Origin of the sequence: Rhizobium sp. SG2393, assembly GCF_042610495.1 — a bacterium.
Classification (GTDB): Bacteria; Pseudomonadota; Alphaproteobacteria; order Rhizobiales; family Rhizobiaceae; genus RU20A.
Map to the genome: position 1 here is coordinate 56,496 of NZ_JBHGAP010000012.1, position 56,461 is coordinate 112,956.

Annotated in this window: 55 protein-coding genes (2 of these 55 only partly in view); 45 read left to right on the forward strand and 10 right to left on the reverse strand. The window is 64.4% G+C overall.

The window, feature by feature from the left end; genetic code table 11:
- Positions 1-367, forward strand: the final stretch of a protein-coding gene (pcaD, locus tag ACED18_RS19135) for a 3-oxoadipate enol-lactonase (protein ID WP_377295228.1). Its footprint begins 416 nt before the window's first position; only the last 367 of its 783 coding nucleotides appear in the window; the start codon falls outside the window, past its left edge; it ends in the stop codon at positions 365-367.
- Positions 368-444: 77 nt separating this feature from the next.
- Here the strand turns inward: pcaD and ACED18_RS19140 are convergent, their stop codons facing one another.
- The 7 genes from ACED18_RS19140 to ACED18_RS19170 all read right to left on the reverse strand — a co-directional run bounded on the left by ACED18_RS19140 (position 445) and on the right by ACED18_RS19170 (position 6,919).
- On the reverse strand, positions 445-801 hold the full coding sequence (locus ACED18_RS19140) for a cupin domain-containing protein (protein ID WP_377295229.1): 357 nt from the start codon (positions 799-801) through the stop codon (positions 445-447).
- A gap of 106 nt (positions 802-907) precedes the next feature.
- Complete coding sequence (locus ACED18_RS19145; protein WP_377295230.1) at positions 908-2,293, reverse strand: NAD(P)/FAD-dependent oxidoreductase; 1,386 nt, start codon at positions 2,291-2,293, stop codon at positions 908-910.
- 17 nt (positions 2,294-2,310) lie between these two features.
- On the reverse strand, positions 2,311-3,426 hold the full coding sequence (locus tag ACED18_RS19150) for an ABC transporter ATP-binding protein (protein ID WP_377295231.1): 1,116 nt from the start codon (positions 3,424-3,426) through the stop codon (positions 2,311-2,313).
- A 2-nt stretch (positions 3,427-3,428) separates the two neighbouring features.
- Positions 3,429-4,214, reverse strand: coding sequence for an ABC transporter permease (locus ACED18_RS19155; protein ID WP_377295232.1), 786 nt, complete (start codon positions 4,212-4,214; stop codon positions 3,429-3,431).
- A 3-nt stretch (positions 4,215-4,217) separates the two neighbouring features.
- Complete coding sequence (locus ACED18_RS19160) at positions 4,218-5,114, reverse strand: ABC transporter permease (RefSeq protein ID WP_377295284.1); 897 nt, start codon at positions 5,112-5,114, stop codon at positions 4,218-4,220.
- A gap of 72 nt (positions 5,115-5,186) precedes the next feature.
- A complete protein-coding gene (locus tag ACED18_RS19165; protein ID WP_377295233.1) occupies positions 5,187-6,257 on the reverse strand; it encodes an extracellular solute-binding protein in 1,071 nt (356 codons plus the stop codon).
- Between the two features lie 44 nt (positions 6,258-6,301).
- The gene (locus tag ACED18_RS19170) at positions 6,302-6,919 is read right to left on the reverse strand and encodes a helix-turn-helix domain-containing protein (RefSeq protein WP_377295234.1); all 618 of its coding nucleotides are present in this window, start codon (positions 6,917-6,919) and stop codon (positions 6,302-6,304) included.
- 561 nt (positions 6,920-7,480) lie between these two features.
- Here ACED18_RS19170 and ACED18_RS19175 point away from each other — a divergent pair.
- From ACED18_RS19175 to ACED18_RS19220, 10 genes are all read left to right on the forward strand, one after another.
- Positions 7,481-9,007: an extracellular solute-binding protein gene (locus tag ACED18_RS19175; RefSeq protein ID WP_377295235.1), complete on the forward strand. Its 1,527-nt coding sequence runs from the start codon at positions 7,481-7,483 to the stop codon at positions 9,005-9,007.
- Between the two features lie 114 nt (positions 9,008-9,121).
- A complete protein-coding gene (locus ACED18_RS19180; RefSeq protein WP_377295236.1) occupies positions 9,122-10,120 on the forward strand; it encodes a carbohydrate ABC transporter permease in 999 nt (332 codons plus the stop codon).
- A gap of 6 nt (positions 10,121-10,126) precedes the next feature.
- The gene (locus tag ACED18_RS19185; protein ID WP_377295237.1) at positions 10,127-11,005 is read left to right on the forward strand and encodes a carbohydrate ABC transporter permease; all 879 of its coding nucleotides are present in this window, start codon (positions 10,127-10,129) and stop codon (positions 11,003-11,005) included.
- 58 nt (positions 11,006-11,063) lie between these two features.
- A complete protein-coding gene (locus tag ACED18_RS19190; protein WP_377295238.1) occupies positions 11,064-12,158 on the forward strand; it encodes an ABC transporter ATP-binding protein in 1,095 nt (364 codons plus the stop codon).
- Complete coding sequence (locus ACED18_RS19195) at positions 12,145-12,777, forward strand: hypothetical protein (RefSeq protein ID WP_377295239.1); 633 nt, start codon at positions 12,145-12,147, stop codon at positions 12,775-12,777. The genes ACED18_RS19190 and ACED18_RS19195 overlap by 14 nt, the downstream gene beginning before the upstream one ends.
- An 85-nt stretch (positions 12,778-12,862) precedes the next feature.
- Complete coding sequence (locus ACED18_RS19200; protein ID WP_377295240.1) at positions 12,863-14,428, forward strand: FGGY-family carbohydrate kinase; 1,566 nt, start codon at positions 12,863-12,865, stop codon at positions 14,426-14,428.
- A gap of 26 nt (positions 14,429-14,454) precedes the next feature.
- On the forward strand, positions 14,455-15,006 hold the full coding sequence (locus ACED18_RS19205) for a VOC family protein (RefSeq protein WP_149740267.1): 552 nt from the start codon (positions 14,455-14,457) through the stop codon (positions 15,004-15,006).
- Between the two features lie 121 nt (positions 15,007-15,127).
- Positions 15,128-15,421: a putative quinol monooxygenase gene (locus ACED18_RS19210; RefSeq protein ID WP_377295241.1), complete on the forward strand. Its 294-nt coding sequence runs from the start codon at positions 15,128-15,130 to the stop codon at positions 15,419-15,421.
- Positions 15,418-16,110, forward strand: coding sequence for an MBL fold metallo-hydrolase (locus ACED18_RS19215; protein WP_377295242.1), 693 nt, complete (start codon positions 15,418-15,420; stop codon positions 16,108-16,110). Before ACED18_RS19210 ends, ACED18_RS19215 begins: the two co-directional genes overlap by 4 nt.
- Positions 16,111-16,121: 11 nt before the next feature.
- Positions 16,122-17,378 carry an LVIVD repeat-containing protein gene (locus tag ACED18_RS19220; protein ID WP_377295243.1) on the forward strand — a complete coding sequence of 419 codons (1,257 nt, stop codon included), beginning with the start codon at positions 16,122-16,124 and terminating at the stop codon, positions 17,376-17,378.
- 94 nt (positions 17,379-17,472) lie between these two features.
- On the opposite strand, the gene ACED18_RS19225 is transcribed toward ACED18_RS19220, so the two are convergent.
- Positions 17,473-18,465: a sugar-binding transcriptional regulator gene (locus tag ACED18_RS19225; protein ID WP_377295244.1), complete on the reverse strand. Its 993-nt coding sequence runs from the start codon at positions 18,463-18,465 to the stop codon at positions 17,473-17,475.
- A 140-nt stretch (positions 18,466-18,605) separates the two neighbouring features.
- On the opposite strand from ACED18_RS19225, the gene ACED18_RS19230 reads away from it, so the two are divergent.
- From ACED18_RS19230 to ACED18_RS19275, 10 genes are all read left to right on the forward strand, one after another.
- A complete protein-coding gene (locus ACED18_RS19230) occupies positions 18,606-19,553 on the forward strand; it encodes a sugar ABC transporter substrate-binding protein (RefSeq protein ID WP_377295245.1) in 948 nt (315 codons plus the stop codon).
- Between the two features lie 68 nt (positions 19,554-19,621).
- The gene (locus ACED18_RS19235) at positions 19,622-21,136 is read left to right on the forward strand and encodes a sugar ABC transporter ATP-binding protein (RefSeq protein ID WP_377295246.1); all 1,515 of its coding nucleotides are present in this window, start codon (positions 19,622-19,624) and stop codon (positions 21,134-21,136) included.
- Positions 21,133-22,134, forward strand: coding sequence for an ABC transporter permease (locus ACED18_RS19240; protein ID WP_377295247.1), 1,002 nt, complete (start codon positions 21,133-21,135; stop codon positions 22,132-22,134). The genes ACED18_RS19235 and ACED18_RS19240 overlap by 4 nt, the downstream gene beginning before the upstream one ends.
- Positions 22,135-22,153: 19 nt before the next feature.
- On the forward strand, positions 22,154-23,221 hold the full coding sequence (locus ACED18_RS19245; RefSeq protein ID WP_377295248.1) for a thiamine pyrophosphate-dependent dehydrogenase E1 component subunit alpha: 1,068 nt from the start codon (positions 22,154-22,156) through the stop codon (positions 23,219-23,221).
- A gap of 8 nt (positions 23,222-23,229) precedes the next feature.
- A complete protein-coding gene (locus ACED18_RS19250) occupies positions 23,230-24,195 on the forward strand; it encodes an alpha-ketoacid dehydrogenase subunit beta (RefSeq protein ID WP_377295249.1) in 966 nt (321 codons plus the stop codon).
- Positions 24,192-25,775 carry an acetoin dehydrogenase dihydrolipoyllysine-residue acetyltransferase subunit gene (locus ACED18_RS19255; RefSeq protein ID WP_377295250.1) on the forward strand — a complete coding sequence of 528 codons (1,584 nt, stop codon included), beginning with the start codon at positions 24,192-24,194 and terminating at the stop codon, positions 25,773-25,775. Before ACED18_RS19250 ends, ACED18_RS19255 begins: the two co-directional genes overlap by 4 nt.
- Positions 25,776-25,785: 10 nt before the next feature.
- The gene (locus tag ACED18_RS19260; RefSeq protein WP_377295251.1) at positions 25,786-26,121 is read left to right on the forward strand and encodes a carboxymuconolactone decarboxylase family protein; all 336 of its coding nucleotides are present in this window, start codon (positions 25,786-25,788) and stop codon (positions 26,119-26,121) included.
- Positions 26,122-26,169: 48 nt separating this feature from the next.
- Positions 26,170-27,678: a ribulokinase gene (locus ACED18_RS19265; protein ID WP_377295252.1), complete on the forward strand. Its 1,509-nt coding sequence runs from the start codon at positions 26,170-26,172 to the stop codon at positions 27,676-27,678.
- Positions 27,675-28,448: an SDR family NAD(P)-dependent oxidoreductase gene (locus ACED18_RS19270; protein ID WP_377295253.1), complete on the forward strand. Its 774-nt coding sequence runs from the start codon at positions 27,675-27,677 to the stop codon at positions 28,446-28,448. Before ACED18_RS19265 ends, ACED18_RS19270 begins: the two co-directional genes overlap by 4 nt.
- A gap of 18 nt (positions 28,449-28,466) precedes the next feature.
- Positions 28,467-29,222, forward strand: coding sequence for an SDR family NAD(P)-dependent oxidoreductase (locus tag ACED18_RS19275; protein ID WP_377295254.1), 756 nt, complete (start codon positions 28,467-28,469; stop codon positions 29,220-29,222).
- A 38-nt stretch (positions 29,223-29,260) separates the two neighbouring features.
- On the opposite strand, the gene ACED18_RS19280 is transcribed toward ACED18_RS19275, so the two are convergent.
- Positions 29,261-30,178, reverse strand: coding sequence for a LysR family transcriptional regulator (locus ACED18_RS19280; RefSeq protein ID WP_377295255.1), 918 nt, complete (start codon positions 30,176-30,178; stop codon positions 29,261-29,263).
- Between the two features lie 258 nt (positions 30,179-30,436).
- On the opposite strand from ACED18_RS19280, the gene ACED18_RS19285 reads away from it, so the two are divergent.
- From ACED18_RS19285 to ACED18_RS19305, 5 genes are read left to right on the forward strand one after another with little or no spacing between them, the layout of a single operon-like run.
- Positions 30,437-31,213: a 5-oxoprolinase subunit PxpA gene (locus tag ACED18_RS19285; protein WP_377295285.1), complete on the forward strand. Its 777-nt coding sequence runs from the start codon at positions 30,437-30,439 to the stop codon at positions 31,211-31,213.
- A gap of 35 nt (positions 31,214-31,248) precedes the next feature.
- Complete coding sequence (locus tag ACED18_RS19290; protein WP_377295256.1) at positions 31,249-31,491, forward strand: acetyl-CoA carboxylase; 243 nt, start codon at positions 31,249-31,251, stop codon at positions 31,489-31,491.
- Entirely contained in the window at positions 31,488-32,891 is a 1,404-nt protein-coding gene (locus tag ACED18_RS19295; protein ID WP_377295257.1) for an acetyl-CoA carboxylase biotin carboxylase subunit, read from the forward strand. Before ACED18_RS19290 ends, ACED18_RS19295 begins: the two co-directional genes overlap by 4 nt.
- Positions 32,888-33,763, forward strand: coding sequence for an allophanate hydrolase subunit 1 (locus ACED18_RS19300; RefSeq protein ID WP_377295258.1), 876 nt, complete (start codon positions 32,888-32,890; stop codon positions 33,761-33,763). The genes ACED18_RS19295 and ACED18_RS19300 overlap by 4 nt, the downstream gene beginning before the upstream one ends.
- Positions 33,753-34,724, forward strand: a complete 972-nt coding sequence (locus ACED18_RS19305; protein ID WP_377295259.1) for a biotin-dependent carboxyltransferase family protein — start codon at positions 33,753-33,755, stop codon at positions 34,722-34,724. Before ACED18_RS19300 ends, ACED18_RS19305 begins: the two co-directional genes overlap by 11 nt.
- Before the next feature lie 69 nt (positions 34,725-34,793).
- On the opposite strand, the gene ACED18_RS19310 is transcribed toward ACED18_RS19305, so the two are convergent.
- A complete protein-coding gene (locus ACED18_RS19310; RefSeq protein ID WP_377295260.1) occupies positions 34,794-35,816 on the reverse strand; it encodes a GntR family transcriptional regulator in 1,023 nt (340 codons plus the stop codon).
- Positions 35,817-36,386: 570 nt separating this feature from the next.
- On the opposite strand from ACED18_RS19310, the gene ACED18_RS19315 reads away from it, so the two are divergent.
- The 19 genes from ACED18_RS19315 to repA form a co-directional block, all read left to right on the forward strand.
- Entirely contained in the window at positions 36,387-37,475 is a 1,089-nt protein-coding gene (locus ACED18_RS19315) for an ABC transporter ATP-binding protein (protein WP_377295261.1), read from the forward strand.
- An 87-nt stretch (positions 37,476-37,562) separates the two neighbouring features.
- A complete protein-coding gene (locus tag ACED18_RS19320) occupies positions 37,563-38,456 on the forward strand; it encodes an ABC transporter permease (RefSeq protein ID WP_377295286.1) in 894 nt (297 codons plus the stop codon).
- Between the two features lie 3 nt (positions 38,457-38,459).
- Positions 38,460-39,305 carry an ABC transporter permease gene (locus ACED18_RS19325; protein ID WP_149740285.1) on the forward strand — a complete coding sequence of 282 codons (846 nt, stop codon included), beginning with the start codon at positions 38,460-38,462 and terminating at the stop codon, positions 39,303-39,305.
- Positions 39,305-40,042, forward strand: a complete 738-nt coding sequence (locus ACED18_RS19330; RefSeq protein ID WP_377295262.1) for an SDR family NAD(P)-dependent oxidoreductase — start codon at positions 39,305-39,307, stop codon at positions 40,040-40,042. The genes ACED18_RS19325 and ACED18_RS19330 overlap by 1 nt, the downstream gene beginning before the upstream one ends.
- A 15-nt stretch (positions 40,043-40,057) precedes the next feature.
- Positions 40,058-40,825, forward strand: coding sequence for an SDR family NAD(P)-dependent oxidoreductase (locus ACED18_RS19335; RefSeq protein ID WP_377295263.1), 768 nt, complete (start codon positions 40,058-40,060; stop codon positions 40,823-40,825).
- Positions 40,826-40,934: 109 nt separating this feature from the next.
- On the forward strand, positions 40,935-42,167 hold the full coding sequence (locus ACED18_RS19340) for a PotD/PotF family extracellular solute-binding protein (protein ID WP_377295264.1): 1,233 nt from the start codon (positions 40,935-40,937) through the stop codon (positions 42,165-42,167).
- Positions 42,168-42,232: 65 nt separating this feature from the next.
- On the forward strand, positions 42,233-43,351 hold the full coding sequence (locus ACED18_RS19345; RefSeq protein WP_377295265.1) for an ABC transporter ATP-binding protein: 1,119 nt from the start codon (positions 42,233-42,235) through the stop codon (positions 43,349-43,351).
- 30 nt (positions 43,352-43,381) lie between these two features.
- Positions 43,382-44,260 carry a polysaccharide deacetylase gene (locus tag ACED18_RS19350; RefSeq protein ID WP_377295266.1) on the forward strand — a complete coding sequence of 293 codons (879 nt, stop codon included), beginning with the start codon at positions 43,382-43,384 and terminating at the stop codon, positions 44,258-44,260.
- Between the two features lie 69 nt (positions 44,261-44,329).
- Positions 44,330-44,662, forward strand: coding sequence for a hypothetical protein (locus ACED18_RS19355; RefSeq protein WP_377295267.1), 333 nt, complete (start codon positions 44,330-44,332; stop codon positions 44,660-44,662).
- Positions 44,655-45,695, forward strand: coding sequence for a CobW family GTP-binding protein (locus tag ACED18_RS19360; RefSeq protein WP_377295268.1), 1,041 nt, complete (start codon positions 44,655-44,657; stop codon positions 45,693-45,695). The genes ACED18_RS19355 and ACED18_RS19360 overlap by 8 nt, the downstream gene beginning before the upstream one ends.
- A 55-nt stretch (positions 45,696-45,750) precedes the next feature.
- The gene (locus tag ACED18_RS19365) at positions 45,751-46,968 is read left to right on the forward strand and encodes a PotD/PotF family extracellular solute-binding protein (RefSeq protein ID WP_377295269.1); all 1,218 of its coding nucleotides are present in this window, start codon (positions 45,751-45,753) and stop codon (positions 46,966-46,968) included.
- Positions 46,969-46,979: 11 nt separating this feature from the next.
- Positions 46,980-48,338: an amidase gene (locus tag ACED18_RS19370; protein ID WP_377295270.1), complete on the forward strand. Its 1,359-nt coding sequence runs from the start codon at positions 46,980-46,982 to the stop codon at positions 48,336-48,338.
- 200 nt (positions 48,339-48,538) lie between these two features.
- Positions 48,539-49,549, forward strand: coding sequence for a LacI family DNA-binding transcriptional regulator (locus tag ACED18_RS19375; protein WP_377295271.1), 1,011 nt, complete (start codon positions 48,539-48,541; stop codon positions 49,547-49,549).
- Between the two features lie 48 nt (positions 49,550-49,597).
- Positions 49,598-50,890, forward strand: coding sequence for an ABC transporter substrate-binding protein (locus tag ACED18_RS19380; protein ID WP_377295287.1), 1,293 nt, complete (start codon positions 49,598-49,600; stop codon positions 50,888-50,890).
- 70 nt (positions 50,891-50,960) lie between these two features.
- On the forward strand, positions 50,961-51,905 hold the full coding sequence (locus ACED18_RS19385) for a carbohydrate ABC transporter permease (RefSeq protein WP_377295272.1): 945 nt from the start codon (positions 50,961-50,963) through the stop codon (positions 51,903-51,905).
- Positions 51,898-52,785: a carbohydrate ABC transporter permease gene (locus ACED18_RS19390; protein ID WP_377295273.1), complete on the forward strand. Its 888-nt coding sequence runs from the start codon at positions 51,898-51,900 to the stop codon at positions 52,783-52,785. The genes ACED18_RS19385 and ACED18_RS19390 overlap by 8 nt, the downstream gene beginning before the upstream one ends.
- Before the next feature lie 2 nt (positions 52,786-52,787).
- Entirely contained in the window at positions 52,788-54,479 is a 1,692-nt protein-coding gene (locus ACED18_RS19395) for a glycoside hydrolase family 32 protein (RefSeq protein WP_377295274.1), read from the forward strand.
- A 13-nt stretch (positions 54,480-54,492) separates the two neighbouring features.
- On the forward strand, positions 54,493-55,539 hold the full coding sequence (locus tag ACED18_RS19400; protein ID WP_377295275.1) for an ABC transporter ATP-binding protein: 1,047 nt from the start codon (positions 54,493-54,495) through the stop codon (positions 55,537-55,539).
- A 588-nt stretch (positions 55,540-56,127) separates the two neighbouring features.
- On the forward strand, positions 56,128-56,461 hold the 5' portion of the coding sequence (gene repA / locus ACED18_RS19405) for a plasmid partitioning protein RepA (RefSeq protein WP_377295276.1). Its footprint extends 854 nt past the window's final position; only the first 334 of its 1,188 coding nucleotides appear in the window; the start codon lies at positions 56,128-56,130; its stop codon lies off the right edge, out of view.

The following is a 56,461-nucleotide window of genomic DNA, read 5'->3' on the forward strand; positions in this document are numbered from 1 at the left end:
ATCCGGTGGCCTCTCCCCGCTGATGGCGGGCACGGCGGAGCGGTGGTTCACGGCGCATCTCCGGTCGGATGCTCCCGAAACCGTCCGTCAGTTCATGACGACCTTCGCGCAGACCTCCGTCGATGGATATATCGGCTGCTGCGCGGCCTTGCGCGACGCGGACCTCCGTCCCGATCTCGGCCGCATTCAGCAGCCGGTTCTCGCCATTTCCGGCAAGGAAGATCTCGTCTGCGTGGCAAGCGATCTCGACCTGATCGCAGCCTCCGTCCAGCATGGTCGCCACCTGTCGCTGCCCGGGCGGCACATCGTCAACGTCGAGTCGCCAGACCCGTTCAATGCCGCCCTGATCGACTTTCTCGTCGCCTGAAAGACGAGAAGGGGTTCGGGTGAGCAGCCGGATGCGAATGCTGGACAAGGGACGGCGGGTCTTGACCCTGCGGGCCGTCAGCCGCCGCTGACCATGGTGTAGATCTTGCGGGTCTGTTCGTGGATCGTCCATTCGCCCCGCCAGCCGAGCGGCAGCACGAACATTTCCCCCGCACCGATCGTGCGCGCCGTGCCATCGCCGTCATGCAGCGTGACGCGGCCGGAGAGCAGGTGGCAGATTTCGGCCGCCGCCGTGCGGTCGGCGGTGAAGCGGCCGGGGGTGCATTCCCAGACGCCAATCTCCGTCTTGCCGTCCGCGCTCGTGAAGAGCGCGACGGCTGCTTCCTGTTGGTCACCCGCGATGCAGGTGGGCTTTGGGGCGAAGGCGCCGAGATCGAGGGCGAGAAGATCGCCGAAAGTGTCCACATGAAACATGGTCTTCATCCTGTAGGGCACGCCCGGCCGATGCGTGATGGTCGCAAGGCCGGAGCAAGAGGAAATGGGCGTGTTTCGGCGGCATTCCTGCCGCCGCCGGGGCGGCTCAGTGGCCGGTGATCCCGTCTGCGAGCGCCGCCAGCTTCGAGGTGCGCGGCAGGCCGGCGAATTCGCGGTCGTCGGCGATGCGGTAGAGCTGGTACATGGAATGCACGCCGAGCCAGCGGAAGGGTTCGGGTTCCCATTTGCGCACCGTGCGGTTGACCCAGGGCAGGCCGGTGAGTTCCGTCTTCCGGCCAAGCACGAGATCGGCAAGCGTGCGCCCCGCAAGGTTGGAGGAGGAGACGCCGAGGCCGACATAGCCACCGGCCCAGCCGATGCCCGTTGCCCGGTCGAAGCCCGCCGTCGTGCACCAGTCGCGCGGCACGCCGAGCACGCCGCACCAGGCATGATCGATCTTGAGCGATTTCGTCTGCGGCAGAAGACGCGTCAGCATGCGGTGCAGAGCGTCGATGGTCGCCTGCTGCGTCTTGCCGTTGACGTCGGTGGCCGAGCCGAAGCGATAGGGAACGCCGCGCCCGCCCATGGTGATGCGGCCCTCGCGGGTGCGCTGCGCATAACAATAGGTATGGGCGGCATCGCCGAGAAGCTCGTGGCCTTCCCAGCCGATCTCCTTCCAGAGGGCGTCGGGCACGGGCTCGGTGACGATCTGCGCGCTGTTGAGCGGCAGCCAGGTGCGTTCATGGCCCGGCAGGCCGGCGGTGAAGCCTTCCGTGGCGCGGATGATGACGGGTGCCTTCACCACGCCGCGGTCGGTCGTGACGCTGCCCTTTTCGAAGGATGTGACGGAGGTGCCTTCATAGATGGCGACGCCAAGGCCCTCCACCACCCGGGCCAGACCGCGCACCAGCTTTGCCGGCTGCACGCGTGCCATGTCGCGGATCACGAAGGCGCCCTTCAGATTGGCGATGCGGATGCGTTTTGCGGCCTCTTCTGCCGAAAGCATGGCGATGCGCTCCGCCGGCATTTCCCAGTCGAGGTAGAACTTGTATTCCTCCCGCGCCCGGTCGAGCTGCGGCTGGTTGGTCGCGACCGTGATATTGTCGGCGCGGCGGATATCGGCGTCGATCCCCTCGGCCGCGGCGACGCGGATCACCTCGTCCACCGTGCCGGCCATGGCGCGCTGCATGTCGACCACCGCGCCGCGCGTCGAGGTCTTCAGGTATTTTTCCCGCGACCAGCCGAAGCCGCCGGAGAGCCACCCGCCATTGCGGCCCGAGGCGCCGAAGCCCGCGAACTCGCGCTCGACGATGGCGATGTCGAGGGCCGGATTGGCCTTCTTGAGATAATAGGCGGTCCAAAGGCCCGTATAGCCCGCGCCGATGATGCACACGTCCGCCGTCCGGTCGCCGGGCAAGGGCGAACGCCTGGCCGGAAGGCCGCCGATATCGGCGTACCAGAAGGAGATGTTCCCGTTCGTCTTGATGTCCATGGTCATTGCTTTCGGTTTCACGTCAGCGTCACGTCGGCGCTGGCATCATCAGGCAGGAGAATAATGTCGTCGGGCGCGAAGGCGACGTCGGCGGCGTCACCGATGGCAAAGTCGGCCGCGCCGAGCGGGCTGCGCACGATGGCGGTCGTTCCGTCCGCCAGCCGTACTTCGTATTTCGAGCCGGACCCCAGATAGATCGCTTCGCTCACCGTGCCCGCCAGCCGGTTTTCGCCAGCCAGCATCTCGGCGCCCGGACGCTTCAGCACCGCGCGCTCGGGCCTCACAAGCATGACGGGCCGCGCACCGCCCTCAAGGCGGGCGTTGGCGATGACGGTCTGTCCGCCGATGCTCATGCGGGTGTGATCGCCGGAGACCTCCGCCTTGCCGCGCAGCACGGTGGATTCGCCGATGAAGCGGCCGACGAAGAGCGTGGCGGGCCGGTCGTAAAGCTCCCGTCCCGTGCCGATCTGCTCGATGCGCCCGCCATTGAAGACGGCGATGCGGTCGGACAGCACCAGCGCTTCTTCCTGGTCGTGCGTCACATAGACGAAGGTGGTGCCGAGTTCGCGGTGGATGCGCTTGATTTCCAGTTGCAGCCATTCGCGCAGCTTCTTGTCGAGCGCGCCGAGCGGCTCGTCCATGAGAAGCAACGGCGGATCGAAGACCAGCGCGCGGGCGAGCGCCACGCGCTGCTGCTGGCCGCCGGAAAGCTCGCTCGGATAGCGATGGGCAAAATCGGCCATCTTCACCATGTCGAGGGCCCGCTTGACGCGCCGGTCGCGCTCCTCGCCCTTGAGACCGCGAAGGGTGAGCGGATAGGCGACGTTCCTGCCGACCGTCATGTGCGGGAACAGGGCATAGTGCTGGAAGACGACGCCGATGTTGCGCTTGTGGGAGGGCAGGCCGGTGACGCTTTTGCCGCCGATCTCCAGCGTGCCGGAGGTGATGTCGGTAAAGCCGGCGATCAGGTTCAGCGTCGTCGTCTTGCCGGAGCCGGAGGGACCGAGCAGCGTCATGAATTCGCCGGGGCGGATATGGAGGTCGATCTCGTTCAGTGCCGTGAAGCGGCCGTAGCGCTTGCAGGCCTTGCGGATATCGATGGCGGCGCCGGTCGCGGCCTTCGGGTCATGCATGGTCAGGTCCTTCCGCGGCGCATGCCGAAAAGCAGGCCGGCAATGATGATGAGGGACGTGGCGAGGAAGAGCAGCGTGCCGACCGCAGCCACCGTCGGGTCGGCGTCGCGGGTGATGGAGGCATAGATCTGCACCGGCAGCGTCTTGAGATAGGGACTGGTGATGAAGAGAGCGACGATCACCTCGTCAAAGGAGGTGATGAAGGCAAAGAGCGCGCCGGAGAGCAGGCCGGGCAGGATGAGCGGCAGGGTCACGGTGCGGAACACCGTCAGCCGGCCGGCCCCGAGGCTGGCGGCGGCCGTTTCCAGCCGGCGGTCGAAGACTTCGAGGCTCGCCTGCACCGCGATCAGCACGAAGGGAATGGCGAGCATGGTGTGGGCCAGCACGAAGCCCGTGACGGTGCCGACCAGATGCGCATCGAGATAGACGGCGTAGATGCCGATTGCCAGAACCACGCCCGGCACCACCATCGGCGTGATGAGCAGCGCCCGCAGAAGCCCGCCCGTGCGGGCTGCAGCGCGGCTGACGCCGAAGGCGGCCAGCGTGCCGAGCACGGTCGCGAGCACGGCAACGATCGTCGCGACGATCAGCGAGTTGACGAAGCTCGTCGTCCAGTCGGGATTGCTGAAGAAATTCCCGTACCACTGCCAGCTGAAGCCGACCGGCGGGAAGGCGAGCGACTTGTTCTCGTTGAACGACATCGGAATGACCACCAGCGTCGGCGCGAGCAGCAGGATCGCGACGAGCAGGCAGAAGAGGCCGAGCAGGATGCGGGAAAAGGACGCCATGGCTCAGGCCTCCCGCCGCGCGGCGCTGTGCTTCTGGCGCATCAGCGGGGCGGCGATGGCGAGAAGCAGGAAGGTCGCGACCAGCAGCACCACGCCCATGGCCCCGCCCCTGCCCCAGTTGAGCAGGCTCAGCACCTGGTTCTGCACCAGCGATGACAGCAGGATGCTGCGCGGGCCGCCCAGGAGCGCCGGCGTGATGTAGAAGCCGAGCGACAGGATGAAGACGATGATGGCGCCCGCATAGACGCCGGGCAGCGAGAGCGGCACGTAGATTTGCAGGAACGCTTTCCACGGCTTTGCGCCGAGGCTGCGCGCCGCCTGCAGGAGGCGCAGGTCGATGCCCTTCATCACGGAATAGATGGGCAGGATCATGAAGGGCAGCAGTACCTGCGTCATGCCGATGACGACGCCCGGCAGCGTGCGGATCAGCTTGACCGGCGGCAGGCCGATGCTGCGCAGGATGGAATTGATGACGCCGGAATCCTGCAGCAGGATCACCCAGGCGAGCGTGCGCACCACGCCGCTCAGCCAGAAGGGCACGAGCACGCAGAGGATCAGGATGAGCCGCAGGTTTCGCCCGACGATCGTCATGGCATAGGCGTAGGGATAGGCGCAGACGAGGCAGGCGAGCGTGACCCAGGCGGCGACGGTGAAGGTGCGCAGCAGGACCGTGCGGTTGACGGCCGACTGGAAGAACCAGACGTAATTGTCGATGCCGATGGCCGGATCGCTGAAGGAGCGCCACACGACGATGGCGAGCGGATAGGCGAGGATCGCGACGAGCACCAGCACGGCCGGCGCGGCAAGCCATACGGCGTCCCGCGGTCTCAGCCGCGACAGGAGGCCCGGCTTTCCGGTAGTGCTTCCAGGTGTCTCGGCCATCGGGTCATCATCGTGCATCGCGGTCACGGTCGCTCTCCCGTTTCGAACCGCGGGCCCGGCCGGTGGCCGGACCCGCCTGAGGCAGGGCGATCAGTTGCCTGACAGAAGGGCGTTCCACTTTTCGGCGGCGAGATCGAAGTTCTTGACCCAGAAGGCGATGTTCTGCTGGTAGCCCTGCGCGTTGCGCTCGGGCGTCGAGGTGAGGAAGGCGGCCGTGGCCTCATCCACCTTCGGCTTCGCATCCGTGTTGATCGGCGTGTAGGAGGTCTTCTCCGTCATGATCGCCTGGGCATCGGCGCCGAGATAGGCGTTGATCAGCGCATAGGCTGCATCGGGATCCTTGACGCCGACCGGGATGGTCAGCTGGTCCATTACCACCAGCCAGTCCTGCCAGACCGGCGTGTAGGCCGCACCGTTCTTGGTGGCGGCCATGGCGCGGCCGGTCCACATCATGATCATGTCGGCCTCGCCGGATTCGGCGAGCTGCTGGCTCTCCGCGCCGGTCTTCCAGTAGATCGTGTCGGGGCCGAGGTCGCGCAGCTTCTGGATACCCTTTTCGATATCGTCAGGCGTCATCGCCTTCGGGTCGCCGCCCGCCGCCTTGAAGGCCTGCTCGATCAGGCCGCCCGTGGGGTCGCCTGAGCCGTCGATGGCGCGCGTGCCCGGGAACTTCTCGGTGTCGAAGAAATCGGCCCAGCTCTTCGGCGGATTGTCCTTATAGGTGTCGTTCTTGTACATCAGCACGACGCCGTAGTTCATCGCCGGCACGGAGCACTCGCCGACCTGACCTTGCGGGATCTTGGACACGTCAAGCTTGGAGAAGTCGAGCTTCTGGAACAGCGTGCCGCAATGCACGTAGGGCGGCAGGTCGGAGGTATCGACGACGTCCCAGGTGACATTGCCGGAATCCACCTGCGCCTTGATCTTCGCCGTTTCCGTCGGCCCGTCGTTCAGCAGTGTCACGCCGGATTTCTCGACAAAGTCCTTCAGCGCCGCCACCTGGCCATCCTGATAGATGCCGCCATAGGAAACGAAGGTCAGCGTCTTGCCCTTCAGCGAGCCTTCCTTCACGGCGCCTGCCACCGGCTTGTCCTGAGCAAAGGCCGGCAACGCCAGGGCACACGTCATCGTCAGGGCAAAAGCCCTCGCAAATTTCTTCATTGTGATACTCCCAGTAGCGCTCGCTTCCGTTGTTCCTGCCGGGGCTACGAGCCGGGCCGGGGCAGGTATTTGTCGAGATCATCGGCAACGCTGGTGGGCGGCGCGATCATCCAGAGGACTTCAGCGGTTTCCGTGCCGATATTGACGGTCTTGTGCGGAACCGAACTCGAATATTCGATGCTGTCGCCGGCCGAGAGACGGTGTCGTTCCTCGCCCAGCGTCAGCTCCACCTCGCCGCGCAGAACGAGGAACAGTTCCTGCGAGTCCCCGTGGCTGTAGGGCTCGTCGCCCGTCGAGCCATTCGGATCGAACTCGCCGATATAGACTTCCATGTCGCGGATGGGGCGCCGCGACAGCAGCATCTTGCGATAGCCCTCCGCCGGTGGCAGGGCGGGACGTTCGGCCTTGCGCAGGACACGCCCGATCGGCGGCGCCGTGTCCTCGAAAAGATCCGTCAGGCTGACGCCGAGTGCGCCGGCAATGCGCATCAGCGTGCTGGTATTGACCCCGCTCAAGCCCCGCTCGAGCTGGCTGAGGAAGCTCGCGGTCGTTCCGGTAAGGTCACCCAGGGTGCGCAGCGACATGCGCCGTGCCGTGCGAAAAGCCTTGATCTTCTCGCCGATCCCCACCTGATCCTTGGCTGCAACGCCGACACCGTCCATCCGCCGCCCTCTCACTTAACAACATATTAAGTGACGATGGGCTTGGCAATCGCGAAATGCGGGAGCGGCACTTTTTCTGCGGGTTGCCGTGCATGTGGTGCGCAAAGGGGTCGCGCGGCGATGGCGGTTTCCGGGTCACGCCGGAACGCTCCCGTCCGCCGCCGCGCCGGCCCGATCCAAAGGTTGCGAAGATCGGCGAGGAGCCGTGGCGGAAATCTGAAAATTATTTTCCTAATGCTGACGTTTCCGCAATCCAGACATCGGAGGCCCGTGTGCAAGTGCGAAATATGCTGATTTCGAAAAATTTTTTTGCAGAAAAAAGGGGAATTATCAAAATGTGACGTTCTATCTATATGATTCTTATGAGTTTAAATTTGGACATCTTGTAGCCTCTGCGCCATCAATAATACGAAAAAAAATGTAGAAAATAATTTACAAGACGCATCTTCGATATTAGGTTTTTGATCGTTGCTTAATGGCGATCGATCCTGGGGACGTAGAGGAGACGGCCCTCGGATCGTGGAAGTTGAGGCTGCAAGTCAGCCACTGGGAGGAGACCCTATGTTTCACAAGCCAAAGAATGCGTTGTACAAGACTGTCAGCCGCCGTCGGTTCCTGGAACTGGGCGGCTATGGTGCGGCCGCCCTTGGGGTTGGATCGCTTGCCGTCGGCATGAATTCCACGATCATGGCGACACGTGTTCAGGCGGCCTCGTCTGAAGACGCGAAGTGGAAGCAGTTCGCAGGGTCCAAGCTGACCTTCCTGTCGGAAAACACGCCGCCGTCTTTCGCCATCCGCGACAATATCAAGGCCTTCTACGATCTCACGGGCATCGAGGTCGAAGTTCTGACGGACGATCTTCCCGTCGTTCAGCAGAAGGTCGGCATCGACCTTCGCGCCGGCAAGTCCGACTATGTTCTCAACTATGTGCAGGACAAGCCGATCGGCTCGCCCTTTGCCGATTTCTATGCCGACATGACGCCCATGTTCGGCGACGAAACGCTGCCGCAGGATCCCGAAGGCTATGGCGACGGATCCTGGGTCGAGAACTTCCTGAATGCCTGCGGCCGCTTCTACAGTGCCGAAAAGGTCATCGCGCTGCCCTACGACGCTGCCATCCCGGTCACGTTCTACCGCCAGGACGTGTTCGAAAAGCACACCAAGGAATTCGAAGCGGAATATGGTCGGCGCCTGGAGTTCACGCCCGAGACGACCTGGAAGCACGTGCTTGAAATCGCGACCTTCTTCAAGAAGCTGAAGGACGGCGGCGCCGATGTTCCCTACGGCTATGCGCAGCACCAGGGTTCCTTTGCCTGGACGACACAGCTCGACATTCAGCGCCTGATGTTCTCGCACGGCCGCTGGACCGATTTCAGCATCGACGACAAGCTCGGCAGCAAGACGCCCGGAAAGACCAACTGGGGCGACGAGCAGTCCATCTTCATGCTGGAGCAGTTCAAGGCGCTGGCAGACGTCTCCCACCCCGACAACCTTGCCAACGGCACGCTGGAACTGAATACGGTCTACCAGTCGGGCAACATCGCCATGCAGGTGCAGTATCACGAGTTCGCGGCTTCCGTGGAAGACGAGAAGACCTCGCGCGCGGCGGGCGGGAAGACGGCCTATGCCTATTGCCCGAAGGGCGAGGCGAGCTGGATCAAGAATGGGGGCCAGGCTGTCAACGGCACGAACTGCGGCATCGGCGGCATCGGCATCAACAAGAACGCCTCCGAGCAGCTGCAGCGCGCGGCCTATCTCTTCGCGATCTGGTCCACCTCCAAGCAGCTGCAGTTCGACGTTCTCAAGGGTCTCGGCGGTACGCCGACCCGCAAGTCGGTGCTGGAAATGCCCGAGGTCGTCGAGGCCAAGAAGCGTCCGAGCAAGATGCCGAACGCGCTCACCTTCGACGTTGCCTATGGCATCGGTATCCAGGACCCCAACTTCGTGCTCGGTCCGAAAATCCCGGAAGCCAACGAGTATCACTCGCTTGTTGCCTCCGAGACCCAGAGGATGCTGACCGGTGAAATGTCGCCGGCCGAGACGGCGGAGTCGCTGAAGTCGCAGATCGACGAGCTGAACGGCGCCTGATCCCAAAACCCGTGACCTGAGCCGGCGGTCGCCACGCGCGGCCGCTGGCCCATCCACCCCGAACAGCACCCTTTCGCGCGTGAAGTGCGAAACGGCGCCGGCGAGAGCGTTTTCATGACCGATCTGACTCAGAAATCCCCTGCGTTGCCGGATGTCGCGGCAAAGCTTTTCCGGGCGCGCTCCCACTCCATCGAGGTCGAAGCCAGACCGCGCACAGAAGTGCTGGAGAAACCGCGGACCTTCAACCCGCCCCCGCCGAAACGCTATTATTTCTACCTGATGGCACCCGCGATCGCGGTTCTCGCCTTCATTTCTCTCTACCCGTTCTTCTGGCTGATCTTCCTGTCGCTGCAGGATGTCGATATCGGCGGCGGCGAATGGGTCGGGCTCGACAATTACATCCGCCTTTTCAGCGACTCGCGGTTCCTCAACGGCTGGACGCTGCTTTTGAAATACAGCGTGATCTGCCTGACGCTGCAGCTGTCGATCGGCGTGCTCCTGGCCGTCGTGGTCAACAACTCGCGCTACGAACGCTTCCTGGTGACCGCGCTCCTGATGCCGATGATGATGGCGCCTGCGGTCGCCGGCCTGCTCTGGCTGTTCCTCTACAACGGCACCTTCGGCTGGTATCACTGGCTGATGCAGAGCGTCGGCATTCTCGACAGTGCCTCGATCCTCGCCAGGGCCGATACCGCCCTGCTCGCCGTCATCATCGTTGACGTCTGGCAGTGGACGCCACTGATCACGCTCATCGCCCTTGCCGGGCTGAAGCGCGTGCCGCGCGACCAGCTGGAAGCCAACATGGTGGATGGCGCCTCGCCGATGCGCAACTTCTTCTCGATCACGCTGCCGAACCTCTATCCGGTGTTGCTGATCGCCGTTCTGCTGCGCTTCATGGACAATTTCCGCTTCATCGACAGCCTGCTGGTGCTGACCGGCGGCGGTCCGGGCAGCGCAACGAAGATCCTGCCTGTCTATCTCTTCGAGGTGGCCTTCAAGTTCTTCAAGCTCGGCCGCGGAGCCGCAATCGCGCTCACCCTGCTGCTCGTCACCATCATCCTGGGCAAGATCCTTGTCCGCGTCTTCGAAAACCCCAAAGCCGGCAGGAGCTGAACGATCATGGCATCTCGCGACGTCGTCACCTACGAAACGCCCCTGACGAAGCTCATCCGCATCCTCTCGGTCGTCTTTCTGGCACTCTACCTTGTCTGGACGCTGCTGCCCTTCTTCATCATGTTCGTCTCCTCGTTCAAGGATCTCTTGGCAGCCTTCAAGCTGCCGGCGGTCGGCGACTGGTCCGGCATCGGGGTGTTCTTCGACTTCACCCCGACGCTGAAGCATTATCGCAGTCTCTTCGAGGACAATGCCTTCGGCACCTACACCATGAACAGCCTGATCGCGGCCGGCGGTTCGGCCGTCATCTCGGTGATCTTCGGCTCGCTTGCCGCCTACTCGCTGTCGCGGGTCGATTTCCGGGGCAAGTCAGACCTGTTCTTCTGGATCATCTCGACCCGCATGGCGCCCGTCGTTGCCGTCATGGTGCCGCTCTATTCCATCTTCCGGTCGCTGGAGCTGGTCGGCACCCTGCCCGGCCTGATCCTCGCCTACACCACCTTCAACCTGCCCTTCGCCATCTGGATCCTCAAAGGCTTCTTCGACAACGTGCCATACGCCATCGAAGAGGCGCAGATGGTGGACGGCGCGACGCGCTTCCAGGCCTTCCGCTCGATCCTGCCGCTGGTCGCACCGGGCATCGGCGCCTTCATCGTGCTCTGCATCCTGTTTGCATGGAACGACTTCCTCTTTGCCGCCATCATCGGCTCGGGCGGTGCCAAGACCCTGCCCGTCGCCACGCGCGAACTGGTGCAGCCGCAGAACATCCAGTGGGGCGCGATCATGGCCGCGGGCGTGATCACGACGCTTCCCATGATGGCGCTCGGTCTCGTCATCCGCAAATACCTCGTCACCGGCCTCACCATGGGCGCCGTCAAGGAATGAAAATGTCGGCCGCCGGCCGCGGGAGGGCGGGCGTGCCACATCCATCGGGAGAACTGAAATGGCTTCTGTGAATATCCGCAACGTCTGGAAGTATTACGGCGACGTGCCGGCGGTGAAGAACCTGAACATCACCTGCCCCGACGGCAGCTTCGTCTCCATTCTCGGTCCGTCGGGCTGCGGCAAGTCCTCCACCATGCGCATGATCGCCGGCCTCGAGCACATCAGTGCAGGCGACATCCACTTCGACGACCTGCGCATCAACGATCTCGCGCCGAAGGATCGCGACGTCGCGATGGTGTTCGAAAACTATGCGCTCTATCCGCACAAGTCGGTTTACGAGAACATCGCAAACCCGCTGCGCCTGCGTGGCGCGACGGATGCCACGATCCGCGAGCGGGTCAACGGCGCTGCCAAGCTCCTGGAGATCGCCCATCTCCTGGAACGCCGGCCGCACGAGCTGTCGGGCGGCCAGAAGCAACGCGTCGCCATCGGCCGCGCCATCGTGCGCGAACCGAAGCTGTTCCTCTTCGACGAGCCGATCGCGCACCTCGACGCCAAGCTCAGGGCGCATATGCGCGGTGAAATCAAGCATCTCCAGCGCACCCTGGGCACCACGATGATCTACGTGACCCATGACCAGCTGGAAGCTCTTTCGATGGCCGACTACATCGCCGTCATGCATGATGGCGAGCTGCAGCAGTGGGGCACACCGTCGGAGATCTTCAACAATCCGGTCAATGCCTGGGTTGCCGGCTTCGTCGGCGAACCCGCGATGAACTTCCTGACCTGCGACATCGTCGCGGCCGGCTCCGACGTCAGCCTGCGGCACGCCAATTTCGACATTCCGCTTCTTTCGAACCAGATCACGCAGCTCAACGGTTCGTCGAAGGGTGGTGCGGCGCGCATGGGCGTGCGGCCCGATGCGCTTTCCATCAGCATGGAAAAGCCGGAGGACAAGGCCATTCGCGGCCAGATCTTCGTCAACGAACTGCTGGGCGGCGACATGCTGGTCGATGTCTCGCTCGACGACTGCCGCATCCGGGTCAAGACGACGCCGGACTTTCCCGGCAAGCCGGGAGAGACCTGCTACGTCACCGTCAATCGCAGCAAGTGGCACGTCTTCGATGCCAAGGATGGCCATGCCTACTTCTGAAACAGCAGACGAGGCCGCGTACCGCGCGGCAATCCGGGATTTCGTCGATTGCCACGTGCCCGCACGCGGTACCCTCGGCGTCGTCCAGGCCTACCGCGCGGTGCAGGCCTTCCCCTACCGGTCGGTTGCCGACCGGCGGCCGCTGACGGCACTGCGCAACAAGGAGGGCGCCTGCACGGCCAAGCACATGGTTCTGCGCGACGTGCTGCGCGCCATTGGCGAAACGGCGGTGGTGGAGATCGTGGAAGGGGATTTCGCCTCGGGGCTGCCGGTGCATGACAGCATGAGCCCGGCGCTTCAGACCATGATCCGCGACGGTGGCGTGATCGACATGCACTGCCGGGTGCGTCTCGACGATCCGAAGTCGGGTTCGGTGCGTCACCTCGACGCCACCTTTCCGCCGGCACTCGTGCGCTTCGGCTTTACCGTCGACCGGGACTGGTGGGGCGATGGCGACACGGCGCAGGCGATCCCGAAGGTCACCGTACGTTCTGAGGAGGAGGACGTGCTGGGCGAGAAGGAGCGCCTGCTTTCGCATCTGGATCAAGACACCACCGCGCGGCGGAAGGAATTTCTGCGCCTGCTGACGGAATGGCTGGCGGGCATCGACATGCATTAGCCCGGCAGCTGCCGGGCACCGCGAAAACAGTGACATGCGGTTCACGGCGGGAGGCCGGAAACCGCCAGGGAGGAGCAAGAAAATCATGTCGTCTGCGGCAAAGAGGGTATTCGTCGGCATTGACGCCGGAACGACCGGTTGCATGGTCATCATCTTCGATGAAAAGGGCAATGCCGTCGGGCAGGGCTACCAGGAATATACCTGCTCGTCACCGCAACCCGGCTGGATCGAGCAGGATCTGGACGAGGTGTGGAACGGCATTTGCGCAGCCACGCGCCAGGCCGTTGCCAAGGCAGACCTGCCCAGGGAGGCGTACCATTCGGTCGGCCTTTCCAGCCAGCGCGGCACCTTCGGCATCGTGGACGCCAACCGCGTGCCGCTGATGAACTCGCTCGTCTGGAACTGCGGTCGCGCGCTGAAGAGCGTGGAGGCGATCAGCGCCGTCTTCGGTGCCGACGAGCATCAGGACCATACGGGCATGGCGATCAGCCCCCTCTGGGCCGCGGCAAAGATCATCTGGCTGCGCGAGAACCGGCCGGAGCTCTTTGAAAAGACACGCTGGTTCGTCAATGGCCAGGAATTCTTCCTCGCCCGCATGGGGGCGGACGACTGGGCGACCGACCCGGCCTCGCTGACCCTGAACGGCATGATGGACGTGTCGAAGCTCGACTGGAGCGACCGGATCCTCGACGTGTGCGGCATCGGCCGGGATCGCCTGCCCCCGGTATCGACGCCGGCGACCCGTGTCGGTCGTCTGTCGCGCGCGGCGGCGGAGGCCACCGGACTTCCGGAGGGCATGATCCTTTGCCGGGGGGCGGGTGACCAGCAATGCGCGGCGATCGGCGCCGGCGTGATCAAGCAGGGCATGGCCGAATTCACGGTCGGCACCTCCGGCGTCATGGTCGCCCACCTTGATGATGTCAGCAAGATCAAGGGCCGCAAGTTGTGGTGGGGCGGTCACGGCGTTCCCGGCGCCTGGGACATCGAGGGCGGTGCGTTCTCGCTCGGCGCCAGCCTGCGCTGGTGGCGCGACAAGCTCGGCCGCAACGAGCTGGACGAGAGCTCACAGCGCGGGACCAGCCCCTATTCGATCATGGTCGAGCAGGCGGCGCGCTCCAAGCCCGGGGCGAACGGGGCGATGTTCCACTCCTTCATGGCGAGCCAGGTGACACCCTATTACGACGCCGTCGCGCGCGGCGGCTTCCTCGGCCTCGGCCTTTATCACGAGCGCCATGACCTGATCCGCGCGCTGCTGGAAGGCTGCGCCCACGAAATGAAGATGGTGTTCGACGCCTTCCAGTCCGACGTCGAGGGCGGGATCACCGACTTCCGCCTCACCGGCGGCGGCACGAAGTCGAACGGCTTCGCGCAGATCATGACCGACGTGATCGGCGTGCAGAGCACCGTCACGAAAGAGCGGGAATGCACCGCACTCGGCGCCGCCATTCTGGGCGCCTACGGGTCCGGCGCATTTTCGAGCATCAACGAGGCGGTCGGCGCCATGGTGCAGGTGGAAAGCACCTTCGAGCCGAACACCGGACTGCGAACGCTCTACGGCGAGCAGCATGCCATCTACCGCGGCATCTACGAGGCCATCGCCAAGTCCCGCCAGTATGCCGCGCTCAGCGAATTCTCGCAGAAATATCAATAATCACGTGTGAGAGAGGAGACACGACAATGCCAATCCCCGGTATTCGCGGCATGGAGCACATCGGCTTCACCGTGCCTGACATTGACGAGGCCTGCGACTTCTTCGAAAAGATCCTCGGCGCGACGGTTCTCTATACGGCTGCAAAGGATTTCCGCGCCGACGGCACCTGGATGTACGATCACCTCAACGTCGATCCGAGCTGCGTGATCAAGGAGTTCCGTTACGTCCGCCTCGGCAACGGCACCAACCTCGAGATCTTCCAGTACGAGGCGCCGGACCAGGCCAAGACGCCACCGAAGAACAGCGACATCGGCGGCCATCACCTTGCCTTCTACGTTGACGACATGGATGCGGCCATCGCCTTCCTGAAGGCCAACGGTGTGAAGGTGCTCGGCGAACCAACCTCCTACACGGAGGGGCCCAATCTCGGCCTGACCTGGTGCTACTTCATGGCCCCCTGGGGCATGCAGCTCGAAGTCGTCTCCGCACCGAAGGGTACCGTCTTCGACAATGAGGCCAAGGCTGCCGGCCGCATGCGGCTCTTCCATCCGGCCCACGTCGCCGAAACGGCCGTCTGATCTTTCCGGTCATCCGCAACAATCCTCCTCCGCCTTGATGGCGGAGGATCGGCCACGCGCATGGCCAACGGAGAGTGGCTGCCGTTCCGTGCGCAGAAGATCGGGGCAAGGAGACAGCATCATGCCATTGACAGTCATTGCGACGCTTCGCGCGAAACAGGGGCTCGAGCAGGCCCTTTTCGACGCTCTGAAGGCCCTGTTGGCCCCGACCCGCGCCGAGGCCGGATGCGTGATCTACGACATGCACCGCTCGACCGAGGAGCCCGGCACCTTCAAGTTCTTCGAGATCTGGGAGAGCCGGCCCCATTGGGAGGCGCACATGCAGACGCCGCATCTGACAGCCTTCGCCGCCCGGCAGGCCGAGCTTGCCGAAAGCTGGGAACTCTTTGTTGGTGAAAAGGTCGAAGCGCCATGAAAATTACCTTCTACGCCCATGCGAGCTTCCGGCTCGAAGCCGATGGCATCGCTATCGTCACGGATCCCTTCTCGCCGGAAAAATCCGGCTTCGATCCGATAAACGAACCGGCCGACATCGTGCTGATGAGCTCGGATACCGATGACTTCCACTCCGACCCGAGCCATGTCAGGGGCGATCCCGTCGTCATCAACACGCTCGCCTTGCCACCCGAGGGCAAGACCGTGAAAGGCGTTCCCGTCCGGCCCTTCCCGGCCACCGAGAGCCTGACCTTCGACTACCAGACAGAATATGGCCGCGATCCCGACGCCAATGCGCTCTACCTGTTTCGTCTCGGCGGTCTCGACGTGCTGCACATGGGCGATATCGGCACTGCCGTGCCGCAAGGCCATCTCGATGCCCTGAAGGGCAAGGTGGACCTGCTTCTGGCGCTGACCGGCGATCATGCCACCATCGCGCTGGCGGATCTCGACAGGGCAATCGCCGAGATCGGACCGCGCGCCGTCATCCCCATGCACTATTTCAGCCCTCGCGGCAGGCTGAAGATCGAGCCGGTCGAAAGCTTCCTTGCGCGTGTGCCGGCCGAAACCGTCACGCGCGTTGCAGGCGCCAGTGTCGAGATCGATCCGTCTCAGCTGCCGCCGCGCGGGGCGACGCCGAATATCTTCGTTCTCGAGCAGTCGCGCTGAGAGACAGCCCCATGACCGACCCTGCCCTGATCCCCACCCATGCCCGCAACATGCGCCTCATCGGCTGGAGCGATCAGGGAGGACGGCCCGACGGCGTGCAGCTGATGGTGCATCGCGGCTACGCCTATGTCGGCCACATCTTTTCGAAGGGATTCAGCATCATCGATGTGCGGGACCCGACACGGCCACGGCCGACCGGGTACATTGCCGCGCCGCCGAATACATGGACGCTGCATCTGCAGACCCATGACGATCTGCTTCTCGTGATCCACAACAAGGACATGTTCGCCCAGCCCGAGATGGCGGACGAGAAGGCCTACTACAAGGGTGCGGTCAGCAGCCACGCGAGGGCGGAGCTCTCCGGGCGCGACTGGTCCGCCGGCATGGCGGTCTACGACATTTCCGTGCCGGACAAGCCGCGCCAGATCGGCTTCATGCCGGTCGAAGGCGCCGGCCTGCACCGGATCTGGTATGTCGGCGGGCGCTGGGCCTATGCGTCCGCGCTGCTCGACGGCTTCACCGACTACATGCTGATCACCATCGACATGCAGAACCCGGAAAAGCCCCTTCTGGCCGGACGCTTCTGGCTGCCCGGCATGAATGCGGCTGCGGGTGAGACGCCGGACTGGCCGTTGCCGAACGGCCGTTTCGGCCTGCATCACCCGATCGTGCATGGCGACATCGCCTATTGCAGCTGGCGCGATGCCTGCCTCGCCATCGTTGATGTCTCCGACCGGCACGATCCCAAGCTGATCGCGCGGAAGGTCTGGTCTCCCCCCTTCGGCGGCGGCACGCACAATGCGCTTCCCCTTCCCGGCCGCGATCTTCTGGTCGTTGTCGATGAAACCGTGCTCGATCACCAGGAAGACGGCTTCAAGCCGGTCTGGATCTTCAACAATGCGGTCAGGGGAAACCCGATCAGCATTGCCACCTGCCCGCCGCCCGACGAGACCGACTATCTTGCCGTCGGCGGTCATTTCGGGCCTCACAACATCCACGAAAACCGCCCCGGGACGTTCATCAGCGAAGAGCTGATCTTCGTCACCTACCAGAATGCCGGCGTCAGGGCTTACGACATCAGAGACCCCTTCCGCCCGCGCGAGGCGGGAGCGATCGTTCCGCCCCCGCCGCGCCGCATGGTCGATCCGCGACCCAACAGGGCACCGGTCCTGCACAGCGCCGATGTCCATGTCGATCGCAATGGCCTTGTCTACTTCACCGACTTCAATGCCGGGCTCTGCATCGCCGAATACACGCCCGGCCCGTGAGACCCGGAGTGGCGCAAGGCGCGGTGATCCCGTGATCGAAGGAACCTGGAAGATGTTGCCTTGTCCATCGACACAGGCGGCTGGCGGTCCGGCGTCATCGGGTCTTGGCGGTGTCGTCGAGGTCAACGAGCGCCTCTGCGGCGTCGCCGTCAATAATCAGGCCGTTGACGACACCGCTTTTCAGCAGCCCTCTTGCGGCGGCGGCCTTCTCCTGCCCTGCAATCAGCAGGATCACGGGAATTTTCATCAGGTCCTCGAAGCCAAGCGCGATTGTTCTCCGGTTGAGATCGTGGTCGATCTGGTTGCCTGCATTGTCGAAGAAAATTCCGTTGGTGTCGCCGACCGCCCCGCATGCCCGAAGACTGTCCAGTTCCGAACGGGAGATCATGCCCTGGCGCCGCAGGAGCGAGCTTTCCGTCAACTCGCCTGCGCTGATGAAGCAAACGGCAGCCGACCGGGCGATCTCGAGGGCTTTGACCACCGAGCGCTGCGACAGGAGGACGGCCCTGTCTTCGATCGTATCCGCGATGAAGGGAACCGGCAGGAAGAAGCCTTCGCCGCCCGTGCGCCGCGCCAGAGCATGCACGACTTCGAAGGGATTGTAGGCGTTGTTTGCCGTCAGCGATCCCATGACGGAAATGAAGCGCGCGTGGGGCGCGCGCACGCCGGCAAGCTGAAGCGTCATCTGCTCGATCGTCCGGCCCCAGCCGGTTCCGATGGTGATCGGCTGCCCGTCCGAGAGAAGGGATTTCAAATGGTTGGCGGCGGCGACGCCGACAGCGCGGAAAGCAATCTGCTTTTGCGCGTCGCTCTCCACATCGCCGGCTTCCCGGAAGCCGAAGGCCGGAGTGGAGATGCAGAAATCGAGCCCGAAACGCTCGCGCAACCGGTCTTCCACGGGCAGCATGCCGACCCGTTGATGGTCGATGGAAATGCTGACCAATCCGCTGTCGCGCGCTTCGGACAGCATCTTGTTGACGCGCGCCCGGGTGATCCCGAGCCGTGTTGCCGTCTGTTCCTGGTTCAGTCCTCCCACGTAGTAGAACCACGCGGCGCGCACCATCAGGGCCTCTTCGCTATCCTGCATTCCATATCCCCCATCGATACAAATGTATTTCTATTTGACAATTGTATCGGCCTCAACATAGGTTTCGTCCATTCGCTGTCTAATGATCGCGAATGGAAAAGCGGGTCAATGTGGAGGGCCCGCATGCGGAGGAGAACGCAATGATCAAATTTCTGTCGCGGATGGCTGCTGCCACCGCCATGACACTTCTCATGGGCGCTGCCGGCGCCAGCGCCATGGACGTCGCCTGGGTCCATGCCAATGCAGCGGCGCAATCCGAACAGCGCGTGAAGGCCGGCTTCGACGCCTGGCTGAAGGAAAAGGGCAAGGACTGGAAGGTCAGCCTGCTCGACAGCGGCGGTTCGGGCGAGCGCACGGCATCCAACCTGCAGGACGCAGCCTCGCGCGGCGTGGATGCCATCGTCATCACCATGGCCGATCTGCGTGCATCGCGCGCCGCCCTCGATCAGGCCATTGCTGCCAAGATTCCGGTCTTTACCGTCGACAGCGGATACGTCACCGGCGTGATGGTCGACATCACGACGAACAACTGGGCCATGTCCTCGAGCGTTTCCCCCTATCTGCTGAACGAGCTCGGCGGAAAGGGCAACATCATCTTCCTGCGCATGGCCGAGCATCACGGCACCCGCAAGCGCGGCGACGTGATGGAGACGATCCTCAAGGAATATCCCGACATCAAGGTGCTGGCCGAGCACAACATCGACTACACCGCCTTCTTCGAAGACACGACATCCACCATGCAGGACTATGCCGCACGGTTCGGCGACCAGATCAATGCCGTCTGGGCGCCGTGGGATGAGCCGGCGCAGGCTGCGATCAATGCCCTGACGGCGGCAGGCTTGAAGAATGTGAAGGTCATCGGCATCGACGGACACCCCCAGGCCGTCGCAGAGGTCTGCAAGCCGGACAGCATGATGATCGCCACCGTCAGCCAGCCTTTCGAAAAGATGGGTGGACAGATCGGCGACTGGATCGAGGCGATCGTCGAGAAGAAGGAAGATCCGGCCAAGGTCATCCCTTCCAAGACGGTCTATCTCGACGCACCGCTCGTGACCAAGCAGAACTGCAAGGACTTCCTTCCGAAGTGATCTGAAGGCCGGTCCGGGCGAAGGCCTGGACCGGCTGTCATCCGAAGATGCGCAAGGAAAGGACGTCCATGTCCGTCAGTCTATCCGGAATCGTCATGCAGTACCCCGGTACGCGCGCGCTCGATGCCGTCTCCGTCGACTTTCGCTTCACCGAGGTCCACGGCCTGATCGGTGAAAACGGCGCGGGCAAGACGACACTCGTCAGCATTCTCGGCGGCAGCCGGCAGCCGACTGCGGGATCGATCACGATCGATGGCACGCCTGTCACCTTGCACAGCCCAGGCGATGCATTGCGCAAGGGTATCGCGCATGTCTCCCAGGAGGGTAGCCTCGTCCCGGGTTTGAGCGGAGCCCAGAATATCCTGCTTGGCGATGAACCCAAGCTGGGCTTCGGCATCATCAACAAGGCGAAACTGCGCCAGCGTGCCCGCGACCTTGCCAGCCGCTGGTTTCCGCAGTTGGAGATCGATCTGGATGCATCCGTGGAAAGCCTGCCCATGGCCGACCAGAAGGTCATCGAGATCGTCCGCGCGCTGCGCGGCGACATCCGTCTGCTCATTCTGGACGAACCGACCGCCACACTTCCCGCCCGCGAAAAGGAAAGTCTCTGGAGCATCATCCGGACCTTGCCCTCCAAGGGCGTCGGCATCGTTCTGATCAGCCACTTCCTTTCGGAGATCAAGGCGCTCAGCGATCGCGTGACGGTCCTGCGCGATGGCCGTCACGTCGCTACCCTTGCCGCGGCCGAGACCAGCGAGGCGCAACTGATCGACATGATGCTGCAGCGCGCTGGCAACGCCGAGGCGGCGATGACCGGGACCGTGGGCTCGGCAAGAACCGGCGAGACCGTTCTCGACATTCGCGACTGGAAGGCCGGCCATATCAGCGTCAGGGAGTTTTCGATCCGCGCCGGCGAAATCGTTGGTCTCATCGGCCTGACCGGCGCGGGGCACTTCGGCTTTGCCCGGACGCTTTACACGGGAACCGCTGCCACGGCCGGGACCTATCGTTTCCTCGGAGAGGATATGAAGCGGGTCGATGCGCGCACCATGCAGCGCAAGGGCGTCGCCTTCATTCCCGACCAGCGCATGGAAAACGCCCTGATCGGCGAGTGGGACGTGCGCGAGAACCTGGCGATGGTCCACCCCGGCCATGCGGCGGTGAGCGCCACCGGCGTGATTTCCCCGGCCCGGGAGGCGCGGGAGGCCAAGGCGATGATGTCGCTTCTCAATGTGAAGGCCCATTCGCACAGGCAGATGATCAAGGATCTGAGCGGCGGCAACAAGCAGAAGGTGTCCATCGGCAAGTGGCTCTACGGCGCCGGCGACCGCTATCGACTGATGATCTTCGTCGAACCCACGGAAGGTGTCGATATCGGCGCCAAGCGCGAGATCCACGCCCATTTGCGGCGGCTTGCAGCGCAAGGGGCAGCGGTCATCGTCGCCTCGTCCGATCTTCTTGAAATTGCCGCCGTCGCCGACCGCGTCATCCCCTTCGTCAATGGAGAGGCCGCTCCCGGCCTCGATCGTCCGGCCTTTTCCGAGGCACGATTCATTTCCGCCATGGCAGGAGTTTCCCCATGACCGCCAACTCCCCGGTCTCGTCCGGAACCGCCCGTCCGGGCGTCGCCCCTTCCGGCCCCGCGCGCCGCGACTGGATGCTGAAATACAGCACGCTGTTTGCCCTTGTGTTTCTCTTCCTCGGTTTTGCGCTGACGGTCGATCGCTTCCTCACCGCATCCAATCTGCTCAACATCATCCAGCAGATCTCGATGCTCACCATCGTCGGCGCGGGTCTCACCTTCGGCTTCGCGGCCCGCGAAATGGATCTCTCGGTCGGCTACATGGTCGGGCTTTCCGGAATCCTCGTGCCGCTGCTGCTGATTTCCGGCACGTCCCTTCCGCTTGCGCTTCTGGCAGGCATCGCTGCCGGCTTCGCCGTCGGTGCTGTCAATTCGGCACTGGTCACGCTCGTCGGCGTGCCCTCGCTGATCGCCACGCTTGCGACCGGATCAATCCTCTACGGCATGAACTTCCTGATGACGGGTGGCCGGGCCATCTATGGCGGCCTGCCCGAGGAATACCTGTTCCTGGGCCAGGGCCAGATATTCGGCATTCCGGTCCTTGCCTATTTCATGGCGGGCTTTGTCGCGCTCGCCTGGTTCCTGATGGAGCGCACGATTTTCGGCCGCTACATCTATGCGGTGGGCGGCAATCTGAAGGCCGCGGAACTGTCCGGCGTCAATGGCCGCTTCTACCGGGCGGCGGCGATGATCGTCTGCAGCGTGTTTGCCGGGATCGCCGGCGCGCTTCTTGCCGCACGTCTGGGATCCGGCCAACCGAACGCCGGGGAGCGCTACCTTCTGGACGGACTGGCCACCGTGTTCATCGGCATGACGATGTTCCGGCCTGGAACGGCGACGATCGCGGGCACCTTCTTCGGTGCGCTCTTCATCGGCGTCATCAACAATGGCCTCAACCTCATCGGCATGGACACCTACATCCAGAGCATCGTCAAAGGCCTCATCATCCTGGTCGCGGTAGCGATCGTTTCCCGCACCACAAAGCTCAAGCTTCTCTGAGATCGAGGACGGCAGACCCATGACCACCACACCCGAAGCGACAGGCCAAGCCAGGCCAACAGGCGCGCCATCCAATTCCAATCTGCTGGATCTCTACCGCACCATGCGGCGCATTCGCACCTTCGAAGAGCGCGTCGGCGAACTCTTCATTCGCGGCCAGTCGGCCGGGTCGATGCTCCATCTCTCGATCGGGGAGGAATCGACTGCGGCCGGCGTGTGCGATGCCATGCAGCCGCAGGATACCTTCACGACCCATCACCGTGGCCACGGCATCTTTCTGGCGCGCGGCGCCGACCCCCGGCAGATGATGGCCGAGATCGCCGGCAAGGAGACCGGCTACTGCAAGGGCAAGGGCGGATCCATGCATATCGCCGACATGGCGCTCGGACATCTGGGTGCCAACGCCATCGTCGGCGGCGGCATTCCGGCGGTCGTCGGAGCCGGCCTGTCGTCCAAGCGCTTGAAGAAGGAATCCGTCTCCATCGCGTTCTTCGGCGATGGCGCCATGCAGCAGGGTATCCTCTACGAGAGCATGAACATGGCCGCGCTCTGGGATCTGCCGGTGCTGTTCGTGTGCATCAACAACCAGTACGGCATGGGCACGCGCGTCGACCAGGCCACCCGCAACACGGCCTTCGACCAGCGTGCGAAGGCCTTTGGGCTCAACGGCGCCGTTGTGGACGGGCTGGACGTCGAGGCCGTGCAATCGGCCGCACGCTGGCTGATCGACGACGCACGGGCCGGCAAGCCGGGTTTTCTGTCGATCGATGTCTACCGCTTCTTCGGCCACGCGCGCATGGACAAGAGCCCCTACCGGCAGGAAGAGGAGGAACTGGAAGGCCGCAAGAAGGACCCCGTCCATTTTGCCCGTGATCGGCTGATCAAGACCGGCCTCGAAACGGAAGCGGCGCTCGATGACCTCGACAGGGCGATCGCCGTGGAGATGGACGCCACCATAGACTTTGCCGTTGAGTCGAAGGCCCCTCCGCTCACCTCGATGTTCCGCGATGTCTACGCGGTCGGCGAGCCGGAACCGGAGCCCGTCAGAACCCGGATCGACCGCGTACTTGCCAGGGATGAAGCATGATGACTGCGATGACCTACAGAGATGCGTTGCGCCAGGCACTGGACGACGCGATGACGCAAGACGAGTCGATCGTCGTCATCGGCGAGGAAGTGGGCCGCTACGGCGGCGCCTATGGCGTGACCAAGGATCTGATCAAGATTCACGGGGCGGACCGGCTGATCGACACGCCGATTTCGGAACCGGCCATCATCGGCACGGCGGTGGGTGCGGCCATGACGGGACTGCGCCCCGTTGCCGAGCTGATGTATATCGACTTTCTCGGCATGACCATGGACCAGCTCGCCAACCAGGCGGCGAAGATCCGCTACATGTTCGGCGGCCAGATCGGCGTTCCCATGGTGCTGCGCACCCAGGGCGGCACGGGACGGTCGGCCGGCGCCCAGCATTCCCAGAGCCTCGAAGCCTGGGTCATGCATACGCCGGGCCTGCGGCTGGCCATGCCCGCCACCGTGTCGGATGCCTACCATCTGCTGCGCCAGAGCCTGACCATGCCGGACCCGGTCGTCTTCATCGAACACAAGGCGCTCTATACCCGCAAGGAAGAGGTCGATCTGACCGCCGAACCCCTGCCCTGGGGCAAGGCCGCCGTTCGCCGCGAAGGCGGGGATCTCGTCATCGTCACCTATTCCCGTCAGGTTCACTATGCCCTCGAAGCCGCAGAAGCACTGTCGAAGAAGGGTATCGAGGCCACGGTCATCGATCTGCGCACCCTCAATCCCCTCGATTTCGACACGGTGCGCACCCATGTCGAGCGCGTCGGCAAGGCGATGGTGGTGACGGAAGCGGTCATGACGGCCGGCGTGGCGGCCGAGCTTTCGGCCCGCATTACCGAGGAATGTTTCGATTTCCTCGAACAGCCCGTGGTGCGCGTCGCCGGTGAGGATATCCCGATCTCCGTCTCGCAGGATCTGGAGACCAACAGCGTTCCGACCGCCGCCCTGATTGCCAGCACGGCCGAGAGAATGGTGCGATGACCCAGCGTATCCTCAAGATGCCTCGCCTCGGCGAGACGATGGAGGCGGGCAAGGTCGTTGGCTGGCTCATCAAGCCCGGCGATGCCTTCAAGCGTGGCGATCCGATCATCGAAATCGAGACGGACAAGACGATCGCCGAGTTTCCCGCACTCGGCGACGGGATCCTGCGAGAGGTGATCGCGGTCGCCGGGGACACTGTGCAGGTCGGCCAGCCGCTGGCCCACATCGAGATCGGCGGCGGCACGGACTGGACCGCCGGTGATGGCGACACGGCGACGCTAGAGGCGCCGGTAGAGGGGATGGTCGAGGTCGATCTGGCCATGCCGCGCCTTGGCGAGACCATGGAGGAAGGCCGCATTGCCAAATGGCTGAAAGCGCCGGGTGACCGGTTCGTGCGCGGCGAAGCGATCATCGAGATCGAGACGGACAAGACGATTGCGGAATATCCGGCTCTGGTCGAGGGACGGCTGGTGTCCATCCTGCGCGGCGATGGCGACATGGTGACGGTGGGTGATCCCATCGCCCGGATCGAGATCCCGGCATCGGACGGGCCGGGACCGGTCGCAGTCGATGAGAGTCCGCCGGAGGAAGCCGCAAGGGCCCTCCCCCACGCGCAAGCGCCCAAGTCCCGTCGCCTGGATGGAGGGCCGGTCCGCGCCACCCCGGTCGCACGCCGTCTGGCGCGCCGGCACGGGCTCGACATCAGGACAATCGCCGGCACGGGGCGGCGCGCGCGTGTCGAGCTCGCCGATGTGCAGACGGTCCTTTCCGGCACGCCGCAGGCGGCCGCGCCTGCGCCGGAGGGCGTGCGCCATGCGGGCCTTGCGCGCGGCCGGATGGCGTATCTCGATACCGGGCCGGCTGCCGGCAAGACCTTCATCCTGTTGCACGGCTTTGCGGGTGACCGAACGACGTGGGCCACGCTGGCGGCCGGTCTGAAGCGCGCCGGACACCGGGTCGTCATTCCCGATCTTCCGGGCCACGGACTGACGGAGATCGCGGCTTCCGGTGCCGCCGACCTTTCGGCGGATCTGCCGGATTTCGTGCGCCGCGTCGCGCCCGGCGGTCCTCTTCACGTCGTGGCGCATTCTCTCGGATGCGTGGCCGCTATCGATCTTGCCGCCATGGTACAGGAAAGGGTCTCATCCCTGACGCTTCTGGCGCCGGCCGGTCTCGGACCGGATATCGATGCAGACTTCATCCACGGTCTGGCAGGAGCTTCCGTGGCTGGGGAGGTGTCGCACCTGCTGCGTCGCCTGTCGGTCAATCCGGTGCAACTCTCCAGTCCTGTCCTTTCCGGTCTTGCGGCGGAGCTGGCCAAGGGGCGCCTGAAGGCGCTGGCCGCCGCCATAGCCGGTCCATCAGGGCAAAGGCTCGATATCATCGCGCAGCTCGAAAAACGAGCGGCCGCGACCCCGACACGCGTCATCTTCGGCCTCGAAGACCGCATCATTCCCTGGCAGCATGTGACCGCGGTGGCGCCGCGTGTTGCCCTCCATCTCCTGTCCCGCTCCGGTCATATGCCGCAATGGGATCAACCGGGCGACGTGCTCGACATCATTCTTTCAGCAAACGGGTGAGGTTTTTGCGATGACGACGGCCAAGGACACTTTGAAAGACGCGCAGCGACGGATCGGCCTCTTTGCCAAGAGCAGTCCGGAATTGTTTGGCGGCTTTGCCCGCATCAGCAAGGTCGCGACGACGGCGGGTGCGTTTTCTGCGGCGCAGCGTGAGTTGATTGCCGTGGCGATCGCTGTTTCCAAGGGGTGCGAGGATTGCATCGTCTACCACGTCGATGCCGCGCTCAAACACGGTGCAACGGAGGCGGAGCTTGTCGAGGTGCTGGAGGTCGCCGTCGAAATGGGCGGAGGCCCGGCGGTGATGTACGGCGCCAAGGCGCTGGAAATCCTGAGGTCTTTGCAATAGCGGACAAGGCAGCCGTTCTGGAGGGAACGGCCGGGGAGGACATCAACGATGACATATTTTCTGACGGCGGATGGCGGGACCGAAAGTCTTCGGGCCCGTGTCTACGACTTGTCCGGCACCTGCCTTGGCAGTGTGGCGGTACCCTATGAGACGAAGTTCTCGAGCGGCGCGCGTGCCGAGCAGAATCCCGAGGACTGGTGGAACGCCTTCGTATCGGCTTCCAGGCAGGCGATTGCCGAGAGCCGGATCGATCCGGCGGCGATTGAATCCATCTGCCTTGCCACGACGAGCTGCACCGTCGTTGCGCTCGACCGGGAGGGGCAGGCGCTGCGTCCGGCCATCATCTGGATGGATGTGCGGGCACATGCGGAGGCCGACGCGGTTCTGGCGACCGGCGATCCGGCACTGATCACCAATGGCGGGGGAAGAGGCCCCGTCTCGGCTGAATGGATGATCCCGAAGGCGCTGTGGATTGCCCGCAACGAGCCGGAGATCTTCAAGGCGGCACACACGATCTGCGAATATCAGGATTTCATGACGCTGCGCCTGACGGGCGAGCGTGCCGCAAGCCTCAACAATGTGTCCCTGCGCTGGCACTACCAGACCGATCGCGGCGGATGGGCGACATCCCTGATCGAGGCTCTCGGAATAGCAGACCTCATGGAGAAATGGCCGCAGCGCGTCGTCGCTCCCGGCGCCGTTATCGGCACGCTGTGCGCCAAGGCAGCCGATGCGCTGGGTCTGCCGGCAAAGGTCAAGCTGGTGCAGGGCGGTGCCGATGCGCTGATCGGCATGATCGGGCTTGGCGTGGCTCGGCCGGGGCAACTGGCGCTCATCACCGGCTCGTCGCATCTGCAGTTCGGGGTATCCGAAACGCCGCTCAACGCGCCGGGCATCTGGGGAAGCTATCCCGACTGCGTCTATCCCGGCCGCTACATTGTCGAGGGCGGGCAGACCTCCACCGGATCGATCATCGCATGGCTCGGCCGGCTGATGAACGGCACGATGGATCTGGACATGCTGAACCGGAAGGCGGCCGCTCTCGAGCCAGGCTGCGACGGCCTGATCGTGCAGGATCATTTCCAGGGCAACCGCACGCCCTATACCGATCCGCTGTCGCGCGGCGCCGTGATCGGCCTGACCTTGGCGCACGAGCCGCATCACATCTTCCGGGCCATCATGGAGGGCATCGGCTTCGGCACGCGCGCCATCCTCGATGCCATGGCCGATGCCGGCTATCGCGGCCAGGAAATCACGGTCGGCGGCGGGGCCGGAGCGTCGGATCTGTGGCTGCAGATCCATGCCGATACGGCCGGCCTGCCGGTCTGCATCCCCGCATCGCGCGACGCGCCTTCCGTCGGCTCGGCGGTGCTGGCTGCCCATGGCGCCGGACACTTCGCCACGATCGACGACGGGATCGCGGCCATGGTGAAACCCGGCAGGCGCATCGAGCCGCGCCAGCGCGAGGCAGCGCTTTACGACGAGATCTACCAGCAATATCGCGCGCTTTATCCCGCACTGAAGGCCGTTCGGGAGATGAGGGGAACACCGGCATGACGGGCGACCCGGATTTCAGGCTGGACGGCAAGGTGGCGGTGGTGACGGGGGCGGCGCGCGGCATCGGCCGGGCGGTGGCCGAACGGCTGGCGGCGGCTGGTGCGCATGTGGTGATCGCCGACCGTGACACTGCGGAATCGGCCGTCGCTGAGGCCGCCATCCACCAGGCGGGCGGGCATGCAAGCACCGTTGCGCTCGATGTCACAAACCGCGACCAGATCGCGGAGGTTGTCGCGCATCTCTATGACGCGCATGGCAGGGTCGACATCCTCGTCAACAATGCCGGCATCGTCCGCAATGCCGCAGCCGTCGACATGAGCATCGACGACTGGACATCCGTCATCGACATCGATCTCGGCGGGGTCTTCAACTGTGCGCAGGCCTTTGGCCGACGCATGGTGGCCGACAGGCGCGGTGCCATCGTCAACGTGTCGTCGATCTGCGGCGAGGTGACGGTCTTTCCGCAGCCCCAGGTCTCCTACAATGCGGCAAAGGCCGGGGTGAACCTTCTGACCAAGTCGCTGGCGGTGGAATGGGCGCGGCAGGGTGTCCGCGTCAATGCCGTCGCGCCCGGCTACGTCGCGACGGAACTGACGCTGCGCGGCCGCAGCAACGCGGAGTGGTTCGGCACATGGATGCGGATGACGCCCATGGGCCGCCTCGGGGAGCCGCGGGAGATCGCCAACGCGGTCCTTTTTCTCGTCGCCGACGCGTCCAGCTACATCACCGGCACGGTGCTGACGGTGGATGGTGGCTACACCGCAATGTAATGGAGAGGAATTCGAGAGATGCGTGAACAAACGAGGACGGTGCTTGTAACGGGCGCGAGCCGAGGCATCGGCAAGGCCATTGCCATCGGCATGGCAAGGCGTGGCTACGATGTCGCCATCAACGATATCGAACGCCAGAAGGACGTGATTTCCGAGGTCGCCCGCGAGATCGAGGCTCTCGGCCGTCGCGCCCTTGTCGTGTTGGCCGATGTCAGCAGCAAAGCCGATGTCGAGCGCATGGCGAAAGCGGTGCAGGATGCCTTCGGTCACCTCGACGCGATCGTGAACAATGCCGGCATCCTGATTTCCGGCGATGTCGAGGGACTGAAGGAAGAATCCTGGGACAGCGTCATGGACGTGAATGCGAAGGGGACCTTTCTGGTGATCCAGTCCCTCCTGCCGATGATGAAGGCCAGACAGTACGGCCGTATCGTCAATATCGCCTCGATCGGTGGCAAGCACGGCGCACCCGAACAGGCGCACTACTCCGCGTCCAAGGCTGCGGTCATGGGCTTCACGCGTGTTCTGGCACAGGAAGTCGGCGTCGATGGCATCACGGCCAACTGCGTGTGCCCCGGCATCATCCTGACCGACATGGGCCGCGTCAATCTCGACGATCCGGCGGTGCGCAAGAGCTGGCAGGACAAGACCGCGATGCGCAGGATCGGGGATCCCGAAGATGTCGTCGGTGCGGTCGCCTTTCTGGCATCCGATGATGCGGCGTTCATCACCGGACAATCCCTGAATGTCGACGGCGGCATCGTCCTGAGCTGATTGGGAACAGGGGCCTTCCGGCGCGGCTTGCTCCGGCCTCACGACCGGGCGAGGGCTGCGCCGTCGAAGTAGTTCAGGTTGCGGAAATAGAGCCGGATTGCTTTGGCGGCCGGACTGAGTTCGGCGCCCTTGCGCCAGGCGAGGCCGATGTTCATGGCGGGAACCGGGTCGCTGACGTTGATCGTTTCGATCCGGCGGCCTTCCAGCGACCAGGGGCGGTGGACCATGTCGGACAGGATGGCGACGCCCAGCCCGTTGGCGACCATCGAGCGCACGGCCTCGATGGAGGAGGTGCGCAGGATGACCCGCGGCTGGTAGGGCGAGGCATTCCAGTATTTGAGCGCCGAATGGGCGGCCTCGTCCACCGTCAGCATGATGTAGGGCTCGGCGGCGATCTCCCTCAACCCGACATCCTCCCGCTGCAGCAGGGGATGCTGGGCCGGCACCCAGAGCCTTCGCGCCGAACTCATCAGCGTTTCCGTCGCCAGCTGCGGATCGAGGATGTTGGAGGTGAGCAGCAGGGAAATGTCGTAGCGGTTGGTCAACAGGCCCTCCTCGATCGACTCGCGGTTCTGTTCGAAGAGCTGGATTTCAAGCTTCGGAAACAGGCGGCGCAGCCGTTCCACATGGACGGGGAGAAAATAGCCGATCACCGTATAGGTCGCCGCAATCGTCAGGACGCCTTCGATGTCGCTCGACACGAAATCGAGCCGCATCGCTTCATCGACCTTGTTGATGATGTCGTAGGCGTGGGAGAGAAACTGCCGGCCGGCCTCCGTCAGGTTCATGCCCTGCGGCGTGCGAAGGAAGAGGCCGACGCCAAGGATCTGCTCGAGTTCCTTGATCGCCGTCGTGATGGCCGATTGCGAGATGGAGAGCGCGATGGCGGCCTGCGAAATCTGTCCCAGTTCGGCCGTTGCCACGAAGTAGCGGACCTGTCGCAGGCTGAAGGCCATGATGCGTTCCCTTCGGAAAAACAGAAGATGCTCCGCAGATTTCCAGATTTGCCGCCGCATTGGAAGGCAGGCTTCTGCGTAAATGTCAGGCAGGCAGCACCAAGCCGCGAAAATGTCTGCGATTCCGCCTGGCTGACATTGCTCTGACTCGTTCTGATTTTCAGATAATGAGAAGCAGAAAATAGAATTTCTCAAAACACGTGTTTTCTCCTAGCGTTTCATTCCAGACGCTTGACCGCTGCCGGAGAGGACATGGACGTGCGCGACGTTGTCGACATCAACTGCGATATGGGCGAGGCCTTCGGCCGCTGGCGGGTGGGCGATGCGGATGACGCCGCCCTCATGGGCCTGATCAGTTCGGCCAATGTCGCGACCGGCTTCCATGCGGGCGATCCGAACCTGATGAACGAGACGGTGGAGCTTGCCGTGCGCCATGGCGTCGAGCTTGGCGCCCATCCCGGCTATAACGACCTGCAGGGTTTCGGCCGCCGCCGGATCAACGGGACGGCGAAGGAACTTGTCAACGACATCGTCTACCAGGTAGGCGCGCTGCGCGAATTTGCCCGCCGCCACGGCGTGCGGCTCCAGCATGTGAAGCCGCATGGCGCGCTTTACATGGAGATGGCGGTCAATCCGGAACTGGCGCAGATCTTCGTGACCTATATGCGCTCGGCTGCCCCGGACGCCTTCATCTTCTGCATGGGCAATTCGGCCACCCACCGCGCCGCGCTCGATGCGGGCCACCCCGTCGTGCGCGAGTTCTACGCCGACCGGGACTATGACGACACCGGTTCCATCGTCTTTACCCGCGATGCCGGCCGGCCGGATCCGGCGGCGATCGCCCGCAAGGTGCTGCGCGCCTGCAAGGAAGGGCGCGTCAAGACCGTGACCGGCCACGAGATCGAGATCGAGTTCGAGTCGATCTGTTTTCACTCCGACACGCTCGGCGCCTTCGAGATCGCCCGCACCATGCGCGAGGCGCTGATCGCCGAGGGCATCCGCATCGCGCCCGTGTCGAAGATGCCGAAATCCTGACCCTTGCGACGAAACTGAAGAGAGCGGAGACCATCATGAGCACGATCGAGATCAAGTCGCCCCTGCCGGGCACCTTCTACCGGGCGTCTTCGCCGGAGACGCCGCCATTCAAGGCCGATGGCGATGCGGTGGCGGAAACCGACACGATCGGCCTCATCGAGGTGATGAAGACCTTCCAGGAAGTGCCGGCCGGTGTTGCGGGCACCAGGATCCGCTTCCTCGTCGACAATGAGGAGCCGGTCATGGCGGGACAGGTGATCGCCGAGGTCGAGGCATGACCATCCGCAGTCTGCTGGTCGCGAACCGGGGCGAAATCGCCGTCCGCATCATCCGGGCCGCCAAGGCGCTGGGGATCCGCACCGTGCAGGTCTTTAGCGCGGCCGATGCCGACATGCTGGCGGTGCGCCTCGCCGACGAGGCGGTCAATATCGGCCCGCCGGCCGCCAAGAAGAGCTATCTCAACATTGAGGCGGTCATCGCCGCCGCCAAGGCCGCTGGGGTCGATGCGGTGCATCCGGGCTATGGCTTCCTGTCGGAAAACGGTGATTTTGCCGACGCGGTCGAGGCCGCAGGCCTCATCTTCATCGGCCCGTCCGGCGATGCGATCCGCCTTCTCGGCGACAAGGTCGCTGCCCGGGCTGTCGCCGCCAGGGCCGGCGTGCCGACCGTGCCGGGCAGTGCCGGCCGCATCGACGACATTGCCGAGGCACGCCGCATCGCCGGCGAGACCGGCTTTCCTGTCATGATCAAGGCCGCCGCCGGCGGTGGCGGGCGCGGCATCCGCATCGTTGACAGCATGGAGGAGCTGGATCGCCAGTTCCCGCAGGCCTCGGCGGAGGCCGCAGCCGCCTTCGGCGATGGCGGCCTCTACATGGAAAAGGTGATCACCAAGGCGCGCCATGTCGAGGTGCAGATCCTCGGCGATGGCCAGAATGTCGTCCACTGCTTTGAGCGGGAATGCTCGCTGCAGCGGCGCCGCCAGAAGGTCTGGGAGGAGGCGCCGGCCGTCGGCCTGCCCGCCGACATCCGCGCCCGCCTGTGCGACAGCGCCGTGGCACTCGCCCGGGAAGTGAAGTATCGCGGCGCCGGCACGGTCGAGTATCTCTATGACGAGGAGGCAGGCGCCTTCTACTTCATCGAGGTCAACACGCGCATCCAGGTGGAGCATCCGGTGACGGAGATGATCACCGGCATCGATCTGGTGCAGGAGATGATCCGCGTGGCCGGCGGCGAGAAGCTTTCGGTGCGGCAGGAGGATATCCGCATCACCGGCCACGCCATCGAATGCCGCATCAATGCCGAGGATCCGGCGCGCGGCTTCCAGCCGGCCCCGGGCACGATCACGTCGCTTGCTGTTCCCGATCAGCCCGGCATTCGCTTCGATACGATGCTCTACGAGGGCTACACGATCCCGCCCTTCTACGATTCCCTGCTCGGCAAGCTCATCGTGCATGCCGGGGACCGGGCGAGCTGCATCGCAAAGCTCGAGGCGGCACTCGCCGCGCTGTCGATCGGCGGCGTCAGCACCACGATCCCGCTCCACCGGGCGCTGGCCGGCGATGCGGCGGTGCGCAGCGGCGACTTTCACACCCGCTTCCTCGAGCCGTGGCTTGCGGCGGAGGGCGAAGCCAGGATTGCCGCCGTAAGCGGCCTTGAAACGGAGGGACAGAGCGCATGAGTGTCCGATATTCGTTCGGAGGGGACGAGCACCTCTTCGTGGAATGCAGCGATGAAATGTCGCTCGATGCCTTCTTCAAGAGCCTGTCGATGGCAAAGGGCGTCAGGGAAAGCGGCATCAGGGGCGTGACCGAGATCTGCCCGGCCAACGCCTCCTTCCAGATCAAGTTCGACCCCGACATCATCAAGCCCGATGATGTGCTGGCCGAGGTTCGCTCTATCGAGGGCGCCGCGGAGAAGGCCGAACCGGTCATCAAGACCCGGATCGTCGAGATCCCCGTCTATTACAACGATCCCTGGACGCATGAGACGCTGATGCGCTTTCGCGAGCGGCATCAGGATCCGACCGGCACGGATCTCGACTATGCGGCGCGGATCAACGATTACGGTTCGGTCGATGATTTCGTGGCCGCCCATTCGGGCTCGCCCTGGTTCGTCTCCATGGTCGGCTTCGTTGCCGGCCTGCCCTTCATGTACCAGATGGTCGAGCGGCAGCGGCAGATCGAGGTGCCGAAATATCTGCGCCCGCGCACCGATACGCCGAAGCTGACGGTCGGCCATGGCGGGTGCTTCGGCTGCATCTATTCGGTGCGCGGCGCCGGCGGCTACCAGATGTTCGGCATCACCCCCATGCCGATCTTCGACCCGACCCAGACCACGAGCTACCTGCGCGACTTCATGGTGTTCTTCCGTCCGGGCGACATCGTCAAGTTCAAGCCGATCGGCCGCGATGCCTACGACCAGGCGGTCGAGGATGTCGAGAAGGGGCGCTTCGCGCCGCCGATCCGTGAGGTCAACTTCGACCTCAGGGAGTTCAGCAAGGATATCGACGGCTACAACGCCAGGCTGGAGGGCATGATCAATGGCCATTAAAGTCCTGCATCACGGTCTGGCGACGAGCGTCCAGGATCTCGGCCGCCCCGGCTATTTCCACCTCGGCATTCCCATGGGCGGCGCCATGGACCGGCTCGCCCTTCGCGCGGCCAATCTTCTCGTCGGCAATGACGAGGGGGCGGCCGGCCTCGAGGCCGTCTTCATGGGACCGAAGCTGCTTTTTACCGAAGACGCCCTCGTTGCCGTGACGGGGGCCGACATGCCGCCCAAGGTGGACGGTGTCGTGCAGCCCGGCTGGACCGCTTTTTCGGTGAAGGCCGGCCAGGAACTGAGCTTCGATTTCCTTAAGTCCGGCGCGCGCATCTATATCGCCGTCTCCGGCGGTATCGATGTCCCCGAAGCGCTCGGCAGCCGCTCGACCTATGCTATCGGCGCGCTCGGCGGCTTCAAGGGCCGTCCGCTCGCCGCCGGTGACGAACTGCCGGTCGGCGAGGCGAAGGGTGGCGTTGCGGGCCGCAGCGTTGCGGAGGAATTTCGGCGGGGTCCGGGGAGCCCGGCGGAACTGCGCGTGCTACCCGGCCTTTACTGGGACCGCCTGACGGAGGAGGCCAAGGACGGCTTCTTCGCCGACGAATGGAAGGTGGCGCCGGAGGCCGACCGCATGGGCTATCGCTTCCGCGGCGGCCGCAAGATGAGCTTCGTGGATCGCCAGCAGCCCTTCGGTGCCGGGTCCGACCCCTCCAACATCGTCGACAGCTGCTACCCCTACGGATCGATCCAGATCCCCGGCGGCACGGAGCCGATCATCCTCCATCGCGATGCGGTGTCGGGCGGTGGCTACTTCATGGTCGGCACGGTCATTTCGGCCGACATGGACCTGATCGGCCAGTTGCAGCCCCACAAGCCGGCCCGTTTCGTCAAGGTGACGATGGATGAGGCGCTGGCGGCAAGGGCCGAGCGCAAGGCGCTGATCGCACGCATGCGGGCCGCGCTGGCCTGACGGAAAACCTGGAGCGGGAGAAAGGAGATCGTGATGCAGACCAGCAGATTTTCCCCTTCCCTCTCCCGCTCACTCCTGAACGCGGGTGAGGTAATCGGCGGTCTCGCCGGGGCCCGGAATGATCGCGACGATCTTCATCTGTGCGATCGTCCGGTTCACGGCGGCGTCGAGATGGGTTTCGAGCATGGCGGCGGCCGCGCAAGGGGCGCCGCGCATCAGGAGTTCCACGACGAGCCTGAGTTCGGTGATGACCATGGGATCGCCGGGCAGGCCCAGCCGGCGCAGCAGACGCTCCGTGGCCGTCATCGGCAGGAGGTTGTTTCGGATGAGGTCCTGGAGCTTTTCGTTCGGCGTGGCGAGTATGCAGGTCTCGATGAAGCGGGCCTGGATATCCTCGAGGTCGTCAAGGTAATCGCGCAGGTCGCGCCGCTCCAGCGCCACCAGCCGGTCGAAGAGGGCGGTCAGCGCCTCGCGGTCGATGTCGTTCGCCCCGGTCTGCAGGGCCTGCGGCTCCAGCATGCGCCGCAGCACGAAATGCTCCTTGATCGTCTGGGCTGTCAGGGGACCGGCGATCCAGTGCGAGCTCTGGTTCTTGCGCACCAGCCCCCGCTCGCGCAGGCGCGTCAGGATATCGCGCACGATGGTGCGGCTGACCTTGAAGTGATTGGCAAGCTCGATCTCGATGATGCGATATTGGCCGAAGACGACGCAGCCGGCCACGTCGCGCTCCACCGTATTGTAGATGCGCTCCCAGGAGGAGCGGCTTTGCAGCGCCTCGTCGGCATGCTCGGGAATGGTGAGGCCGAGGCTCTTGATGTCGGTGCGGTCAGGCTCGATGCCGGCGCCCGGCGGCCCGACCAGATAGCCGCGTCCCTTGAAGCGGTGGACCAGCCCGTCGCTTTCAAGCGCCTGCAGGGCGCGCTGCACCGGGGCGCGCGAGGTCTGGAGAATATCGGCGATCGGTCCTTCGAGAAGAACCAGACCCGGCGGCAGCAGTCCCTCGGCAATGTTCCGGCGCAGCACATCCTCGGCGATCTCGTAGCGGCGCCGCGTGTTCTGCCCGGTCTGGCTGTCGGTCATGCTGTCGGCCATGGGCGCGATCTTTCCTCGCGAAGGGAGGTGGCGATGTGCCTGTTCTAGACAATTTGCCTCCGGTCTCCTAGACGGAGATAAAATGTCTATTGCATACAATAATCGCTGAAATTTGCAGATGTGTCGAGGGCTACGAACGCACCCGACGCGCTGCTGATGCGATTTTTGCGGTGCTCGAATGGATGTCCGAAGGCGGAGCCTGTCGCTCCGTCGGTATGTTTTGCGGCGTTCAAACCCCTCTGATTGCGGGGTTCTGGGGAAATTCGCTTTTGCTTTGCGTCTCCGGCTGGCTCCGCGATCGTTCCCGCACTTGCTGATCCTGGCGAAAATCGCCGCCACGCGCATTTCGTAAAAAAGTCTATTGAATGCAAAAATCATTTATGCCATGGTTGCCATAGCGCCACCCAGAAGCGCGGGAACAGACAGACAGCATTTTTTGAGACACTTTCGGACGGCATTTCCGGCGCGCTGAAGCCTTCAGCGTGAACGATGCCGGCTATCCATGAGGTCGGGCGACGCCGTTGCCCGTCGCGGGAAAGCCGTGCCCGGAATCCGCCGTCGCGAAGACAGATGGCAGGGATTTCCGTGACGGCTGTGCTCCACCTCCGAAACGTCGTGAAACAGTATGGCGACGCCCGTGCGCTGGATGGGATCAGCCTGTCCCTGCCCGACGATTCCTACATTTCGCTGCTCGGCCCGAGCGGCTCCGGCAAGACGACGCTGCTGCGCGTCATCGCCGGTTTCGAGCGGCCGGAAGCCGGCGAGATCCGCTTCAAGGGCGAGCGCATCGATGCGCTGCCGCCGCACCAGCGCGGCATCGGCTTCGTCTTCCAGAATTTCGCGCTCTTCCCGCATCTGTCGGTGGAACAGAACATCGCCTTCGGGCTGACGAACCGCGCCATCGATCCGGTGACCGACAGCGCGGTCGTCCGTCGCAAGGTGAAGGACATGATTGCGCTCGTGGGCCTCACCGGCCTCGAAGATCGCGGTGTCAGCCAGATCTCCGGCGGGCAGAAGCAGCGCGTGGCGCTCGCCCGCACGCTGGTCACCGAGCCGAAGATGGTGCTGCTCGACGAGCCGCTGGGCGCGCTCGATGCGAACCTGCGCACCCGCATGCGCTCCGAACTGCGCAGCATTCGCGAGCGCTGCGGCGTCACCTTCCTGCATGTCACCGGCAGCGAGACCGAGGCGCTGGCCATGGGCGACACCGTGCTGGTGCTCGACCGCGCCCGCATCGCCCAGCATGGGGATGCCGACACGATCTACAACCGTCCCTCCTCGCCGGCCGTCGCGCGCTTCCTCAACTGCTACAACCTGCTGCCGGGACGGGTGGCGGGCGAAAGCTTCGTGTCGCCGGTCGGTACGGTCTCGATCGGCGGCCTGCGCCAGACGGCGGCAAGCCCCACCTATGCGATCCGCTACGACCGGGTTTCCATCCGTGCGAAGGACGCGGCCCTTGCCGACGGCGAAACGGGCGTCGAGGGCACCTTCATCGCCAGCGAATATACCGGCTCTGCCGTCAACGCCTTTTTCACGCTGGCCGATGGCAGCATCTTCGAGGTCGAGCAGCATCTGAGCCATGCCGCCCCGTCCACCTTCGAGCCGCAGGCGACCTATCGCCTTGCCTGGAAGAAGGAGGACGCCCTTGTCTATGCCTGACGCACCGGCGGCCTGCCGCGCCGTCCCTCCCCTCCTCCCCTCTTCTGCCCGACCGGCGATCCGCATCCGGAGATCCGCACCATGACCATGCCCCACCTTGTCGACGATACGGCGCCGGCCGCCGTCACCTTGCCCAAGGCCCGCGCCGGCAATCTCTGGCTGGTCGCGCCCGGCGTGCTGTGGATGACGCTCTTCCTGGTGCTGCCCATCGCGATGATGGTCTACGTCTCCTTCTGGACGCAGACGACCTTCAAGATCGAGCCGACGCTGACGCTGCAGAGCTGGATCACCTTTTTCTCCAGTGACACCTATCTCGGTGCGCTCTGGACGACGATCCGCATCTGGCTGATCGTGCTCGCGACGACCCTCCTGGTCGGTTATCCCGCCGCGCTGTTCGTCGGTCTCTTCGTGAAGAACAAGACGCTCCAGACCGTGCTTCTGGTGCTCTGCGTCATTCCCTTCTGGACCTCCTTCCTCATCCGCGTGCTGGCCTGGCGGCCGATGCTCGGCAAGGAAGGCGCGATCAACCTCATCCTGATGAAGCTCGGCGTCGTCAGCCAGCCGATCGAGGTGCTGCTCTTCTCCGACCTCTCCGTCATCATCGGCATGACGCAGATCTATTGCGTCTTCATGGTCGGCCCCATCGCCTTCATGCTGGGCCGCATCGATCCCTCGATCATCGAGGCGGCGCAGGATCTCGGCGCCGGCTTCTGGCGCATCTTCCGCACCATCATCCTGCCGCTCTCCATGCCCGGCGTGGTGGTCGGCGCCATCTTCGTGTCGGTCATGGTGCTCGGCGAGTTCGCCACCTCCGCCGCACTCTCCGGCCGCAAGGTCAATCTTCTCGGCAACATCATCGTCACCCAGGTGGGCTCGCTGAAATGGGCCTTCGCGGCGGTGGCCGGCGTGGTGCTGACCATCCTCATGGGTGCGGTGGTCGCCGTCCTGCTGCGTGTCGTCGATCTCAGGAAGGAGCTCTGAACCATGAACGCCAATGGCATCAAACTCGGGCTCGCCTTCTACACGACCCTCTTCCTCGTCTTCCTCTACGGTCCGCTCGTGGTGCTCGCCATCCTGTCCTTCCAGACGGGACCGGAAGGCGGACCGCAGTTCCCGATCATCGAATGGTCGACCTACTGGTACAAGCATCTCTTCGGCCTGACGCCGCCCTCGCGCATCGCGCCGCTGCCGATCGAGGAAGGCCTGGTGCGCTCGCTGGTGCTGGCGGTGATGACCATGATCGTCTCCACCGTGCTCGGCGTCACCTCGGCCCAGGCCTTCCGCACCCGCTTCAAGGGTTCGGGCGTGGTCTTCTACCTCATCGTGCTCGGCATGATGGTGCCCGGCGTGCTCGTCGGCCTCGGCATGGCGCTCGTTGCCAACACGCTTGGCATCGACCGGCACTGGTGGGGCACGACCTTCGTGCTGCACGTGGTCTACACCTATCCCTTCGCCTTCCTGGTGATGCTCGCCATCTTCAATCGCTTCGACCCTTCGGTCGAGGAAGCCGCCTGGTCGCTCGGCGTCACGCCGGCCCGCACCTTCCGCAAGATCACCTTCCCGCTGATCTTTCCGGGCGTGCTCTCGGCCATGCTGTTCGCCTTCACGCTCTCCTATGACGAGTTCTCGCGCACGCTCTTTGCGTCCGGCCGGGATCTGACGTTGCCGCTCGCCATCTACGGCACCTTCTCGGTGGAAGTGCATCCGAACGTCTTTGCCTTCGGCGTGCTGACGACGCTGTTCTCCTTCGCGCTGCTCGGCACCTATGCCGTGCTCATGTCGCTCTCGGTGCGCCGCGCCCGACGCGTCCTCGTGCAGGAGGATGCGTGATGGCCGGCACAAGTGCTCTCGTCACGGGTGCCGGCTCCGGCATCGGCCGCGCCATCGCGATCCGGCTTGCCGCCGATGGCTACGCCGTGTTCGTCAACGATCTCTCGGCCGAGCGGGCCGAGGCGGTCGCCGCGGAGATCCGCGCGGCCGGTGGGACGGCTGCCTCGGGCGCCGGCGATGTCGGGGATGAGGCCGATGTGGCGCGTCTCCATGCGGAGGCGGTCGCCGCCTTCGGCGCGGTCGCCCTTCTCGTCAACAATGCCGGGATTGCGCACCAGTCGCTGTTCGAAAGCCTTGAGGTCGCCGATTTCGACCGGATGTTCCGCGTCCATGTACGCGGCACCTTCCTTATGACGCGGGCCGTGCTGCCGGCGATGCTCGCCGCCGGCAAGGGCGTCGTCGTCAATGTCGCCTCGCAGCTCGGCCAGATCGGCGGCGTCGAACTCGTTCACTACTCCGGCGCCAAGGCGGCGATCATCGGCATGACCAAGGCGCTGGCCCGCGAGGTTTCGGCTCGCGGCGTGCGCGTCAACGCGGTCGCGCCGGGGCCGATCAACACGCCGCTCGTGATGGATCTGTCGGAAGACTGGCGTGCGGCCAAGAAGGCTGAGCTGCCGCTCGGCCGCTTCGGCGAGCCGTCGGAAGTCGCCGCCACCGTCGCGTTCCTCGCCTCGGACGAGGCCTCCCTTTTCGTCGGACAGACCCTCGGGCCGAATTCCGGCGATGTGATGCTGTAAGGAAGGATGAAGACCATGAATGCAGCCGAACAGCGCATCGTCATCGTCACCGGAGCCGGCATCGGCATCGGTGCCGCGACCGCTAAAGCCTTCGCGGCAGCCGGCGACCATGTCGTCGTCACCGATGTTCTCGAGGCGGAAGGCGCTGCCATCGCGGCGGCGATTGTGGAGGCCGGCGGCTCGGCCGAGTTCCAGCCCTACGACGTGCGCTCGACCGAAACGACCGAACGCCTCGTCGCCGACATCCTCTCCCGTCACGGCAGGATCGACGTGATCGTTGCCAATGCCGGCATCGCGCATCGCACAAAGCTCGCCGACCTCACCGACGAGAAGTGGGACCTGACCTTCGACATCGACCTCAAGGGCATCTTCCGCTTGGCGCGCGCTGCGGCACCCTCCATGCGGGCTCGCAAGAGTGGGTCGATCATCGCGCTCTCCTCCATCATGGGCGTCGCCTATGGCTGGGACGAGCATGTGCATTATTCGGCCGCCAAGTCCGGCGTCGTGGGCCTCGTGCGCGGCCTTGCCGTGGAACTTGCGGCAGACGGCGTGCGCGTCAACGGCGTCGCGCCCGGCTACATCCGCACCGCGCAGCTCCTGTCGGAGGAAAACTCGCTGGGGCCGGAGGGCGCCGAAAAGGCCGCCGCCTTCATCCCCATGGGGCGTCTCGGCACGCCCGAAGACATCGCGGATGTCATCGCATTTCTGGCGTCGACCGGCGCGAGATACATGACCGGCCAGGTGCTGGTCGTGGACGGGGGCCTGCTCGTGGGCCGCTACTGAACACGATATCCGCCGCGGCGCTGGGGCTCGCGACGGCATGCATGACGAAGAATGGAGCTGGGGCGCCGCCTTGAGCTTCGGGGAACCACAAAGAAACGGAGAGAAGATCATGTCGACTTTCGAAATCAATCGCCGCTCGCTGCTGAAGCGTTCGGCGGGCGTCATGGCGCTGGCCATGGGCGCCGGCACGCCGTTCCTGTCCTCGCGCAAGGCCTATGCGCAGGCGGCCGACCTTGCGGCGCAGCAGCTGCGCACCATCGGCCTTTCGGTCACCGTGCAGGAACGCATTCTCGAGCAGTTCAAGAAGGCCTCCGGTGTCGGCACCACCTCCGGCACGGCCGCGACCTTCCCGGATGCGCAGACCAAGATCCTGTCGGGCTCCAAGGATTATGACTGCTGGGAAATCATCGCCGAGCGCCTGCCCTCCATCGTCATGACCAACAATGTCGAGACGATCCCGGCGGCGTCGCTGAAGAACTGGGCTAATATCCGCGAGACCTTCACGACGCCCTCCGACAAGTGGGACGCCAAGGCGCAGATCACCGGGCAGATCTGGGCGGACGAGGCCAAGACCATGCTGAACATGGTGCCGGCCGTCTATAACTACGATTCCATCGGCTACAATCCGGATGTCGTGACCGCCGAGGAAGCCAACACCTGGGCCGCGATCTTCGATCCCAAGTGGAAGGGCAAGTCGGGTCTCAACACCGACCCGCTGATCGCCTTCGGCCAGGCCATCATGGCGATGAATTCGCTCGGCCTTTCCAACGTCGCCAACCCCGGCAACCCGACGGCTGCCGAAATCGACGAGGCCGCCGCATTCCTCATCTCCAAGAAGAAGGAAGGCCAGTTCCGCGCGCTTTGGGGCGATTTCGGCGAACTCGTTAACCTCATGGCCTCCGGCGAAATGGTGGTCTGCGATGCCTGGCAGCCGGCGGTCATGGCCGTCAAGGCACAGGGCAAGCCCTGCAAGTACGCCGTTCCGAAGGAAGGCTATCGCGGCTGGGCCATCGGCCCGGCGATGATCGCCGGCACCGCCAACAAGGATGCCGTCATCGCCTATGCCGACTACTGGCTGTCGGGCGAGCCGGGCATCACGGTTTCCGAGCAGGGCTACTACTCGCCCTCGACCAATATCAAGAACGTCATGGCGCCCGAGAAGTACGCCTTCTGGTACGAGGGCAAGCCCTGGGTCGGCGCAGAGGAGCGCGGCATCAAGGAAGGCGACCTGCGCGATGGCGGCTCGCTGGAGGAGCGCGCCAAGAACGTCGCCTACTGGCACCAGTGGCCGGATGAATACGACCACCTCATCCAGAAGTGGGACGAATTCCTGAACGCCTGATCGTGACCCGTCCGGGCTGCGCCTGACGCGGCCCGGACATCCACACCGCCTGGAGACGTGCTTCCATGACTTACGACCTCGAACTGATCAATGTCGGCAAGGTCTACGACAACGGCGCCACCGCCGTCAGCAATTTCGACCTTGCCGTCAACAAGGGCGAGTTCATCGCTTTCCTTGGGCCCTCGGGCTGCGGCAAGACGACGACCCTTCGCATGATCGCCGGCTTCGAGAGCATCACCTCCGGCGACATGATGATCAAGGGCATCCGGATGAACGACATCCGCCCGGAGCACCGTCCGACCTCGACCATCTTCCAGAACTACGCCCTCTTTCCGCACATGACGGTGCGCCGCAATGTCGGCTACGGCCTTGACGTGAAGGGCATGCCCAAGGCCGAGCGCGATGCCAAGGTCGACCGGATCATCGCCACCCTCGGCCTCGAGGACATTGCCGAGCGCAAGCCCGAAAAGCTCTCCGGCGGCCAGCGCCAGCGCATTGCGCTTGCCCGCGGCCTCGTCGTGGAACCCGATATCCTGCTGCTCGACGAGCCGCTCGGCGCGCTCGACGCCAATCTGCGCAAGGCGATCCAGAACGAGCTGAAGCTGTTGCAGAAGACGCTCGGCGTCACCTTCATCTTCGTCACCCACGCCCAGTCGGAGGCACTCGCCCTGTCCGACCGGATCGTGGTGATGAACCAGGGCCGCGTCGAGCAGATCAGCCCGCCGCACCAGCTCTACACCCGGCCGGACACGCCCTTCGTGGCGCAGTTCATCGGCCGCAACACGATCTTTTCCGGTGCGGTCGAGGCCGCCGCCGCCGATGTCGCGCGGGTCTCGACGCCCGTCGGCCTGTTGTCCGGCCAGTGGAACGGCCGCCATGGCGCGGGTGTCCGGGGCGGCAAGGTCAATCTCGTCGTGCCTGCGGAAGCGATCGAAGTGCATGGCGCAGGCGCCGGCACACGCGAGGAGATCGGCCGCAGATATGACGGCAACCTCATCGATGCGACGCTGACCGGCTTCGAGGTGGTCGGCCATGTCTCGCATCTGCGGGCCGCGCTCAAGGATGGCCGGCAGGTCTCGCTCGAGGCGCATGTCGACAAATACCAGCCCGGCCGTTTCGCCGTCGGGTCCAACATCATGCTGTCGTGGAACCCGTCGGAAGCGACGGTCATCCCGGCCGCCTGACCATTCTTTTTAAAAACGGAGGCTTACACCATGGCTAAGGAAATCTTCTGCAGTTTCGGCATCGATGTCGATGCCGTCGCCGGCTGGCTCGGCTCCTATGGCGGCGAAGATTCGCCCGACGACATCTCGCGCGGCTTGTTTGCCGGTGAAGTCGGCAGCCCGCGCCTCCTGAAGCTCTTCGAACGCTTCGGCATCAAGACGACCTGGTTCATCCCCGGCCACTCGATCGAGACCTTCCCGGAGCAGATGCAGGCGGTGGCCGATGCCGGCCACGAGATCGGCATTCACGGCTACACCCATGAAAACCCGATCGCCATGACGCGCGAGCAGGAAACCGAAGTCCTCGACAAGTGCATCGACCTCGTCACCAAGCTCTCGGGCAAGCGCCCGACCGGCTATGTGGCGCCGTGGTGGGAATTCTCCAACGTCACCAACGAACTGCTGCTCGAACGCGGCATCAAGTACGACCACTCGCTGATGCACAACGATTTCACGCCCTACCGCGTGCGCGTCGGCGACAGCTGGACCAAGATCGACTATTCCAAGAAGCCGTCGGACTGGATGGTGCCCTTGAAGCGGGGGACGGAAACCGACCTCATCGAAATCCCGGCCTCCTGGTATCTCGACGACCTGCCGCCGATGATGTTCATCAAGAAGGCGCCGAACAGCCACGGCTTCGTCAACCCGCGCGACATCGAGCAGATGTGGCGCGACCAGTTCGACTGGGTCTATCGCGAAATGGACTATGCCGTCTTCCCGATCACCATCCATCCGGATGTCGCCGGCCGTCCGCAGGTTCTGATGATGCTCGAACGCCTCTATGCCTATATGATCAAGCATCCGGGCGTGAAGTTCGTGACGATGAACGAGATCGCCGACGACTTCAACGCGCGCTTCCCGCGCAAGTAGCCCCTGACGACCCGGGCGGCGGGAAAGGCCTGCCGCCCGGATAGAGCCCATGAAAGGCGTGATCCGACGATGTGTTCCCTCTGCGGCATTCTGGGCGGCAACGAGCATTGGGCCGATGCGGTGGCGCGGCCGGGCGTCTTCACGCGCAACCACGAGCGCGTCGATCGCCGCCGCGAACGTGCGCGCCGGGTCAACGCCGCCAATACCATCCTCTCCGCCTTTGCCCTTCAACTGACCGACTGGCAAGGCGCCTCGTTCCTGCTCTCCTCGCGCACCGGCAAGACGGAGGTCGTCGAGGATCTCGGCCACCTCTGGCCGGCGGCGGAAGCCATGATCGGACGCGGCTGCGATCCGCTCGACGAGGCGATCATTTCGCGCATGGAGCGCCACCGGCATGGCTGACGCCCGCGATATTCCCGATTTCACCCCGGTCAATCTGCTGACGGGCTTTCTCGGCTCCGGCAAGACGACGCTTCTGTCGCGCCTCTTGAAGGATCCGGCGCTCAGCGACGCTGCCGTCCTCATCAACGAATTCGGCGAGGCGGGCCTCGATCACCACCTCGTCGAGCAGCTGGATACGGACATGGTGCTGCTGCAATCCGGCTGCCTGTGCTGCACCGTGCGCGGCGAACTGGCCGAGGCGATCCGCGACCTGCATGCCCGCCGGGAGCGGGGAGAGATCCCGCCCTTCCGGCGGATCGTCGTGGAAAGCACCGGCCTTGCCGATCCCTTCCCTGTGCTCTCCACCATCAAGGCCGATCCCGTGCTGCGCCATCATTTCCGCCCCGGCAATGTGGTGACGACGGTTGATGCGGTGAACGGGCTTCGCCAGCTCGATACCTATGTGGAATCCAACCGGCAGGCCGCCATCGCCGACCGCATCGTCATTACCAAGCGGGACCTGTGCGCCGATGATGCGCTGGACGCGCTGACTGCGCGTCTTTCGGCGCTGAACCCCGACGCTCCGGTCTTCGATGCGACGGATGCCGATCTCGATCTCGCCGGTCTGGTGATGGATGAGGCCGTGCCGCGCGTGGCGCTTCTCCAGTCGCCCTCCGGCTTCTATTGCGATGCGCCGCTGCAACTGGTCGATGCCGACGGCGGCGGCCATAGCGCCGACTTCCGCTCCATCGTGATCAGCGTCGACCAGCCTGTTGACTGGACGGCCTTTGGTCTCTGGATGACCATGCTGCTCAACCGGCATGGTGACCGGGTCATCCGCGTCAAGGGCATCCTCAACATCGAGGGCGAGGAGCGGCCCGTAGCGATCCACGGCGTGCAGCATCTCGTGCACACGCCGGTCCACATGCAGGCCTGGCCGGACGAGGACCGCCGCTCGCGCATCGTCTTTATCGTTGACGGGCTCGACGGCAATCTGTTGAAACGCTCCTTCGAGGCTTTCGCCATGGTTCCCCGGATGAGCGCCGTCGCGTGAGAGTCCGGCCGGCGACAGGACCTTGCAACCGCCACGACGATGGTCACCCCGCGCGATGAACAAGCATGCCCGCCCCGATCTTGCCGCTCCGGCCCTGAACACCAGGGGACGACCGACGCTGCGCGTGCTCGGAACCGCCATCTCGCTGCTCGAAGAACTGCGCATGCGGGCCGAAGCCGATCTCGGCATTACCGTCATTTTCGACAACAACGACTTCCTGACCACCCAGCACAAGGCAGCGCAGGAGCCGGCGACCTACGACATCTACGACCAGTGCTTCCACAATCTCGACATCGTCTGGTACTGGCGCGCTGTGCAGCCGATCGACCTGAAGCGCATCACGCTCTGGAACGAGGTGAACGAGCTGACGAAGCTCGGCCATATCGGCCCCAACCCAAGGCTGGGTCAGGGCGACGTGCCCGTGAAGAAGCTCTTCGTGCAGCCAAATCTCGCGCTCGGCGACCAGCCGACCGGGCTGATCTCCATGCTGCCGACGACGCACAATTTCGACAGCTTCGCCTATCGCACCGATGCGGTGACCAACGGCGCGCAAACCGCGAGCTGGGCCGCCCTTCTCGATGACAGATGGGCGGGCCGGGCTGCGCTGGTGGACGAACCCGCCATCGGCATTTTCGACGCGGCGCTGGCTGCGCGCGCCGCCGGGCTGATGACGTTTCGCAACATCGGCAACATGACGGTGGACGAGATCGACCGGCTGATCGAAATCCTCGAGGAGCGCAAGCGGGCCGGCTTCTTCCGCAGCTTCTGGCGCACGGCAGAAGATGCCGCACGTCTGATGGTGGATGGGCGGACCGATATCCAGAGCATGTGGTCCACGGGCATCAACATCCTCTCCGGCCAGGGCGTTCCGGTCGAACAGGCCGTGCCGGCGGAGGGTTACCGCGCCTGGCATGGCGGCTTGTGCCTCTCGCGCCATCTCGACGGGCGCATGCTCGATGTCGCCTATGACTATCTCAACTGGTGGATATCGGGCTGGCCGGGCGCCGTCGTCGCGCGCCAGGGCTATTACATCTCCACCCCCGAGCGTTCCCGCGCGTACCTTTCGGCTGAGGAGTGGGACTACTGGTATGGCGGCCTGCCGGCCCGCACCGATCTGCCGGGGCCGGATGGCTCGATCCGCATCAAGAAGGGCTCGGTGCGTTCCGGCGGCTCCTACTGGCAGCGGGCCAACAACATCGCGGTCTGGAACACGACCATGGATGAACACAATTATCTCGTCCGCCGCTGGATGCAGCTGGTCGGGCGCAGCTGAAGGAGCCCCCCATGTCCCTCGATATCCGCGGCCGTTCGGTCGCCTCGCTCTCGGTGCTGCTGCAATCCGGCACGCTCGACGCCGTGACACTCGCCGAAGAAACCTTTGCCGCGATCGAGGAGCATGGCGATCCCGCGATCTTTACCGCGCTCACGCAGGAGCGCGCCTATCGCGAGGCGCAGGCGGCGTCGGAGCGGATCAAGGCCGGCCGCTCGCGTGGCCTGCTCGACGGCATTCCGATCGCCTGGAAGGATCTTTTCGACATGGAGGGGGCTGTGACGACGGCGGGCTCCGTCGTGCTTGCGGGTGATCCGCCAGCGGCCCGTGACGCCGATGTCGTCGCGGCCCTTTCCGCGGCCGGCATGGTGTCTATCGGCCGGCTCAACATGAGCGAATTCGCCTTCTCCGGCCTCGGCATCAACCCGCATTACGGCACGCCGAAGAACCCTCGCAGCACGGATGTTGACCGCCTGCCGGGTGGCTCGTCCTCGGGGTCCGGTGTCGCGGTGGCCGCAGGCCTCGTGCCGGTGGCGATCGGGACGGATACCGGCGGCTCGATCCGCATCCCCGCCGCCTTCAACGGCATCGTCGGCTACAAGGCGACCCGCGGCCGCTACAGCATGGCGGGTGTGTTTCCGCTGGCAACGAGCCTCGATTCGCTTGGACCGCTCTGCCGCACCGTCAAGGATGCCATCTGGATCGACGCCGCCATGCGCGGGCAGGCAGCGCCAGCGGTGACTGCGGCCGCGCTTGGCGATCTCCGTTTCGTCATCCCGGAAACGGTCTTCTTCGACGGGGCGGAGCCGGAGGTCATTGCCGCCTTCGAGACCGCCGTCGTGACGCTGCAAAAGGCAGGCGCCACGGTCCGTCGTCAGGCCTTTCCGCAATTTTCCGCCCTGTTTGACCTGATGGCCGAGCGTGGCGCACTGGTGACGGCGGAAGCCTATGCCCTGCACGAGGCGCGGCTGACGGGCGATGCAGCTGCGCGCATGGACCGCCGCGTCGTGGCCCGGGCGCGGCTCGGCGCGAAGATCTCGATGCCCGACTATATCGCGACGCTTTCCGCCCGCCGGCGCCTGACCGCCGAGGTCGAGCAGGCGCTTGCCCCCGGCGAACTGTTGCTGTCGCCGACGCTCCCGCATGTGGCGCCGCCCGTCGCCCCCTTGATCGACGATGATGACGCCTTTGTCGCGATGAATGCGAAGACGCTGCGCAACACGCTGATCGGCAACTTCTTCGACTGGTGCGGCGTCTCCCTGCCGATCGGCACAGGCGCTGCCGGCATGCCCGTCGGGCTCCTGCTGTCGGGTCTCGCCCAGAAGGATGAGGCGCTGCTGGCCGCCGCGCTGGCCGTCGAGGCTGCGCTTTAGCACGTCTGCATCCATGCGCAGACGCTCCGGCGTCGGTGGCGACTGCCCGCTCATCCACCGCTGGAGAGCGGCATTGGCCCCTCCCCCCCCCAATCGACCGCGCTGTTCCGCAGGTCTCGTCCCGGCCGCGCGCTCGGGATATGCGCGTGCGGGACGCTTGACATCGGTTCCCTGCGCTTCTATGGGTAAACGATAACCCAATGGAGATCAGGGGCGTGTCCGTCTCATTGTCCGACATTGCTGCACGAGCCGGCGTCTCCGTGAAAACGGTGTCGGGCGCGCTGCATGGCGGCTCCGGACGGATGTCGGAGGATACGCGCCAGAGGATCAAGGCCATTGCCGACGAACTCGGCTATGTCACCAATCTTGCAGCCCGTGGCGTGCGCAAGGGGTGGCTGCCGCTGATCGGTGTCGTCTCCGATGGCCTGATCACCTCACCCTTTGCGACCGAGATCGTGCGCGGCCTTGATGGCGCAGCGCGCAGTGCCGGCATGACGATTTTCGCGGTCAACCACAGCGGCGGCACGGCCGGCGTGGAGCTTGATCAGGTCCAGCAGTTTCGTCCGCGCGCCATCGCCTATGCCGCCATGTACCACAAGACGGTCGATCTCTCGGAGAAGCTGGCCGGGGCCGTGGGGGTGATGATCAATTGCCGGGATCTCTCCGGCCGCGTTACCTCGCTGGTGCCCGACGAAGAGGGTGGCGCGGGCGACATCGTCCGCTACCTGCTGGCGGCAGGACGCCGACGCATCGCCTTCATCAACCTGCCCGGCATTCTCGCGGGCACGCTGCGCGAAAAGGGCTTTCGTGACGCGCTTGCGGAGGCCGGCATGGCGCCGATGGCGGTGCTGCCGGCGGTGCGCCGCGCCCTTTACAGCGACCGCGCGCCAAGCCTCGTCGCGACGCATATCGAGGCGCTTCTGGCGAGCCCTGACCGGCCGGACGCGATTCTGTGCGGCAACGACCGCGTGGCGATGGAAGTCTATGCGGCCCTTGCCCGGGCCGGCGTGCGCATTCCCCACGACATTGCCGTGGCGAGTTTCGACAACCAGGTCGAGCTGGCATCCCGGCTCGACCCGCCGCTGACAACCATGGCGCTGCCGCACCGCGCCATGGGCCGGCAGGCGATGGAGATCCTCCTTGCGGAGGATGCTGCGCCGCCCCGCGTTCAAATGCTCCCCTTCCACCTCGTGGAGCGGGCATCCGTCTGAAAGACCCCTAACCAAACTGAAATGGAGGAGACTGACATGCGTATCTCAATGGGTAATCGTTTACTTTCGGCTCTCGCCGCGTCGACCGCTCTGGTTTTCATGGCCGGCGCCGCCGATGCCAAGACCGTCGTCACGATGATGCACCAGGGCGATCCGGGCTGGGTGAAGGCCTATGGCGATGTCGCCAAGCGCTTCGAGGAGGCCAATCCGGACGTCGATATCGAGCTGATCTACGCGCCGCACGACGCCTATAACGAGAAGTTCAGCGCCGCCGTCATGTCGAAGCAGTTGCCCGACATCATGGAACTCGATGCGCCCTTCCTGGCGAACTACGTCTGGTCGGGCTACCTGCAGCCGATCAAGCCGCTCGTCGACAAGGATCTCCTTGATGACATGACGGAATCCAACATCGCCCAGGGCACCTACCCGATCGACAAGGATCTCTATGCCATCGGCCTCACGGACTCTTCCGTCGTTCTCTATGGCAACAAGAAATATCTCGAAGCGATCGGTGCGCGGATCCCGAAGGGTGTTGATGACGCGTGGACGCGCGAGGAATTCGAAGGCTATCTCGAAAAGCTCTCCAAGCTCGACGGGGTCAAGTGGCCGATCGACACGTTCCGCGGCTATGGCATCAAGACCGAATGGATCACCTATGCCTATGGCCCGCTGCTGGAAAGCGCCGGCTGCGACCTGATCGACCGCAAGAGCTGGGTCGCCGGCGGCACACTCGACAGCGAAGCCTGCGTCAAGGCGATGACGATGATGCAGGACTGGGTGAAGAAGGGCTGGATCGTTCCGACCTCGTCCGGCACCAACCAGTTCTATGCCGAGGGCCAGCCGGCGGCACTCGCCATGGGTGGTCACTGGTTCTATGCGGAAGCCTCCGCCGCCATTAAGGACAACATTGTCGTCATGCCGCTGCCGAAGATCGGCGACAAGGGCGTCAGCCCGAACGGCACCTGGATCTGGGGCATTTCCGCAACCGCCAAGAACCCGGAGATTGCCGGGAAGTTCGTGAGCTTCCTGCTGAAGGACAAGGAATATCGCGATTACGCCAAGAGCCAGTCCGCCTTCCCCGGCCTGAAGAGCTTTGCCGCCGACAGCCCGCTCTACGCCGCCGGTGGCCCGCTTGCCGTCGCCTTCGAGCAGGCCTCCAAGACCGCCGTCGCGCGTCCGCCGCACCCGGCCTATCCGACGCTGACCTCCTCCTTCATGCAGGCCGTCGACAAGATCTTCAACGGCGCCGACGTGCAGGAATCCCTGACGGCGGCGGCCAAGAAGATCGATGAGGACATCGAGGACAACGCCGGCTACCCGCCCTTCAACGAGCAGCAGTAAGCCACGTGGGCGGCGGGACCGGACATTGCCGGCCCCGCCCCTTCCATCAGGACGGCAGGAGGAGGACACTATGACCGTTGAAAAGACGCCCCTGCAGGGGCCTGCCCAGAAGGCGAAACGGCCCGGCCGACGGCGGGACAGGCAGCGCTTCTTTCAGGAACTCGGCATGATCGCACCGGCCGTGATCCTCATGGCCGCCTTCCTGATCACGCCCTTCCTTCTGTCCTTCTGGACGGCGATGACCAATCAGCCGCTGGTGCCGCGCCCGACACCGGTGCGCTTCGTCGGCCTGCTGAATTTCCAGCGCATCTTCTCCGATCCGCTGTTCTGGACGTCGCTGTGGAACGTCACCCGCTTCACCATCTGGGTCATTCCGGTGCAGTGCGGGCTCGCCTTTCTCACGGCGCTGCTGCTGCACCAGAAGATACCCATGCGCAACCTGCTGCGCGGCATGTTCTTCCTGCCCGCCATCACGTCGATGGTCGTCGTCTGCGTCATCTGGGGCACGCTGTTCCAGTATCCGAGCGGCCCGCTGAACCAGATCGTCGGCTTCCTCTCCGGTGGCACGATCCAGCCGATCGACTGGCTGGGCGACCCGAACTGGGCGATGTTCTCGATCGTGCTGCTTTCGGCCTGGCAGGCCTACGGCTTCCAGATGATCATCTATCTCGCGGGCCTGCAGGGCATACCGGATGAGCTCTACGATGCCGCGCGCATCGATGGCGCCGGGCCGCTGCGCCGCTTCTGGCACGTCACCATGCCCGGTCTTCGCCCCACCCATGTCTTCGTGCTCGTCATCACCACCATCCAGGCCTTCAAGCTCTACACGCAGGTGGCGATCCTGACGCAAGGCGGCCCGCGCGAAAGCACGGAAACGGTGGTGCACTACATGGTCCGCGCCGGCTTCGAGGAACAGAAGCTCGGCTATGCATCGGCCGTCTCCGTCATCCTCTTCGTCATCGTTCTCGTCATCGCGCTTCTGCAGCGCACGCTCCTGAGGCGCTTCGATGTCTGATCTCGCCCTTTCCACCAGAACACCCGCCGCCATCGGCAGCGGCAAGCGCGGCCTGCGCATCGTGCAGTTCGTGTCGATCTTCGTCATCGCGCTGGTGATGATCTCGCCGCTCTTCATGCTGCTGATCGCCAGCCTGAAGGACGACCGCTTCCAGATTCTGGCCGACATGGGCAGCTTCCGGGCCTTCTGGGTCTACGATCCGACGCTGTCGAACTACCGCGAGGTGGCCAATTTCTCTGGCGAACTCGCCTATGGCCGCTACCTCATCAATTCGCTGATCATTCTGGTGATCACCGTCGGCACAGGTCTCGTCGTCAATTCCATGGCCGGCTTCGTGCTGGCCTGGGGCACGCTGCGCGGCAAGGCGGTGCTGCTCGCGATCGTCGTCGCCCTCTACGTCATCCCGCAGGAAAGCATCATCATGCCGCTCGTCGTCATGATGTCGCGCGCCGGGCTGACGGATACGTTCGCGGTGCAGATCCTGCCATGGGTCGCAAGCCCGCTCTATACCTTCCTCTTCTACCAGTTCTTCGCGCAGCTGCCGAAGGAACTCTACGAGGCGGCGGAGATGGACGGCGCTTCCACCTTCCGCATCTACCGCTCGATCTTCATGCCGCTCAGCCTGCCGGCGCTGGCGACGGTCTCGATCCTGATGGGGATCGAGAGCTGGAACCAGTATCTCTGGCCGACGCTCGTCACCCAGACCGATTACGCCCGGCCCATCTCTGTCGCCATCGCCACCTTCTTCGGCCAGGACAGCATCTTCTGGGACCGCGCCATGGCCGCGTCCGTGCTGATGATGATCCCTGTCCTCATTCTCTACCTCGCCTTCCAGCGCTGGTTCGTCAGTTCATTCGTCGGCTCTGCCGTGAAAGGTTGATCATGTCTCTCCCCTCCCCTTCCGCGCGCGCCTCGCTCGCGACCCTTTCGGCGCCTCTGCCGGCCGGCAGCGTGCTGCATCTTTGGCTGAAGGCCTTGACGGAGGCCGAGGCTTCGCTCTCTGTCACGGTCGAGGCGCAGCCGATCGCCAGCCCGGCAACGCGCCGCACCGGCGAATTCGCGTTCGTGGCCGTTCCGCTTCCGGCCGGCGGCCTGACCGCACTCTCCTACGATCCGGCGGTGACGATGCTTTCGGTCGCCTATGCCTTCCATCCGGACAGGGTGACGGCCGAGGGCATCACCGTGATCCATCACGAAGGGCGCAATGCCCCGCCGCTGACGCCCGACAGCTATCATTTCCGCCCGCCTTTCGGCTGGATGAACGACCCGAACGGTTTCGGCCGCTTCGGTGGTACGGCGCATCTCTTCTACCAGCACTATCCCCACAGCCTGCGCTGGAACACGATGCATTGGGGCCACGCAATCTCGACCGACTTCCTGCACTGGACGCACCAGCCGGTGTTTCTCTTCCCGGCCGATCATCTGTCCGAGAAAGACGACGGCCGCGGCGGCGCCTTTTCCGGCTCGGCAATTGCGGCCGGCGATGCGATCCGGGTTTTCTACACGGAGCATGTCATCGACCGGACGCCGGAAGAGCAGATCCAGCTGACCGCCGTCAGCCAGGATGGCCTTCTCGCCGGCGCTTCCGACATCATCCTGCCGCTGCGCCCCGAGGGGCTCAATCTCACCACCGACTTCCGCGACCCCTATGTCTTCGAGGGCCCGGATGGCCGCTGGAAGATGCTGCTCGGCAGCCGTGACAAGGCCGGCGGCGTGGTGCTGCTTTACGAAACCGTCGATCCCGCCGGCGCGACGGGTTGGACCTTCATCGACATCATCCACCGGGAAGACCGTTTCGGCATGACGGCGGCGGAATGCCCTTGCATGATCCCGGTTGGTGGTCCGGCATCCGATCCCGCCACCCGCTGGGCGCTCATCTTCGGCCTTCTGACCAGCCGTGACCCGGCGACCGGTCGGCGCAACCTGACCTCCGTGACGGTCGGCCGCTTCGACGGCCGCAGCTTTGCCGCCGACTTCGAGCAGGAGCTGGATTTCGGCTCGGATGCCTACGCCTTCCAGGCCTTTGTCGATGGTGATGCGCCGGTCGGGATCGCCTGGCTCGCCAACTGGACGGATGTCTCCAAGAAGGAGGATTTCCAAACGGCCATGACGCTGCCGCGTCGCGTTCTGATCGAGGGCGACGCGATCTTTACCCCGCCGGTCGCGGCCGTGGAATCGCTGCGCCATCGGCTGATCGACGAGACCGCCCTGGCCGAGGGAAAGACTATCGATCTCGACACCGGCGCGGTCGAAATCCTTCTGACCCTGCCTGCGGAGGGCGCGCCTTTCGCGCTGTCCATCGATCATCCGGACGTGACGCTCGGCGTCAGGCTCGGCGATGACGGGCTGGAGATCCTGTTCGACGCCGGGACCGGCAAGACGACGCCGCGCTATATCGCGACCGGCGCGCGCCCATCGGAAGTCCGCATCTTCCTCGATGCCGGCTCCATCGAGGTCTTCGCCGACAATGGCCGCTGGACGGGCAGCAAGCGCCTTCCGTCTTTTGCTGCGGCCCGGTCCGCAACCCTGACCGGGGGCGTCACCGCCGCCCGCGTCTGGCAGCTCAAGCTCTGAGGGAGGAACCATCATGGCATCGGTCGCAATCGATCATGTTCTGAAGCAATACGGCGCCGCCGCGGTCATCCACGGCGTCTCCGTCGATATCGAGGACGGGGAGTTCGTCACCCTCGTCGGACCATCCGGCTGCGGCAAATCCACCTTGCTGCGCATGCTGGCCGGTCTGGAAGAGATCAGCGGTGGCGAAATCCGCATCGACGGCCGCGTCGTCAATGATGTCGCGCCCAAGGAGCGGGACATCGCCATGGTCTTCCAGTCCTATGCGCTCTACCCGCACATGACGGTGCGCGAAAACATGGGCTTCGCCCTCAAGCTGCAGGGCCGCGACAAGGCGACCATCGAAAAGCTCGTCAACGAGGCGGCCGCGATCCTCGCGCTCGAGCCGTTGCTCGATCGCCTGCCGAAGCAGCTCTCCGGTGGCCAGCGCCAGCGCGTCGCCATGGGACGCGCCATCGTGCGCCATCCCAAGGTGTTTCTCTTCGACGAACCGCTCTCCAACCTCGACGCCAAGCTGCGCGTGACGATGCGCAGCGAGATCAAGGAACTGCACCAGCGCCTGGGCACCACGATCGTCTATGTCACGCACGACCAGATCGAAGCCATGACCATGGCCGACAAGATCGTCGTCATGCGGGCCGGCAAGATCGAACAGATCGGCAAGCCGCTCGACCTCTACGACCGCCCGAACAACACGTTCGTCGCAACTTTCATCGGCTCGCCGGCCATGAACCTCTTTCAAGGCGCCGTCGGCGACGGCGGCTTTGCGATCGATGGCGGGGTCACCCTCCCCTCCCCCGGCGATTCCGTGCGCGCCGATGCCAGCACCTACGGCATCCGTCCGGAGGATCTCGACATTGCCGAGACCGGCATTCCGGCAAAAGTCCTGACTGTCGAACCAACGGGTGCCGAGACGCATATCGTCGTCAGGGTCGGCACGCAGCCAGCCACGCTCGTCCTGCATCGCCGCGTGGAGTTGAAGCCGGACCAGACGGTTTACCTGTCCGTCAAGGCGGACAAGATCCATCTCTTCGGCGCGGATGGCCGTCGAATTAACTGAGACGGGAATGGGGTTAGGCTCGTTCCTCGCCGATGGTCGCTGCCACCGGACGGCGTGTCCGCGCGGGCCCGGCGCGACCATCGTGCTCCCGATACTTCATCTGACCGGATCGGAGATGGCGCGTTTCCAGCGAAGGAGCGTGGAGAGCCGATCTGCTTCTCCACCCTCCCAAGGCTGAACGTCCGGAACGCACGTCTTCGCATCCGGGGGCCCTGATGCCGCACGGGGGATGCAGTGTTGCGCTGTGCCTGCGCCTCCCCTCCCCTCCCCTCCCCTTCTCCGCCGTCCCCCTCCCCCAGCGCGCGAATCACGCGTCGCGACGGCGTGCCGTGCGCCGCTTTGCGGATATTGGGCCGCAAGGGGATGTGCGCCGCTCCGAAAAACCTGTGTGTCTTCCCTAAATCCCGGAGATTCGGAGAAGAAATCTGCAATCTTCTGCAATTCGGACCACCGGCCATCCCCGTGCTCTGTCGGTGGTGTTAACCTTTTGTTAACCCTCTTTTCCTTGCCACGGCACGGGAATCGGAGCACTGTGCCGATAATGGATTAAATTTGACAAAAATATCGTGACTGACAGCGGACATCAAAATGAACGTGAAAATGGCCAGCCCTGAAAAAGTACCGGGTTTCGCCGATACGATCCTCGAACAGGGCGGCGAGATTTCGTCGAAGCTCGACCTGTTGCGGCAGGAGAAGTTTCCGCCGAACGCGCAGAAGACGCTGCGTCAGTTTTCGCTGGCGGAGGTCGCCGAGTTCGTCGGCGTCTCCCAGAGCTATCTGAAGAAGCTGCATCTGCAAGGCAAGGGCGTCGAGCCGACCACGACGACCACGGGCCGGCGCTACTATACGGCCGAGCAGATGAACGATCTGCGCAGCCTGCTGGAGCGCGTGCCGCATCGCAAGGACGGCGAGCGCCTGCAGG

Excerpts from the sequence above, each read along its gene's own strand:
- ACED18_RS19140 (WP_377295229.1), bottom strand. The coding sequence starts at position 801 with ATGTTTCATGTGGACACTTTCGGCGATCTTCTCGCCCTCGATCTCGGC.
- ACED18_RS19145 (WP_377295230.1), bottom strand. The coding sequence starts at position 2,293 with ATGGACATCAAGACGAACGGGAACATCTCCTTCTGGTACGCCGATATC.
- ACED18_RS19150 (WP_377295231.1), bottom strand. The coding sequence starts at position 3,426 with ATGCATGACCCGAAGGCCGCGACCGGCGCCGCCATCGATATCCGCAAG.
- ACED18_RS19155 (WP_377295232.1), bottom strand. The coding sequence starts at position 4,214 with ATGGCGTCCTTTTCCCGCATCCTGCTCGGCCTCTTCTGCCTGCTCGTC.
- ACED18_RS19160 (WP_377295284.1), bottom strand. The coding sequence starts at position 5,114 with ATGCACGATGATGACCCGATGGCCGAGACACCTGGAAGCACTACCGGA.
- ACED18_RS19165 (WP_377295233.1), bottom strand. The coding sequence starts at position 6,257 with ATGAAGAAATTTGCGAGGGCTTTTGCCCTGACGATGACGTGTGCCCTG.
- ACED18_RS19170 (WP_377295234.1), bottom strand. The coding sequence starts at position 6,919 with ATGGACGGTGTCGGCGTTGCAGCCAAGGATCAGGTGGGGATCGGCGAG.
- ACED18_RS19175 (WP_377295235.1), top strand. The coding sequence starts at position 7,481 with ATGTTTCACAAGCCAAAGAATGCGTTGTACAAGACTGTCAGCCGCCGT.
- ACED18_RS19180 (WP_377295236.1), top strand. The coding sequence starts at position 9,122 with ATGACCGATCTGACTCAGAAATCCCCTGCGTTGCCGGATGTCGCGGCA.
- ACED18_RS19185 (WP_377295237.1), top strand. The coding sequence starts at position 10,127 with ATGGCATCTCGCGACGTCGTCACCTACGAAACGCCCCTGACGAAGCTC.
- ACED18_RS19190 (WP_377295238.1), top strand. The coding sequence starts at position 11,064 with ATGGCTTCTGTGAATATCCGCAACGTCTGGAAGTATTACGGCGACGTG.
- ACED18_RS19195 (WP_377295239.1), top strand. The coding sequence starts at position 12,145 with ATGCCTACTTCTGAAACAGCAGACGAGGCCGCGTACCGCGCGGCAATC.
- ACED18_RS19200 (WP_377295240.1), top strand. The coding sequence starts at position 12,863 with ATGTCGTCTGCGGCAAAGAGGGTATTCGTCGGCATTGACGCCGGAACG.
- ACED18_RS19205 (WP_149740267.1), top strand. The coding sequence starts at position 14,455 with ATGCCAATCCCCGGTATTCGCGGCATGGAGCACATCGGCTTCACCGTG.
- ACED18_RS19210 (WP_377295241.1), top strand. The coding sequence starts at position 15,128 with ATGCCATTGACAGTCATTGCGACGCTTCGCGCGAAACAGGGGCTCGAG.
- ACED18_RS19215 (WP_377295242.1), top strand. The coding sequence starts at position 15,418 with ATGAAAATTACCTTCTACGCCCATGCGAGCTTCCGGCTCGAAGCCGAT.
- ACED18_RS19220 (WP_377295243.1), top strand. The coding sequence starts at position 16,122 with ATGACCGACCCTGCCCTGATCCCCACCCATGCCCGCAACATGCGCCTC.
- ACED18_RS19225 (WP_377295244.1), bottom strand. The coding sequence starts at position 18,465 with ATGCAGGATAGCGAAGAGGCCCTGATGGTGCGCGCCGCGTGGTTCTAC.
- ACED18_RS19230 (WP_377295245.1), top strand. The coding sequence starts at position 18,606 with ATGATCAAATTTCTGTCGCGGATGGCTGCTGCCACCGCCATGACACTT.
- ACED18_RS19235 (WP_377295246.1), top strand. The coding sequence starts at position 19,622 with ATGTCCGTCAGTCTATCCGGAATCGTCATGCAGTACCCCGGTACGCGC.
- ACED18_RS19240 (WP_377295247.1), top strand. The coding sequence starts at position 21,133 with ATGACCGCCAACTCCCCGGTCTCGTCCGGAACCGCCCGTCCGGGCGTC.
- ACED18_RS19245 (WP_377295248.1), top strand. The coding sequence starts at position 22,154 with ATGACCACCACACCCGAAGCGACAGGCCAAGCCAGGCCAACAGGCGCG.
- ACED18_RS19250 (WP_377295249.1), top strand. The coding sequence starts at position 23,230 with ATGACCTACAGAGATGCGTTGCGCCAGGCACTGGACGACGCGATGACG.
- ACED18_RS19255 (WP_377295250.1), top strand. The coding sequence starts at position 24,192 with ATGACCCAGCGTATCCTCAAGATGCCTCGCCTCGGCGAGACGATGGAG.
- ACED18_RS19260 (WP_377295251.1), top strand. The coding sequence starts at position 25,786 with ATGACGACGGCCAAGGACACTTTGAAAGACGCGCAGCGACGGATCGGC.
- ACED18_RS19265 (WP_377295252.1), top strand. The coding sequence starts at position 26,170 with ATGACATATTTTCTGACGGCGGATGGCGGGACCGAAAGTCTTCGGGCC.
- ACED18_RS19270 (WP_377295253.1), top strand. The coding sequence starts at position 27,675 with ATGACGGGCGACCCGGATTTCAGGCTGGACGGCAAGGTGGCGGTGGTG.
- ACED18_RS19275 (WP_377295254.1), top strand. The coding sequence starts at position 28,467 with ATGCGTGAACAAACGAGGACGGTGCTTGTAACGGGCGCGAGCCGAGGC.
- ACED18_RS19280 (WP_377295255.1), bottom strand. The coding sequence starts at position 30,178 with ATGGCCTTCAGCCTGCGACAGGTCCGCTACTTCGTGGCAACGGCCGAA.
- ACED18_RS19290 (WP_377295256.1), top strand. The coding sequence starts at position 31,249 with ATGAGCACGATCGAGATCAAGTCGCCCCTGCCGGGCACCTTCTACCGG.
- ACED18_RS19295 (WP_377295257.1), top strand. The coding sequence starts at position 31,488 with ATGACCATCCGCAGTCTGCTGGTCGCGAACCGGGGCGAAATCGCCGTC.
- ACED18_RS19300 (WP_377295258.1), top strand. The coding sequence starts at position 32,888 with ATGAGTGTCCGATATTCGTTCGGAGGGGACGAGCACCTCTTCGTGGAA.
- ACED18_RS19305 (WP_377295259.1), top strand. The coding sequence starts at position 33,753 with ATGGCCATTAAAGTCCTGCATCACGGTCTGGCGACGAGCGTCCAGGAT.
- ACED18_RS19310 (WP_377295260.1), bottom strand. The coding sequence starts at position 35,816 with ATGGCCGACAGCATGACCGACAGCCAGACCGGGCAGAACACGCGGCGC.
- ACED18_RS19315 (WP_377295261.1), top strand. The coding sequence starts at position 36,387 with ATGGCAGGGATTTCCGTGACGGCTGTGCTCCACCTCCGAAACGTCGTG.
- ACED18_RS19320 (WP_377295286.1), top strand. The coding sequence starts at position 37,563 with ATGCCCCACCTTGTCGACGATACGGCGCCGGCCGCCGTCACCTTGCCC.
- ACED18_RS19325 (WP_149740285.1), top strand. The coding sequence starts at position 38,460 with ATGAACGCCAATGGCATCAAACTCGGGCTCGCCTTCTACACGACCCTC.
- ACED18_RS19330 (WP_377295262.1), top strand. The coding sequence starts at position 39,305 with ATGGCCGGCACAAGTGCTCTCGTCACGGGTGCCGGCTCCGGCATCGGC.
- ACED18_RS19335 (WP_377295263.1), top strand. The coding sequence starts at position 40,058 with ATGAATGCAGCCGAACAGCGCATCGTCATCGTCACCGGAGCCGGCATC.
- ACED18_RS19340 (WP_377295264.1), top strand. The coding sequence starts at position 40,935 with ATGTCGACTTTCGAAATCAATCGCCGCTCGCTGCTGAAGCGTTCGGCG.
- ACED18_RS19345 (WP_377295265.1), top strand. The coding sequence starts at position 42,233 with ATGACTTACGACCTCGAACTGATCAATGTCGGCAAGGTCTACGACAAC.
- ACED18_RS19350 (WP_377295266.1), top strand. The coding sequence starts at position 43,382 with ATGGCTAAGGAAATCTTCTGCAGTTTCGGCATCGATGTCGATGCCGTC.
- ACED18_RS19355 (WP_377295267.1), top strand. The coding sequence starts at position 44,330 with ATGTGTTCCCTCTGCGGCATTCTGGGCGGCAACGAGCATTGGGCCGAT.
- ACED18_RS19360 (WP_377295268.1), top strand. The coding sequence starts at position 44,655 with ATGGCTGACGCCCGCGATATTCCCGATTTCACCCCGGTCAATCTGCTG.
- ACED18_RS19365 (WP_377295269.1), top strand. The coding sequence starts at position 45,751 with ATGAACAAGCATGCCCGCCCCGATCTTGCCGCTCCGGCCCTGAACACC.
- ACED18_RS19370 (WP_377295270.1), top strand. The coding sequence starts at position 46,980 with ATGTCCCTCGATATCCGCGGCCGTTCGGTCGCCTCGCTCTCGGTGCTG.
- ACED18_RS19375 (WP_377295271.1), top strand. The coding sequence starts at position 48,539 with ATGGAGATCAGGGGCGTGTCCGTCTCATTGTCCGACATTGCTGCACGA.
- ACED18_RS19380 (WP_377295287.1), top strand. The coding sequence starts at position 49,598 with ATGGGTAATCGTTTACTTTCGGCTCTCGCCGCGTCGACCGCTCTGGTT.
- ACED18_RS19385 (WP_377295272.1), top strand. The coding sequence starts at position 50,961 with ATGACCGTTGAAAAGACGCCCCTGCAGGGGCCTGCCCAGAAGGCGAAA.
- ACED18_RS19390 (WP_377295273.1), top strand. The coding sequence starts at position 51,898 with ATGTCTGATCTCGCCCTTTCCACCAGAACACCCGCCGCCATCGGCAGC.
- ACED18_RS19395 (WP_377295274.1), top strand. The coding sequence starts at position 52,788 with ATGTCTCTCCCCTCCCCTTCCGCGCGCGCCTCGCTCGCGACCCTTTCG.
- ACED18_RS19400 (WP_377295275.1), top strand. The coding sequence starts at position 54,493 with ATGGCATCGGTCGCAATCGATCATGTTCTGAAGCAATACGGCGCCGCC.